The organism is Haematobacter missouriensis (assembly GCF_000740775.1).
GTDB lineage: Bacteria > Pseudomonadota > Alphaproteobacteria > Rhodobacterales > Rhodobacteraceae > Haematobacter > Haematobacter missouriensis.
In genome coordinates this window covers 111,039-156,768 of the sequence record NZ_JFGS01000006.1, presented here as the reverse complement: position 1 = coordinate 156,768, position 45,730 = coordinate 111,039, and the positions used below count along the sequence as shown (strand labels likewise).

Here is a 45,730-nt window from a genome sequence, read left to right as displayed (position 1 = left end):
GCCGATACCGCAGCCGCCATCGGACGGCTCGGTGACCCTGCCTGAGGAGCATAACCAGAATGGGCGAGGGTCGTCACCCGCCTCGCGGATACACAATAGAGCCTCTTACAGGAGGACCGCAGGGAGGCAGTCATCGCCGGAAGACAGTCAGCGCGGGAAGGCGGAGCTCCTTCGCCCGCCATCACAGGAAGGACTGCCCAAAAGCCGCGCATATGCGACGCTCTGCCAGCATTTTTTCCAGATAGCGTTCGCGCGTGGCGACCCATCCGAATGGGTGGTAGATCAGCGCCCTATCCGGCAGGGCCGCAGAGCCGTCACACCCCGGCCCACATGCGGCATCGCGCGCCGCCCCGACGGCGCGCCACCTGCCGGTGATCCCGATATTCTTCGGGAAGCCCCACTGCGCGACACAGCGGCAGCACCAACGGAACTCGGGGCCAAAAGCGGGCAGCGGTGCGTGGTGACGAAATATCCGCCGTAGGCCGCTCGTACACCGTCTTTTTCGGGCGGCGCAGATTGCCTGTGCTCCATCCGCGCCGTCTAAGCTGCTCTACCGACAGAGACGGGCCAACGGAAGACGGGCCAACGGACCTTCCGGCTGGCCGAAGCCAGAGAGAGCGTTCGCGCAGACCGGTCCTTTGACGCGGCCCCTGCGCGGACTATGCTTTACGCGAAGCCAAGGAGCGCGTGATGAACAAGCCATCCCCCGTCGATCCCCCGAACGAACCAATGAGTGGGCCCGTGAGCGAGGAACGGCTCGACCGTCTCGCGGAAGTTGCCGTGAAGGTCGGTCTGAACCTCCAGCCCGGGCAGGACCTGGTGCTGACCGCGCCGGTCGCCGCCTTGCCTCTCGTCCGCCGGATCGCCGCGCGGGCCTATGCTGCCGGTGCGGGCGTGGTGACACCGATCCTGTCGGATGAAGGGGTGACGCTGTCCCGGTTCCAGCATGGCCGGGATGCCTCGTTCGACCGCGCGCCGGACTGGCTCTATCGCGGCATGGCGGCCGCCTATGACGGGAATGCCGCGCGGCTTGCCGTTTCGGGCGACAATCCCATGCTGCTGGCCGAACAGGACCCGGCCAGAGTGGCCCGCGCCAACAGGGCCAATTCCGCCGCCTACAAACCCGCGCTGGAGAAGATCTCCAATTTCGATATCAACTGGAACATCGTCTCCTATCCCAACCCATCCTGGGCGCGGCTCGTCTTTCCCGACCTGCCGGAAGAGGAGGCTGTGGCGCAGCTGGCAGACGCGATCTTCGCTGCCTCCCGTGTTGACGGGCCGGATCCGGTCGCTGCCTGGGCGGCACACAATGCCGCGCTGAAGACCCGCGCCGGCTGGCTGAACGGGCACCGTTTCGCGGCGCTCCACTTCACCGGGCCCGGCACCGACCTGACGGTGGGCCTCGCCGACGGGCATGAGTGGATGGGCGGCGCCTCACCGGCGAAGAACGGCGTCATCTGCAACCCCAATATCCCGACGGAGGAGGTGTTCACCACGCCGCACTCCCGGCGGGTGGAGGGATATGTCCGCTCCACCAAGCCGCTCGCCCATCAGGGCACGCTGATCGACAATATCGAAGTGCGGTTCGAGGGCGGCCGCATCACGGAGGCGCGCGCGACCAAGGGGGAGGCCGTACTGCTCAAAGTGCTGGATACGGACGAGGGCGCGCGGCGGCTGGGAGAGGTGGCGCTGGTGCCGCACTCCTCTCCCATCTCGCAGTCGGGATTACTGTTCTACAACACGCTTTTTGACGAGAACGCGGCCTGCCACATCGCCCTGGGCCAGTGCTACTCCAAGTGCTTCATCGACGGGGCGACGCTCACGCCGGAGCAGATCGCCGCGCAGGGCGGCAATTCCAGCCTCATCCACGTGGACTGGATGATCGGCTCCGGTGAGATAGACATCGACGGGATCGGCGCGGATGGCACACGGGTGCCCGTGTTCCGCAAGGGGGAATGGGCCACCCGCTGAGCCATGGCGGAAGGGGCGCGAACGCCCCTTCCCGTCAGTCCTCGTCTGCGGCGAGCTGGCCCAACACTTTGCCGCGCCCACGCAGACGCAGGATCATCGGCACGACAAAGGCAAGCGCCGCCACCGTCATCAGCCCCGCCGAGACCGGTGAGGAGACAAGCACCGTCCAGTCCCCCTGACTGATCGCCAGCGCCCGGCGCAGCTGCTGCTCCGCCAGCGGGCCGAGGATAAGCCCCACCACGATCGGCGCAATCGGATAGCCGAAAAGCCGCATCACAAAGCCCAGAAGGCCAAAAGCCAGCAGCATCGCCAGCTCGAACACCGAGGGGTTGGCCCCGATGGTGCCCAGCGTCGCAAAGAGCAGGATGCCCGCGTAAAGCCATGGCCGCGGGATAGTAAGCAGCTTCACCCACAGCCCGATCAGCGGCAGGTTCAGCACGAGCAGCATGGCATTCGCGATCAGCAGCGAGGCCACCAGCCCCCAGACCAGCGTGGGATTGGTGGCGAAGAGCAGCGGCCCGGGCTGCAGGCCGAACTGCTGGAACCCGGCCAGCATGATCGCTGCCGTCGCCGTCGTCGGCAGGCCGAGCGTGAGTAGCGGCACCAGCGTGCCTGCGGCGGAGGCATTGTTCGCGGCTTCCGGCCCGGCGACCCCCTCGATGGCGCCCTCTCCGAACTCCTCTGGATGCTTCGTCATCTTCTTTTCGACGGCATAGGACAGGAAAGTGCCGATCTCCGCGCCGCCTGCCGGCATGGCGCCGATGGGAAAGCCGATGGCTGTGCCACGGAGCCAGGGCTTCCACGACCGTTTCCAGTCCTGCCGGTTCATCCAGAGCGACCCCTTGACCGCGATCACCTCGTCCTTGCCCGACCACCGCTGCGAGGCGAGATAGAGCGCCTCCCCTATGGCGAACATCGCGACGGCCAGCGTCGTCACCTCCACCCCGTCGAGCAATTCGGGCATGCCGAACGAAAGCCGCGCCTGCCCCGAAAGCTGGTCGATCCCGATGACGGCCAGCCCCAGCCCCAGAAACAGCGACGTCAGCCCGCGCAGCGCCGATTCCCCGAAGGCGGAGGAAACGGTGACGAAGGCCAGCACCATCAGCGCGAAATACTCCCGCGGGCCGAACACCAGCGCGAGCTTCACGATGAGCGGCGCGATGAAGGCGAGCAGCAGCGTCGCGATCAGCCCCGCCACGAAAGAGCCGATGGCCGCCGTGGCGAGCGCGGGGCCACCCCGCCCCTTTCTCGCCATCCGGTTGCCCTCCAGCGCGGTGATGATGGAGGCACTCTCCCCCGGCGTGTTCAGCAGGATGGAGGTGGTCGAGCCGCCATACATGCCGCCGTAGTAGATGCCCGCGAACATGATGAGCGATCCGGCCGGGTCGAGCTTGTAGGTCACCGGCAGCAGGAGCGCCACGGTCAGCGCGGGGCCGATCCCCGGCAGCACGCCGACCGCCGTGCCCAGCGTCACCCCGATCAGCGCGTAGAGCAGGTTCATCGGCTGCATTGCGATGGCGAGGCCCTGCAGCAGGAATTCGAATGTCGTCACCGGATCGCCCTCAGAAAGAGGTTTTCAAGCACGCCTTCCGGCAGGTGCAGTTGCAGCAGCTGCGAAAACAGCAGCCAGACAGCGAAGGACAGGACGACCCCCACAATCACGGCAAAAATGAGGTTGCGATAGCCGAAGCCGCGCGCCGTCGCGCCGAACATCACTCCCGTGGCGATGGAGAAACCTGCGGGGATCAGCAGAAGGATCTGGGCGACCAGTCCACCCACCACCCACAGAAGTGGCGGGGCCTCCACCCGCTCCCGTTCGGGAAAATCGTGCCGGAAGGCCGCCACGACCGTCCAGATTGCCAGCAGGATCAGCACCCCGCCGACGATTTCCGGGACAGTCCCGGGCCCGACCTGCGAGTAACCACCGAGATCTGCGAGCTGCATCGCATCGACGATGATGACGGCGCCGAAGCAGAACAGCCCTGCCGCGATGGCGAGCGCACCGATATCGGCGCGCCGCGCGTCCCTCTCGCCGTGACCCGGCTCACCGTGGCCCAGTTCGCCATGCTTGCGTGCACCGGGTCTCAGGTCACCGGGCCTCAGGTCACCGTGGCGCGGTTCAGCGTGATGCCGCCCGTTCACCGGGCCGTCGCTCATTTCACCAGACCGATGTCTTTGAGCACGGCGTCCGTCGCTGCGATGTCTTCCTTCAACTGTGCGTCGAAGGCGTCACCCGCGAGATAGGTATCTGCCCAGCCCTTGTCGGAAAGCTGCTTCTGCCACTCCGCCGATTTCACCATCTTCTCGATATCGGCGGAGACGGCGGCCTTCTGCTCCGGCGTCAGGCCCGGCGCGGCAGCGACCATGCGCCAGTTCTCCAACACCACGTCCAGTCCCGACTCCTTCAGCGTGGGCGCGTCGAAGCCCGCCACCCGCTCATCGGAGGAAACCGCGAGAAGCCGTAGCGTGCCCGCCTTGATCTGCCCCTCGAACTCGCCCAGCGAAGAAACGCCCGCCGAAACCTGCGCACCAAGGATCGCAGCCAGCGCCTCGCCACCCCCGGAATAGGCGATGTAGTTGATCTTTGTCGGATCCACGCCCGCTGCCTTGGCGATGAGGCCGACCGCGATGTGATCCGTCCCGCCGGCGGAGCCACCCGCCCAGCTTACCGCGCCGGGCTTCTCCTTCAACGCGGCGATCAGGTCGCCGATCGACTGGAACGGAGAGGAGGCGGGAACGACCACGGCCTCATATTCCCCGGTCAGCCGGGCGATGGGCGTCACGTCGTCCAGCCCGACGGGCGACTTGTTGGTCAGGATCGCCCCGACCATCACGTAGCCGCCCACGATCAGCGCGGAGGGATCACCCTTCTTCTGGCTGACGAATTGCGCAAGTCCGATGGTACCGCCCGCCCCCGGCACGTTCTGGACCTGAACGCTGCGCGAGATGCCCGCCTCCTGAAGCACGGTCTGCATGGTGCGGGCCGTCTGGTCCCAACCTCCGCCGGGATTGGCAGGGGCGATGATCGTGTAATCCGCAGCCATCGCGGGTAGCGAAAGCGCGCCAGCAATCAGCGACGCCAGTGCGAAGTGTTTCATGGATGGTCCTCCTCCAACAGCGCTTCCCTTGAAAAGCGCCTCCTTCCCCGGGGAATGTCCTTCCCCGGCCCTCCCCTTGGCCGGGGCCGCCTGCGCGGTCGGGGTCAGGATAGGAAGAGGTTTGCCCGATGACAACTGTGTGATCGCCGGGTGGTGAAGGCGTGGGGCGCAGTGCGGCCTTCACGCATGCTCCGCTTCTTCAGAGCACCTCGTCCCAGCTCCTCGACAGCCGGGCCGCCGCGTTGATCAGCCCGACCATCGAATAGGTCTGCGGGAAATTGCCCCAGAGCTCCCCGCTCTCCACATGCACCCCTTCGGACAGCAGCCCCATCGGATTGCGGTGTGACAGGATGTCGAGGAAGATCTCCCGCGCCTCCTCCCGCCGGCCCACGCGGATCAGCGCATCAATGAGCCAGAAGGTGCAGGCGGTGAAGGCGGTTTCCGGCTCTCCGAAATCATCCGGCGCGCGGTAACGGTAAAGGTGGTTGCCGAAGCGGAGCCACTTCTCGCAGGCCGCGAGGGTGGAAAGGAAGCGTGGGTCGGCTGCCTCCAGAATGCCGATTTCCGGCATGAGCAGCAGGCTCGCGTCCAGATCGCCGCCTCCGAAGGTCGCGACAAAGCTCTGCAGTTCCGCATTCCATGCCCGGCTCAGCACACCTTCCCGGATGCGGTCGGCCACCTCCCGCCAGTAGCGGGCACGCTCCGTCAAGCCGATCCGCGCCGCGATCCGCGCCAGCCGGTCGCAGGCCGCCCAGCACATCATGGAGGAATGGGTATGCACGCCGTTCCGCGTGCGGAATTCCCAGATCCCGGCGTCGGGCTGGTCCCAGCGGCTCTCCGCCTGTGCACCCAGAACCTCCAACTGGCGGAACAGCGCCTCGCCCCCCATCACGGGCAGGCGTTCGTCAAAGAAGCACTGGATGATCGACAGGATGACGGAGCCGTAGCCGTCGTTCTGGATCTGGGTATAGGCGGCATTGCCCCGCCGCACCGGGCCGTGTCCGCGATAGCCGGGAAGCGACGGCACGATGTGCTCGTCGATTTCCCGTTCCAGCCCCAGGCCGAACAGCGGCTGAAGATATCCTCCCTCCGACCCCATCGCGATGTTGGAGACGTAGGAGAGATAGTCCTCCATCGTACGCGTGGCCGACAGGCTGTTCAGCGCCTTGACGGTGAAATAGGAATCCCTCAGCCAGCAGAAGCGGTAATCCCAGTTCCGCCCGCTGTCGCCGTATTCCGGGATGGAGGTCGTCAGCGCGGCGACGATCGCCCCCGTCTCCTCCGTCGAGCAGAGTTTCAGCGTGATGGCGGAGCGGATGACCACATCCTGGTAATCGGGCGGGATCGACAGGCTGCGTACCCATTCGAGCCAGTACTGCTCCGTCTCCCTCAGGAAGGAGCGCGCGATGGAGCGGGGCGAATCCGTCAGCCGCTCGTCCGGGCCGAGGAGGAAGGCATAGGGCCTGTCCACGATAAAGGGCGTCTCATGCGCGATGTATTCCACCGGCGCATCGGTGGTCAGCCGCAGCACCTGCTCTCCCAGAAGGAAGCGGAGGTGGTTCGTGCCCCGTGTCGTCTCCGGCCGGGCATTGCCATAGTCATGACGGGGACGGATCAGCATCTGCATCCGGGGCGACCCCTGAACCGGCTCCACCAGCCGCACGACCGTCTGGCCGCGGAACATCCGGCCATGTGCCCGGAAGCGGGGACAGAAATCGGTGATGCGGAGGCGGTTGCCCTCGCCGTCGACCAGTTCCGTCTCGATGATCGCGGTGTTGCGGCGATAGCGCTGGGTGGAGCCTGCCTGATCCACCAGCCGGATCGACCAGTCCCCCCCCTCTGCCTTCTCCCGGTCCAGAAGGCGGCAGAACACGGGATCTCCGTCAAGGCGCGGGGCGCACATCCAGACGAGGGAAGCCTCTCTGTCGATGAGCGCGGCGGAGGAGCAGTTTCCGATGACACCGAGGTCGAGCGAAGGGGAGGCGGGTCGCGACATGCACTGTCCTTTCTGTCTTGGTCCGGCCGTCGGCGGGCGGGGGAAGTGGCTCCTGAGGGAAGCGGTTGCTCTCTGCCTAACCCATCCGCAGCGGGCGCGGCAGGCGCAAATTGTCAAACCGGCGTGTCCGGTAGCGCAAGGAACAGAACGATGACTAGCGGCCCCGGGCCGTTTGGATGCTGGCGGGCGGCATGTCCATCGGATCCCGCATACCCTGCTGGCCCTGTTCCGGCCCGGCTTGCCCGGCCGGTGAGTCAAACTCCCCCGCAGGCCGGACAGGGACATGTTCCGCCTCGCCCGACAGGGTGGGTGGTATGTCCGCGCGGACAGGTTTGGCGGCAGGTTCGGCAGAAGTGTCGGTGTCCGCCGCGATCCAGCCTTCCTCGCCCTTCCGGAAGACATGAGGCGGCGTGGAGGCGAAGCGGCCCGCCTCATCCACGGCGATGGCCGCGATCTCCACCTGGTCGTGACTGATGTCGATCAGGTTGAAGCTGTTCTTCTCTCCCCGGAGACGGGTGGACAGGACCGTCCCCGCCTGCACGAACAGCACATGCGGATAGTGGGTGAACGGGGCGATGTGGGTGCTGTGGATATGCCCCGACAGCACGATCTCCGCCCCCGCTCCGGCAAAGCCTTCGACGGCTTTCGACGCCCCCCGCATCACCGGCTTCCGCGCACCCGGCAGCTGCTCGAGCGGGTGGTGCAACACGACGATACGCGCCGCGTCTCCTGCCTCGGCAAAGGCCTTTTTCGCGCGGCCCAGCGCGTGTTTCGGCATTCTTCCCTGCTGCCAGGCGAAGCGGTTCACCGTGTTGACCCCCACGACCACCATGTCGTCGCTGCGGAACTCCGGCTCCAGCTCCCGGCTGATGAAACGGCGGTAGCGCTTCCACGGCATCAGGAACCGCGCAAAGGGATTGTCGAGCGGCGTGTCGTGATTGCCGGGAACCGACAGCACCGGCCCGGACAGCCGGTTCAGGAACGCACGCGCTTCCTCGAACTGCCAGACACGGGCACGCTGGGTGAAATCGCCGGAAATGACAATGAGATCCGGCTTGAGATCGTTCACCACCTCCACGAGCGGGGCAAACAGCGCGGGGTCGGTCCGTCCGAAATGCAGATCGGAAAGGTGGACGATGCGACTCATGCGGACACCTCGTCTTCGGGGCGGGGCATGACGACGCTGATCGCGTCCTTCAGGATTTTGAAGCGAAGTGGCGCGCGCATCCGTGCCTTCTCGCCATCGAAGGCGACGAGAGGGGTCTTTTGCCGCAGTTCCACTTCTATCTCCGCCGCATCGATGAGCGTCACGTCACGCCCGACTTCAAGCCGCCTGCTCACCAGCCGCCATGCAAGACGGAACAGGCCGGTCCGACCCTCGGCCTTGGCCACGAACATGGCGAACCGATCTCCGTTGATCGCTTCCGCCCCCTCAAGACCGTAGTGCTCGATCTGATAGGCGGAGCGAGCCACGAACAGCAGCGGCGTGCGAAAGTCCCGCCGTTCTCCATCCGCGACGATGGACAGGCTCATGGGTCGCTGAAAGCCAAGAAAGGTCTTGATGACAGACCAGTGGGCCAGCAACCGGTATCGCCCCCAGCGTTCATACACGTCCTCGCGCTGCTTCAGAATCGAGGGGTAGATGCCAAGGCTCGCATTGTTCAGGAATACCTGTCCGTTCACGGTCCCGAGTGACATCTTCTCCGCCCGGCCTGCGAGTATCGCCTCCGCCGCTTCCTGCGGCTCCTGCGGCAGACCCAGCCCGCGCGCGAAGAAGTTGAACGTGCCGAGCGGCAATACACCCATCGCGGCCTTGCGGTCCCTCATCTCGGAGGCGACAGCCATGATCGTGCCGTCTCCGCCGGCGGCCACGATCAGATCGCGCCCCTCGGCTTCCAGCTCATCAATGAGATCGGCCATTCGGTCGGTTTCCGGCTCCCAGTAAACCAGCCGCGCGTTGGGGCCGAAGACCTTCATCGCGTGTTCAACCGCTTCCTTCTCGCGCGAATTTCGTCCCGATCCCGCATTCGCCACCACGCCGAGGGCCTTCGCCTGCATTCCGTTCCCGTCCTCTTTAGCCATGAACCAACGCAGAGCAGGCGAGCCGGTTGCATCGCTGGTGGCACAACTCTGACAGGCCGCGAGCGAGCCTTTGCAGATCCATGCCGGAGGGGAAATCGTTTGCAATCTGGCGGAATTCAGCCTTTTCGGATCACTCCAAAGCTGATTTCCCGGTTTCCAGACCCGGGACATGACGCTCCCGAACTTTTCAGCGGCCTGCTAGCCCAGAACCACCCGCGCGACAGGGACAGGCAGCGGGGAAACGGTCATGTCGAAAAGCCGTACTCTCCGGCCTGCGAGGCGCGCCACCGTTTCTATAAGGGGGGCCGAGTCCGCGACAGGCTGCGGCGGTGCCCGCCCCTCTCCGCCACGCGCCGTCAGCGCGTCGAGCCAGCCGGGCGTCGGTACCGCTCCCCGGTAGAGCCGGGCTGCATCGCCGCCGGGCCCCATGGGAACAGGTGCGCCACGCCGCTCCATCTCCACCATATTGCGCCAGAGAAACATCGCCTCCTCCACCGCGCGCATAGCCGTCTGACGGGGCTCCTGTCCAGCGGCGGAGCCGACGGTCGGGCGACCTCCGTTCCGGTCCGCCGTCAGCGCGATCGCCACAACATGCTGGGGCCCGGCGGCCATCCAGAGCGACAGCCGGCGAAGCTGCCCGTCGAGATACCCGCGATAGGGCATGAGCTCGGGCAGCTGCACGCTATGGAATGTGGCACCGTCGCCTTCGGCCAGCCGATCAAGGGCGAGGTGCTCCAGCGTCTCGAGACAGGCGCGATCACCGGCGTCCCGCAGCTTCTCGCCCGCCGCAGTACCACGGGAGGTGACGCCCTCGCCCCCTGGAGCGCCAAGCGTCAGCCGTGTCACCGACTCATCCTCCGGTGGCCCCCCGGCTGTGGCCAGCGGCCCAAGACGGGCAGGCCTCGTGGCGGAATACTGCAGCGCGTATCGCTCCGCCCCTTCCATTAACGCCCGGAACGCTGCCTCTGCGCGGGACACCCCCGCCCCGGAAGCCACCCGTGCCGCCAAACCCTCCGGCGGAGCGCAGCCTACAGGCAACGCCACTGCAACGACTGCCATGTGAAACGGCCAGCCGGACGGCAGAGCGGGAAAATGCGGCGCGGAAAGCAGATCGTCGGAACAAGCGCGAAGGAGAAGCTTTTCCATCATCCTTCCGATTGCAAACCGCCGCTCTTCGCTGGATTATCACTATGCTGTGATTCAATCCATATGCGTTACTCCGGGGAGGGTATGGCATGGCGCGTCTCAAACTGAGAACCGGTGAAAGCTATAGATCGGTCGGTACGGCTTTGCTTGAGATGGCAGAGGCCGTTCGTCGCGACACGCCGGAGCAGCGGTTTTCGCCCGATGGCGGAATGGAGCTGTCCGAAAGGTTCAAATCTCTCTTCGACGAACGTTTCGTCGATGGCCCGCCCACCCTGCGTGCGACCGGGGACGAAGGCCCGGTCGAAGATGGCGTCCGCCTCGTGCTGCATTTTGATCGGACGGTGTCGGAAGGCGGCAAGACGATGCGGATCGTCAATGTCGCCGTTCCCGACCTCACCGGCAAGGGCCGGATCGACCGGGACACCGGCTTGTCCGGCATAGCGGAGGAGGCGATCGGCTTCATCACCATCTGCGGCTGCGCAGGGTAGAGCGCCGCCCGGATGACGCCCCTGACGCACATTCCCCGCCGCGCCCGCAGTATCCCTGTCGGGATGGCAGCCGTCAGCGTCTTTGGCGCCTTCCGGCTCACCGCACCCGACGGACAGGACGCAACCCCGCCTGGGAAACGGGCCAAGGCGCTTCTGGCGATGCTGGCGCTTGCCCCCGGCGGGCGCCGGACCCGTGGCTGGTTGCAGGATCGTCTGTGGAGCGACCGCGACCCCCCAAAGGGGCGTGCTAGTCTGCGGCAGGAACTGAGCGCGCTCCGTCATCACCTCTCCCGGCATGGACTTGAGATCATCTCAACCCCCGGCGACGATGTCGTCCTTCATCTGGAGGCGTTGCGGGTGGATGCCTTCATCTCTGTTCCCGCGGCTCATCTCGACCTGCTCGAAGGGATGGATCTTCCAGACCCGGAGTTCGAGACATGGTTGAGCGAGGAGCGGGCACACTGGTACGGCAAGCTCGACGGACCTGCCGTGCTGACCGCCCCACCGCAGGCAGTGCCACAAGGGCCGGAGCCGCCGCAACTGGCCGCACGGACGCTGTTTCCGCATCTTGCCATCGAACCGTTCGCCGTGATTGGCGCGGATGTCCAACTCGCCTATCTCGCCAGCGGCCTCCGGGAGGAGCTGTCCACCGTCATCGGGGCCGTGGTGGGAACCTACCGGATCATAGACCCAAGTCTTGCCGGGGATGACGTGGACTACCTCCTGCAGGGCAGCTTGCGCATGGAGGGGGAGCGCATCCGCCTTAGTGCGCGCATCGTGGACGCGCGGGGCGGGGCCATTGTCTGGAATGACCGCTTCGACCTTCGCGCTCTGGGCTTCGGCGCGCAGGAGCGCCTGTCGCGCCGCATCGTGGAGGCGATTCAGACGGCCCTGTCGGATGGTCGCTGGGCGGAATACTGGGCCGGGTCCGAAACGGATATCCGCGCATGGGAGCTTTTTCAGAAAGGCCGGGTGCAGGAAAATGCCGTCAGCCGCACGGCACTGGCGCGTGCGATGGAGTTCTACCGTCAGGCCATCGCGATCGACCCTTCGTTTCTCCAGGCGCGGGTGTCGCTGGGCTTTTGTCTGCTCGACGGCCTGCGCCTTGGCTGGCATGACAATCCGCGCGACGCCGAAGAGGGTGTCGCCCGCATCGTGGCCGAGATCTTCGTTCTCTCGCCAAGCCATCTGCATGGGCGCGCGCTTCACGCCTTCTGGCTCTGCTCGCAGGGGCATTTCGAGGACGCGCTTGCCCGAATGACCGCCGTCGTCGCCGAAGCGCCGGAAAGCCCGGAAATGCTGTCCTATCTTGCCGCGATCTTTGGCTATTGCGGCGATCTCGCGCATTCCATCGATCTCTACCGCCATGCTCTCACGCTCACACCGCATCCGCCGGTCTGGATCCGCACCAACCTGATCCTCGACTGCCTGATGCTCGGAAGGAACGGCGTCGGCCCGCAGATCGACGAGATTCTGGAAGGCGATCCCGGCAATATCCGCGCCCATATCTGCAAGGTCGTGCACCTCATCCGGGCCGACAGGATGGCCGAGGCCCACCAGGTGGCGGAACGGATACGCAGCCTTCAACCTGGGTTCACCGCCGAGAACTGGCGGTCGCGTGTCTTTTTTCGCGACCCTTCCCATCATGACGTCATCGCCGCCGACCTGGTCCGCGCCGGGCTGTGAAAGCTCAGGCGGCAAACCGGCGCGCCCGTTCGGTAAGCGCCAGAAAGGTATCCACATCCTCCGCGCTGTGATCGGCCATCGGATGAAGCATCCAGCGCGCGCCGCCCTGCGGGACGATCGGGTACTCCAGAAGGTTGACCACCGCGCCATGATACAGCACTTCTGCGGTCATCCGCCGTGCAGCGGCGGCGGCACCGAGAAGGACAGGAACAGCGCTCCCCGGATTGCCCAGCACATGGTAGCCCTGTTTGGCAAGGCCCTGCCGGAAAGCGCGGCAGTTCCGCAACAGACAGCGACGCTTCCAGTCGCCCTCCGTCCCGTCGATCAGGTCCAATGCAGCGAGAATCGCCGCCGCCTGAAGCGGTGAAATCGCACAACTGTTCCAGTGGACAAGGCTGCCCTGCACGATCGCGGTGCGGAGCGCGGGATGGTTGCAGGCCACGAAGCCGCCGTTCGAGGCGAAGGCCCGCGCAAAGGTTCCGCTGACCAGATCGACCTCTCCCAGCATCCCCTGCAGCGCCAGCACCCCGCGCCCGCCCGGACCGGTGGAGCCAAGATCGAGCGCGGTATCGACGAGCAGCGTCGCCTCATGCAGGCGGCACATGTCCCGCAGCGTAGCGAGATCCGGGGACTGGCAATCGGCGTAGGACATCGCCTCCATCATCACCAGAATGCCGGCATCCGGTTCCTGCGCACGGATCTTCTCAAGATGGTCGAGGACAGAGGCCGGGGAGAGGTGATGCGCGAGATGCACCTTGCGGGTCGCGGTCTCCGCGAGATCGCGGAGACCGGGGGCCACAAGGCTGTCGAGGATGATATGGTCTCCCGGCTGCACCAGCGTGCGCAACAATGCATGAAGGGCATCCGCCCCCGTGGGGAACACCAGTGCGTCCCGCATGGACAGGAAGGTGGCCATCCTCTGCTCCAGCGTGACGACAAGCGATGTCACGCCCATCATCGCAGCGGAGCCTGCCGAATGAATGCCGAACCGCGCCGCGGCGTCCTGCGTTGCCGCCAGTACTTTAGGATGGGTGGAGATGTTCAGCGGATCGAGCGAGGCGAGATTGACACCCGAAAGCACGCGCCCCCGCCGGTCTTGCGCCAGCGCCCGCGCACCGATGCGCACCATGTTGACCTTGCATGCCGGATCGAACCCGTCGCGGAGCCGTGTGTCCAGCCAGTCGCACAGCGGCTGCCACCGATCCAGCAGATTGCGGTTGGTCCCATCGTGAAAATCGCTGGCAATGCCTGTCAGACTGTCGGGCAGGAAGGGCGACATGATCTCACTCACCTAATGGTCTGGCCCGGAAGGGCGCGAGAGCGGGCAGGCAATGCATTCTACACCTTTTCCTGGCAGCACGACACTTCAACCGGTGAACCGCGCGCGCGTCTCGATGAAGCGATCAGCCCGATAGCGGGCGGCATCGGCGGGAACCGTCGCGTCCAGTCCGGCGGCGGGCGCAAGCTCCCCCCGCGCGGCCCATAAGCGGACGAGCTGCTCGGATGCTTCGAAATGCATCGCCTCCTCCATCTGGAAGGCGGCACCCCAATAGAACATATGCCGGGCAAAGATGGGGGCGATCTCCAGCAAGCCGCGCTGAACGCAGTCATCGCCCCGCGTATCTGCAATGCCGTCTATCTTCAGGTCGATGGCGACCCCCCAGCTATGGTTGGACACTCCCCTGTCGCCCCGCGCCATCCGGCAGCAGAGCATGGCGGAGGTGGAGAGCCGGCGATGCAGGTCGGCGTTGTGGAAAGCCACCTCCTCCATCACGCGGGTAAGCGCCTTGAGCGCCGGACGCAGACCGGTGGCCCGGAACGGTCCGAAGTCTGCCGTGGCGATCAGCGACAGGAAAGCCGGGTCGTCGGGCTCCTGTCCATGCTCGGAAAAGGATCGGCGCGGTGTGCCGATGAGAGCGAAATTGAGATCATTGCCGGCTGGTCGCAAACGACCGTTCACAGCAAAGCGATTCCCACCCGCAACACACGAAAAATGCACTGGTTCTGAAAAATATCCCATCGTCAAACCGCACCGACCCCATCGCCATCAGCGACAGGAACACTTCTGACGCACAGGCGTAAAACCAACGTCAAAGATACGGCAATGCTCGGCCCACTGGCCGGGATAGCAACTCATGCTACCTGCCACGAACAACAATCAATATGGAGAGCACCATGCGGAAAATCCTCTGTGCGGCGGCGCTGTCGTTGGTCCTGCCAGCCCATGCGATGGCGGCAAGCGGCACGACAATCACCCTCCCCGGCGTCAGCGGCACGCAGACGAAGCAGCAGTACAGCTGCGCGAACGGCACGAAGCGTGTGGTCCAGTATGTCAATGCGGGGCCGAACTCGCTCGCCATCATGACGATAGACGGCGAGCCTTACATTCTGGTGGCTGTCGTTTCCGGTTCCGGCGCACGCTACACCGGGAACCGTTACCAGTGGTTCACCAAGGGCGACGACGCGGTGTTCAGCGATACTCTGGACGAAAGCAAACCCTCCGTCTCCTGCACGGCCGAGTGAAACGGCGTTCTCCGAAAGGGGTGGAAAACGCATGCCACCTTGCCTGACTGACGCTTGAGAACGCGCGGGAGGGGAGTATTGTCGAGCCAGTCCAGTCCCGGAGGCCGAGAATGCCCTTCCTGCCCACCCGCCGCTTCGTGCTTCAGGGCATCGCCCTGCTTCTGGCCTCCACGGCCCTGCCGCGCCTGTCCTGGGCGGCGGCGGGCGGTCGCCTGACGGTCGCGGCGGATTCGGAGCCGAAGAACCTCAATCCGGCCATCGTCGCATCGAACGGCGTTTTCTTCGTGGCCAGCAAGGTTGTCGAGGCGCTGGCGGAGGCGGATTATTCCGCCCCCGATGGCCTTCGCCCACTTCTGGCGACCGGCTGGGAAGGGTCGGACGACGGGTTGACCGTCACCTTCCGGCTCAGGGAAGGGGTGAAATGGCATGACGGCGCGCCCTTCACTTCTGCCGATGTGGCCTTCTCCGCCATGCAGATCTGGAAGCCGCTCCAGAACCTCGGACGGTCTGTCTTCGCCAATCTCGCCGCCGTGGACACGCCGGACGCCCATACGGCCGTTTTCCGGTTCTCGGCACCCACGCCGCTACAGCTTGTCCGCAATGCCCTGCCTGTCGTTTCGAGCGTCGTGCCCAAGCATATCTATGAAGACGGGCCGATCGCCGACAACCCAGCAAATGTGCGGCCCGTTGGAACCGGTCCTTTCGTCTTTGCCGATTACCGTCCGGGGCAATACTATCTGCTGAAGAAGAACCCGGAGTACTGGGACAGGGGCAAGCCTTTCCTGGACGAGATCGTGTTCCAGGTGTTGCCCGATCGCGCCTCCGCCGCCGCGGCGCTGGAGGCGGGCGACATCCAGCTCGCCGCCTTTTCCGCCGTGCCGCTCGCCGATCTTGCACGGATCGGCAAGGTGCCCGGGCTTCAGGTCGTCACCCGCGGCTACGAGGCACTGACCTATCAGCTTGTCGTGGAGATCAATCATCGCCGCAAGGAGCTGGCCGATGTGAAAGTCAGGCAGGCCATCGCTCATGCGATCGACAAAACCTTCGTGGTGAACACGATCTTTCTCGGCTATGCCACCGTCGCTACCGGCCCCGTGCCGCAGAATGCGACGGAGTTCTATACAGCAGACGTTCCGATTTATGACTTCGACCCGGCGCGGGCAGAAGCGCTGCTGGACGAAGCGGGCTACCCCAAGGGCGCCAATGGCATCCGGTTCAGCCTGAACCTGCTGCCCGCCCCCTATTTCAACGAAACCCGGCAGTTCGGAGACTATCTGCGGCAGGCTCTGGCTGTCGTGGGAATCGACGCGCGAGTGGTAAACAATGATTCCGCCGCGCACCAGAAGGCGGTCTATACCGACCATGCCTTCGACCTCGCCATCGCGCCGCCGGTGTTCCGCGGGGATCCGGCGATCTCCACCACCATCCTCGTGCGGTCGGGCGTGCCGGACGGCGTGCCCTTCTCCAACCAGGGCGGCTATGCGAACCCCTCGCTCGACGCTCTGATCGACAAAGCCGCGGTTACGCTGGACACGGCGGAGCGGATCGCGCTCTACAAGGATTTTCAGCGCGATGTCGCGGCTGACCTGCCGCTCATCAACGTGGCGGAATGGAGCTTCACCAGCGTTGCGAGCGACCGGCTGGAGAATATCGCCAACAATCCCCGCTGGGCCGTTTCCGGCTGGGCGGACGCTTCACTCACGCCCTGACAGCGGATGGCCCGCCTCCTCCGCCTCCTGCGTCGTCGGGTGCTGACCGCGATTCCCGTCCTGCTGATCGTGGTACTGGGCACCTTCCTGATGCTGGAGGCCGCCCCCGGCGACGCGGTGGACGCCTATCTGGCGGGCATCGGGGGCGGGGATGCAGCACTCGGGGCGGAGTTGCGTGCGCGCTACGGGCTGGACATTTCGGGGGCAAGGCGGCTGGGCACCTATCTCGCGGCGCTTGCGCACGGGGATATGGGGCGTTCCGTGGCTTTCGACCGGCCCATCGCCGCGCTGATCGGAGAGCGGCTCCCGACCACGCTTCTTCTGATGGGGAGCGCGACGGCGCTAGCCTTCACACTTGGCTCCCTGCTGGGCATCGTCGCGGGGGCGCGTCCGGGTTCGCTGGCGGACAGGCTGCTGTCCACCGGCTCGCTCGCGCTTTATGCCGTTCCGGGGTTCTGGCTGGGGCTGGTGCTGGTCACGGTGTTCGCCGTCAACCTGCGCTGGCTGCCGGTTTCAGGGCTGGAGACGATCGCCTCGGGGCGGACGGGGCTGTCCAGGGCCGTCGATATCGCCGAGCATCTGGTGCTGCCGGTCACGGCGCTCGGCGTCATCTATCTGGCCCTTTTCCTGCGGCTCATGCGCGCCGGAATGGCGGAGGTCTGGCGGCAGGATTTCGTCACCGCCCTCCGCGCCCGCGGCCTGCCGAGGCGGAGCATCGTCGTGGGCCATGTCGCCCGGAACGCTCTCCTGCCCCTCGTCACCATGCTGGGCTATCAGGCGGGGGCGATGCTCGGCGGCTCGGTGGTGATCGAGAGCGTCTTTGCCATTCCGGGCTTCGGGCGTCTGGCACAGGAGGCCGTCGCCGGCCGCGACGCACCCCTTCTGGCGGGTGTCATCCTCACCTCGGCAGTCGCGGTGCTGCTGGCCAACCTGCTGGTGGACATGGCCTATGCCTGGCTCGACCCCCGCATCGGGAGCGATGCATGAGGCGGCTTCTCGCGGTGCCGGGCGGGCGGTCCGGGATTGTCCTGCTCGCGGCGGTTCTGACCCTCGCCCTGCTGGCGCCGCTCCTTTATCCCGGTGATCCGCTGGCCATTGCCGGGCCGCCGCTCCTGCCGCCCTTCACCGATGCGGGCCACCTCCTTGGCACCGACAGGCTGGGCCGGGACGTCGCGGCGGGCCTTGCGCATGGAGCGCGGACGTCGCTGCTGGTCGGCGTGACTGCCGCGGCGGTGGCGGTCACGCTGGGCGCGCTGGTGGGCACGCTTGCCGGTTTCGCGGGCGGCATCGGAGACGAGGTGTTGATGCGCCTTGTCGATGCCTTTCAGATCGTGCCGGGGTTCCTGCTGGCCTTGGCCTTCGTCTCCGTCGCGGGGCCTTCGGTTGCGGTCGTGGTTCTGGCCATCGCGCTTGGCGCATGGACGGCTCCTGCACGGGTGGCGCGGGCGGAAGTGCTTTCCATCCGTTCCCGCGATTTCGTCTCGGCCGCGCGGGTTCTGGGGATGCATCCGGTAGAGATCGCCCTGAGGGAGGTGCTTCCGCTCGCCCTGCCACCGGTTCTTGCCTTGTCCTCGGTCATTACCGCGGGCGCGATCCTGACCGAGGCGGCGCTGTCCTTCCTTGGCCTTGGCGATCCGAATGTGGTGACATGGGGCGGCATGATCGCGGAAGGACGGACCGTGCTGCGCACCGCTCCCTGGCTTTCCATCCTGCCGGGGATCGCGCTGATGCTGACCGTCGTCGGGGTCTATCTGTTTTCGGAGGCGCTGGTGGAGACGCTTTCCCGCCGGGATCGGCAGACTTGAGCGTGCTCGCCTCGCTCCGGGGGCTGAGCGTCGCCTATGGCGGGACGCCGGTGCTGCACGGGGTGGATCTCGATCTGCGGGCGGGGGAGCGTCTGGCGCTGATCGGGGAAAGTGGATCGGGCAAATCCACGCTGGCACTGGCGCTCGCAGGGCTGCTGCCCGTTTCCGCGCGAATGACGGGGCAGATCGACTGGGCGTCAGGTCCGGTCCGGCCGGGGCGAGATTACGGATTTGTCTTTCAACAGCCGGCGGCAAGTTTCGATCCTGTCCTCTCCATCGGAAACCAGATGACGGAAGTGCTCCGCCACCACCTGAAACTGGCGCCGGAAGCCGTGTGTGGGCGGGCGGCGGAACTGTTGGCCCGCGTGGGCATACCGGAGCCCTCCGCCGCGCTCCGCCGGTTTCCCCATCAGTTCTCCGGCGGGCAGCTGCAGCGGATCGCGATCGCCACTGCCATAGCGGCGGAGCCGAATGTGCTCATCGCGGACGAGGCGACGAGCGCGCTGGACACCATGGTTCAGGCACGTATCGTGGCGCTGCTCCGCACGCTGACCGCACCGGACTCGGGGATGACGCTGCTTTTCATCACTCATGACATCGCCCTCGCCTCCGGTCTTGCCGACCGGATCGCCGTGATGGAGGCGGGCCGCATCATACAGGTGGGATCGGCGGTGGAGGTGCTGGCCGCGCCGCTGCCTTATACTGCGCGCCTGCTGGCCGCGCATCTGGATCTTGACAGCCCCCGGCTGGTGTCGAGGTATCCATGACATCGCGCGCGCCCTCCACTCCCCCGCCGCTGCTTGCGGCGGAGGGACTGTCGCTCACCTATCCGGGCCGCAGCGACCCTGCGCTCAAGGACGTTTCGCTGACCCTTGCCGCGGGGGAGACGCTGGGCCTTGTGGGTCCCTCCGGCTGCGGCAAGACCACGCTCGGACGGGTGCTCCTCCGGCTGGTCAGGCCAGATACGGGCCGGGTTGCGCTGCTGGGGGAGGACTGGCTTGCGCTGAGCGGAAACGCGCTCCGCCGGCGGCGCGGGCAGATGCAGCTCGTCTTTCAGGACCCGCTCGCCGCCTTCAGCCCCCGAGCCACGGCCGGCTCCGCCATCGCCGATGCACTGCGGCTTCAGACCACGCTTCCCGTGGGTGAGCGTCCCGCCCGCATTGCTCGGCTTCTGGCGCGGACGGGGCTTTCGCCCGATCTGGCGACCCGGCCCATCCACGCACTCTCCGGGGGCCAGCGGCAGCGCGTGGCCATCGCCCGCGCCATCGCGACGGAGCCGCGTCTCATCGTGCTGGACGAAGCGGTCTCGGCGCTCGACATCTCCATCCGGGGGAGAATCCTTCGGCTTCTGGTCGATCTTCAGCAGGAAACGGGGGTTTCCTACCTTTTCATCTCGCATGACATCGCGGTGGTGCGTGCGATCTCCCACCGGCTCGCCGTGATGGACCAAGGCCAGATCGTGGAGACCGGAGAGACGGAGGAAGTGCTGGCAACACCCGGTTCTGCCACGCTCCGCGCACTGATCGCGGCGGTCACCCGCCTGCACGCTTGCGGTTGACGCGCCCCGATCCTGCCGCACATTGCCTATGAGAGCCCTTCGGATCAGGATGACATAATGCCTGCGAATGAGGACAAACCCGCTGAGACGACTCGTCTGGGAGACGAGAGCTTCATGACGGCGGAAGATCTCCAAGCCTACATGGATCGCCGCCGCGCTAACATGGACGCCGATGACAGCGCCGCCAAAACGGAGGCCAACAAGGCCCGGGATGAGCTGATCGCCCAGCTTTCGGAGCCTTTGAAGCTCGATCACCAGATGGTCCATGACCTTGTGGACAATCTCAAGATGCGTCTGACCACCGCCGCCGAGCGGGGGGAGACGGAAGTGCTCATGCTCCGCTTCCCGAATGCGCTCTGCACCGATCATGGCCGTGCTATCAACAACGAGGAGCCGGACTGGCCCGATACGTTGACCGGGCGACCCCGGCAGTTCTACGAAATCTGGCGCGATCACCTCAAAGCCGCAGACTATCAGCTCAAGGCGATGGTCATCGACTGGCCCGACGGGATGCCTGGAGATATCGGCATGTATCTGAGCTGGAAACGGCTGGAGTAGCCGTTACCGCCCTACAAAGGGATCGCGCGCCAGTCGCGTCATTGCCTCCGAATATTGCAAGGCCAGCCGGTCGCAGAGTTCCGCTGCGGCCGGAATGACGTCGAGCGAACTCACGCCGTGACCGGCAGGCCACACGTCCCGCCAGACCTTCGCCTCGTTGTCCATGTCAAGCTCGCCGCGGCTTTGCAGGTTCGCCGGATCCATGCCTGCGGCAACGACGCTCTGCGCAAGAAAATTCGCCCCCACCCCGGAAATCGCCGGTGTGTAGAGGATATCGGCCGCACGCGCGGCCACGGTCATCTCCTTCTGCGCAAGGCTCACCATCGCCTCGCGCGTGGTAAGGAAACGGGTGCCGAGATAGGCGAGGTCCGCCCCCATCGCCCGCGCCGCGGCGATATGCGCGCTGGTGGACATGGCCCCCGAAAGCGCGATGGCCCCGTCGAAGAGGGGGCGGATCTCCGACACCAGGGCAAGGGGCTGATCTGGCCCGCATGTCCCCGGCCCCTGCCGCCGCGGGGATGATCCCGTCCACCCCCGCCTCCACGGCCTTTTCCGCATGGCGGCGGCTGATGACATCATGGAACACCAACCCGCCATAGGGACGCACCGCATCCCCCACATCCGCGACCGCGCCCAGCGAGGTGAAACCAGCGGCACGCGATGCCGGACCACCTCTTCCAGAACGGCGCGCAGACTGGGATTGGAGCGGTGGACGACGAGGTTCACCCCATAGGGGCAGCGGCATCGAAGGCTCGCAGAAGAGTCTTTATATCTCCTCGAGTCAGGCGACGAAGCCTTCGGTGCTGCGCTGGTTCAACGCCGGAAAGGTGCCCACCAAGCCCGAACGACACATCTCCACCGCCAGATCAGGGCCGGAGGTCAGGAACTCGGTGCGGCGACGGCGGGCAGGCGCAGGGCCTCGAACGCTTTCGGCAGCGTCATTGTGCGACGTCCTTCCCGGGCATGACGCCCCGCATGAGACCATCCACCGTGCGCGTCGCGACCTCCTCCGCGGTCATCGGCCCCGCGGGGTCGAACCAGGTGCCGAGACTGTTCAGCGCCCCGGCGAAGGCAAAGGTGACAAGGCGCGGATCGGGCGCGATGAGGCTTCCCTCCGCCGCTCCCTCCGCCACCACGGTGCGGATGAGCAGGTCGATCTCCCGCTTCAGGGAGCGGAAGGCGGCACGGCTTTCCGGGGAGAGCAGGTGGTCCTGCGTCCGCGCCACGCAGATGCCGAAATCGTCCAGCATGATCCGCGCATAGGCCATCAGCATGGCGCGGAGCCGCTTCGGGGCGGGATCCCCCATCACCGCGGCATCCCGTGCGGAAGCCGCGATGGCGTTCAGCCCGCGCCGGGTACATTCAAAGAGAATCTCGTCCTTGTTGGCGAAGTAGCGATAGATCGTCGGCTTGGTCACGCCCAGCGCCTCCGCCACATCGTCGAGCGAGGTCGCATGGTAACCACGTTCGTTGAAGAACCGCGCGGCGGTTCGGAGCACGGCATCCTGCTTGCGGCTTCGCTCTCCCGAGCGCTGGCGGAAATGGCTCCAGGGGGAGAGGGCTGGTTTCGACATGGGACCGCGCGTTTACTTATCGGTAACACGATAGAGCCACGCCGCTCCGCTCCGGTCAAGCACCCCGAGACTTCCGTATGGTTAGGTCGTCCCTATGGAACGCACTCGATTTTCATAATTTACAGCCGTCACCTCTGGCAGAGAAAGTAACCCGAGGCCCGCACGGACAGAGCAAGGGCCGGGCGCGGCCCGCCGGGTGCCGCATGTCCGGTTCGCTCTGCTCGATGGCCAACCGCTCCCGCCATCCGGCACGCCACGCCGGCTGGCCCACATTCCGCGATCCGGTATCGCCGCGAAAGGAATCGATATGACACAAAAACCCATGGTCTTGGGCGGGCTTTTCGAAGCGAACGGCTACCATTCCTCCGCCTGGCTGGTGCCGGGAGCGACAGATGGGGCTGCCACCGATGTCGATTACTTCAAGGACATCGTGCGGAAGGCCGAGGACGGGAAGCTCGATTTCTTCTTCCTGGCTGATACGCCCGCCGCGCGGACGGAGAAGCTCGATGCGTGGACGCGCGGGCCGCTCTACATGAACATGCTGGAGCCGATCACCCTGCTGACGGCACTGGCGGGGTGCACCTCGCATATCGGGCTGGGCGCGACGGCGTCCACCAGCTTTTACGAGCCCTACAACGTGGCGCGGCTCTTCGCCTCGCTCGACCATATCAGCCACGGGCGCGCAGCGTGGAACGTCGTGACCTCCGCGAACGATTTCGCGGCGCGCAACTTCGGGCTGGACAAGCTACCACCGCATGATCGCCGCTATGAGAAGGCGCAGGAATTCTTCAAGATCGTCACCTCCCTCTGGGACACATGGGAGGACGACGCCTTTGTCTATGACCGCGACGGCGTACGGATGTTCGATCCGGCGAAGTTCCATGTCACGGATCACGAGGGGCCCTTCTTCAAGGTGCACGGCGGCCTCAACATGGCGCGGCCACCGCAGGGACACCCGGTGATCTTCCAGGCGGGCGCTTCGGAAGCGGGCAAGGAGCTCGCCGCCGAAACGGCCGAAGTGGTGTTCGGCACGGGAGCCAACAAGGCGCAGGCCATCCGCTTCTACGAAGACCTGAAGGGCCGCATGGCGAAATTCGGCCGCGACCGGGACGAGCTGAAGGTACTCTCCGGCGTCTCCATCGTCGTGGGAGAGGACGAGGAGGACGCCCGCCGCAAGTGGGACTACTGGCAAAGCCTCGTCCACACGGACATCAGTCTGATGTACATGAAGACCGATCTGGAAACCGACCTGTCGGACCTGCCGCTGGACGAGCCGGTCCCGGAACATCGCATCCCGGAGAAATCGAACTTCCATCAGGTCTATTTCGACGAGATCGTCGGCCTCATCCGCCAGGGCCTGACGCTCCGGGAAGTGATGCGCAAATACAACCGTTCCAAGGCGATCTTCTTCGGCACCGGTGCACAGGTGGCCGACAAGATGGAGGACTGGGTCACCTCGGGCGCCTCAGATGGCTTCATGATCGCCTTCCCGGTGCTGCCGGAGAGCCTGACCGACTTCACGACGAAGGTGGTGCCCGAACTTCAGCGCCGCGGGCTGTTCCGCACCGAATACACCGGCACCACGCTGCGCGAGAATCTGGGGCTGAAACGCCCGCCGAACCGCCATGCGACGGCGAGCGCCAGCCTCGCCGCGGAATAAGCCCTCCCCCCTCAGGCGGGCCAGCAGACGCCCGCCACATACCGACAGGACCTCCCCATGAAAGATGTCACCACATCGGCGGATGAACGGCAGCTCCGCATCGACCTTGCCGCGACCTTCCGCATCGTCGCGCGGCTGGGCATGCACGAAGCCGTCGCGAACCACTTCAGCGCCGCCGTTTCCCCCGACGGCCGCCAGTTCCTGCTGAACCCCAAGTGGAAGCATTTCTCCACCATCCGGGCCAGCGACCTGCTCCTGCTTGATGCCGATGACCCGGCGACGGCGAGGGGTGGTCTGGTGGACCCTACAGCCTGGGCGATCCACGGCCAGATCCACAAGTCGAACCCCTCGGCGCGTGTGGTGATGCATCTGCACCCGATCCACGCCACTGCGATCGCCTGCCTGCAAAACCCCGCGATCCTGCCCATCGACCAGAACACCGCCCGCTATTTCAACCGCGTGGCCGTGGATCTGCACTATGGCGGCATGGCCGATTCGGTGGAGGAAGGCGCGCGGCTGGCAGGGCTGCTCGGCAATCATTCACGGCTTATGATGGGCAACCACGGGATCCTCGTCGCTTCCGACAATATCGGTGTGGCCTTTGACGACATCTACACGATGGAGCGCGCCTGCCAGATTCTCACCACCGCCTATGCCACGGGCCAACCACTTTCCGTGCTGTCGGACGAGGTGGCGGAGGCCACGGCGGTCGACTGGGAAGGCATCCGCGATTTTTCCATCGCGCATTTCGAGGAAATGAAGCGGATTCTCGATCGCGAAGAGCCGGATTACGCCGACTGATGACCATTCTCATCAGCGCTGATGCGGAGCGGGTGGCGACGCTCTCCGACATCCTCCGGCGCGAATTTCCGGGCCGTCGCGTACTGGCCGCGCCTGAGGGCGTGATGCCCGGAGACATGGCCGCAGAGGAAGTGCGCTACCTCGTCACCTATCGCGCGCCCGCCGGTCTTCACCGACTGCTCCCGGCGCTGCGCTGCGTCTTCTCGCTCTCCGCCGGGATCGACCAGTTCCGGCAGGAGGATTTCCCCGGGCAGACCGACCTCGTCCGCCTGGTGGATCCTGCGGTGGCAGCCTCGGTGGCGGATTACGTGGCCATGTCGGTGCTGCTTCTCCACCGCGACCTGCCTGCCTACATGGTGCAGAAGGCACGGCGACAGTGGCGGCAACTGCCGAATCCGCCGCCCTCCGAACGGCAGGTGGGTATCCTCGGCCTCGGAGAGCTGGGCCGCGCGGCGGCGGAACGGCTGCGACCTTTCGGCTTCCGGCTGGCAGGATGGAGCAGGACACCGCGGGACGTGCCGGGCGTTGCCTCCTTCACAGGGGCGGCGGGCCTGGAACAGATGGTGCGGAAAAGCGACATCCTCGTCTGCCTCCTGCCGCTGACAGACGAAACCCGGGGGATCCTCGACGCGGAGCTTCTGGCGGCTCTTCCCGAAGGCGCAGGTCTCGTCCATGCCGGACGCGGGCCTCAGCTCGACGGGCGTGCCCTGCTTGCCGCGCTTGACGAAGGGCATCTGTCAGCTGCCGTGCTCGACGTGACCGACCCGGAACCGCTTCCGCAGGACGATCCGCTCTGGTCGCATCCGCGCGTGATTCTCACGCCGCATATCGCCAGTCAGACCCGCGCAGCCAGCGCCGCACTGACAATCGCGGAAAACATCCGCCGCTCGGAGCGGGGAGAGGTGATGATAGGCTGCGTGCCGCGCGGCGTGGCATGTTGATTCTGCACCCCGGATTAGGCAAAGCCTAAGCAGGGGTGCAGAAGTTGATAATTCTTCACTCTCCCCGGGCGGAGTAGTCTTCGCATAGAGGCAGGCCCTTTGTGAAAGGCGGACACCCATGACGCAGCACGATCCCGCACTCCAGCCCATTGAGGAACTTGCGCAGAACGTGAGCCAGCCTTTTGAAAAGGCCCGCGCCATGCCGAAATCCGTTTACACGTCCGAGGCGTTCGTGGCGCGGGAGCTGGAGACGATTTTCGCCCGCGACTGGCTCTGTGCAGGGCGGGCGGACGCATTGAAGGAACCAGGCGACTACCTGACCATGGACATCGCGGGCGAGCCGATCATCGTGCTGCGCGACCGGGAGGGAAAGCTCCGCGCCATGTCCAACGTCTGCCGCCACCGGATGTCGACGCTGCTGGAGGGCCGCGGCCAGACGCGCGCCATTGTCTGTCCCTATCACGCCTGGACCTACAACCTTGACGGCTCGCTGCGCGGCGCGCCTGCGATGGGGCTGAACGAGAGCTTCTGCAAGACCGATGTCGCGCTTCCGCAGATCCGCTGCGAGGAGTGGCTGGGCTGGATCCTGGTCACGCTGAACCCGGACGCCCCCGCCCCGGCCGAGCGGCTCGCGGATGTGGAGAAGCTGGTCGGTTATCTCGACATGGGATCCTATGTGGAGACCTTCCGGGAGGAGCACCGCTGGAACACCAACTGGAAGGTGCTGGCGGAGAACTTCATGGAGAGCTACCACCTGCCGGTCTGCCATTCGGACACGATCGGCGGCTCGGTGAACCTGATGAAGATGACCTGCCCCGAGGGGACGGATGCCTTCAACTACCATTTCATCGTCAAGAACGATTCGGTGCCGCTGGCGCTTGCCCATCCGACAAACACCCGGCTGCAAGGGGATGAGCGGCGGATCACCTGGCTGCTCGCCCTCTATCCCGCGCTGCTCATCACGCTGACGCCGGGGTATTTCTGGTATCTCTGCCTGCACCCCGACGGGCCGGATCACGTGAAGATCCTCTATGGCGGCGGCCTCTCGCCCGAGTTCATGGCCGATCCGGAAGCAGAAGCGCATTTCGCCGCTCTGAAGACCCTGCTCGACGAAGTGAACGAGGAAGACAAAGGGTGCACCGAGCGCGTGTTCCGCGGCGTCTCCTCCCGGTTCGGCGCCCCGGGGCATCTGTCGCATCTGGAGCGGCCGAATTTCGAGTTCGCCCGCTACATCGCCCGCCGCGTGGGCGCGCTTTCCGCCGAAAGCTGATTTCGACCCACCGATTCTCGAACCCCGATTCACGACCCCCGGTTTTCGACCAACCGAACCCCGGCACAACGCCTGAAAGGCCCCCAAGATGCCCGTGCACAAGCGCATCCGCATGTTCAACACCAAGGACACCTATCCCGAGCAGAACCTCGACAACGATCTCTGTCAGGCCGTCGTGGCACGGGGGCAGACTGTGTTCCTGCGCGGCCAGATCGGCCAGAATCTGGACACGGCCGAAAACGTCGGGATCGGCGATCCGGCGGCGCAGGCGGAACAGGCGATGGCCAATATCAAGATGCTGCTCGAGGAAGCGGGCGGCGAGCTTGAGCATATTACCAAGATCGTCATCTATCTGATCGACCCGCGCTACCGCGAACCTGTCTATCGCATCGTCGGCAAGTGGCTGAAGGGGGTCTATCCCGTCTCCACCGGCATCGTCGTCTCCGCCCTTGCCCGCCCCGAATGGCTGGTGGAGATCGACGCGACCGCCGTGATCCCGGACTGAGCGCCGGACGGGGCGGGCACCCTCCAGCGGCACCCGCCCGTCCGGGACAACTCCTGACACAGCCCCTGAGCCAGTAAAGAGCCTGCACGGATGACCTTCTCCATCTCCGCCACCTGTCCCGACACCGGGGCGTTCGGCATCGCGATCAGTTCTTCCTCTCCGGCGGTTGCGGCGCGCTGTTCCCATTCCCGTGCGGGGGTCGGCGTGGTCGCCAGCCAGAACGTGACTGATCCGTCACTCGGTCCCCGCGCGCTCGACCTCATGGCGCGTGGTGTGGGGGCGGAAGAGGCGCTCGCGGCGCTGCTGGACGGTTACGCCACCGCCGATTGGCGGCAAGTGGTGATCGTGGACGCCACCGGTCAGAGTGCCATTCATTCCGGTGCCCGTGTTCTCGGAACTTTCGGCACGGCGCGGGGGCGGTTCTGCGCCGCTGCGGGCAACCTTCTGGCCAGCGAGAACGTGCCCGACGCGATGGTCCGCGGCTTCGAGGCAGCCGAGGGTACGCTTCCGGAACGGCTCCTTGCCGCGCTGGAGGCCGGGCAAGGAGCCGGGGGCGAGGCAGGGCCGGTCCATTCCGCCGGGTTGCTGGTGGTACGCGATGTCACATGGCCCATCGCCGATCTGCGCGTGGACTGGGACGATACCGATCCCATCGGGCGGCTGCGCGCATTGTGGGAAATCTACGCGCCACAGCTTGAGGATTACGTCAGGCGTGCCGTCGCGCCCGAAGCCGCCCCGAGCTACGGCGTGCCGGGCGATCTCTGACCAGGCCTGCAGGCGAAAGCAATGCCGCCCGCGCCCATGGCGTCCGGCGACAGCGAGCATGCAGGCCGCGAACTGCGTCCCATCTGGCCACCGGGAGGGCCTGCACCTGCTCCACCCGCCCGCTCAGCGGCGGCGCGGCAGGCACCTTCCGCCGCCCGCCAATATTGCGGGTCATCCATGGGGCACCCGTCTGGAGGGCCTTCGGCTCCGCAACGGCGCGGCGGCCGCCTGCCTGCTCGCCTCACGGGTCATCGCCGAGCAGAGTGCCCGCGTGGGGAAGGCCGATGCCTGCGATACCGCAGCAGGCGCCCCCGCCGCCTGATCATCCTGCAGCTCATCCATGGAGACACCCGTCTGGGGGGGCTTCCGGCCCTCCGCAACGGCGTGGCGGGCCGCCCACCTGCTCATCTCACGGGTCATCTATGGCAGATTGCCCTGCGGGAAGGATCCCGGCGCATGCGACGGCCTGGTGCGCCGCCCATCCTTCGGGTCATCGCCAGGCAGAGCGCGCCATGGGAGCGGTTCCAACGCCTGCGACGGCGCAGTCCATTGCAGCGATCCCGCCATCGTCCTGTTGCCGAGCGGCTTCGATCCCGCGCGCTACGGGGAATTTCCGGAGACAAGCGGTGACGCAGGAGCATGGAGGCGTTCCTGCCTCCAAGGGCGCTCTCTGCCATCGTCTCCTTGCCGGCATTCCGCTCCACTCGCCTATGGATGTGGCGGCGATCTGACCCTGAGGCGGCCGCACGCTGCTCCACCTCGCTTGTCGGGGCATGACCGATGGAAACAGCGTCACGTGCAAGCGCCGGTCGCGGGAGCGCGCGATTAGGGCGACTGCTCGCGGCGGAGGCCGTGTCAGAACTCATCTTTCAGCAGGGATCTGGAATAAAGTTCCCTCATAAGGCCAGTTTCAGACCATCAGCGCGCAGCGGAGATGAAGGCTCACGAAGGGGGACAAGAGCCGGCGGCACGCCCTTAGCGCCGCGTTTGGGACCGCCTCGGCGGCAGGCGTCCCGTTGCCGGTATCGCCCTGGCGGAATAGATGGCACAGGACCGGCCTGCCGTTGCGCCCCAACCGATCCCGGCTGCAGGCGCGCGCTGTTGCGCTTGCCGGTAGGAGGGCGATAATTCCCCATGCGCTACACTCTTCGCCAGATCGAGTATTTCATCGCCACCGCCGAGACCGGGTCGATCACCCTTGCCTCGGAGCGGGTGAACATCTCGCAGCCCTCCATCTCCACCGCCATCGCACATCTGGAGGAGGAGCTGGGCACCCAGTTGTTCATCCGTCGCCATGCGCAGGGCCTTTCTCTCACCCCGGCCGGACGGGCGGTGCTGGCGGAGGCGAAGCGGCTCGTGGAGCAGGCACAGCAGCTCTACGCCGCCGCTTCCGAGGCAACCGACATGGTGCGCGGTCAATTGAGCCTTGGCTGCATGGCGACGCTCGCGTCCATGGTGCTGCCCGAACTCAGTCATTCCTTCACACGGGCCTTCCCGACCACTGCCATCGCACCACTGATCGGCGATCATGATCAACTTCTCCGGGCGCTGGTCGACGGGGAATCGGACATCGCCATCACTTATGACCTTCTTGTCCCAGATGGTTTCGAATTTACGCCCCTTGCATCATTGCCGCTGCATGCGGTGGTGGGAGAGGTGCATCCCTTCGCCACTCTGCCCGCGATCACGGTCCGCGAATTGGCAGGCGAGCCGCTGCTGCTGCTGGATCTGCCCTCCAGCCGGGAGTACTTTCTCTCGATCTTCCTTCAGGCGGGACTCGATCCGGTGATCGGCGGGCGCTCCCCCTACCCTGAGATCCTGCGGACGATGGTGGCGAACGGCTATGGTTACACGCTCGCCAATGTCCTGCCCCGGTCAGACCTTGCGATGGATGGGCGGAAGGTGGTCCGCGTCCGCATCGCGGGGGAACCGCGACCGATGATCCTCGGCCTCGCCACGCTCAAGGAAAGGCGGAAATCCCGGCTGGTGGAGGCTTTCGCGGAACATTGCCGCACGCATATCTCCGATTCCTATATCCCCGGAATGGTCGCGCCGCTGATGGAGCGGCGGGTCCGCGCCTGACCCCCGCGCTTACGGGAGTGCCGCGAAAATAGGCACCAGCGCCCATTTTGCGGCAGCGCAGCATTTAGCGCTATCATGGCCACTGGCGTGGGGACATGTCGCCACGCCAGTTGACCGCCATATTGCCACTTTCTCCGGGCCGGACGCTCAATGGATAGGACTTCCCTAACCAAACCCGCCGGTTTTCTTAATTTACGCCGTCGCCCCTCGCGCCCATCACCAGAGGATCAGCCACGACGGGAGCGAGAGATGACCAGCGAATCCCCGATCCGCGCCGCCCAGATCACGCCAAAGCTTCATGCTCAGGGACTGGGCAAGAGCTATGGAGATGTGCAGGCGCTTCGTCCCGTTGATCTGAAGGTGCAGGCAGGGGAGCTTCTGACCCTTCTCGGCCCTTCCGGCTCGGGCAAGACGACGCTCCTTCAGCTCATCGCGGGCCTGGTGGAGCCAACGGACGGGCGGCTCCTGATCGACGGGCGCGACATGACCCACGCCGCCGCCAGCAAGCGCGACATCGGTGTGGTATTCCAGAGCTATTCGCTGTTTCCCCATCTCACCGTGGCGGAGAACGTCTCCTTCCCGCTACAGATGCGCAGGCTTCCCGCCTCCGAGGTCCGCCGGAAGGTGGAGGCCGCGCTGGAGATGGTCGGCCTATCCGGCTTCGACCGCCGCTTTCCCTCCGACCTGTCCGGCGGCCAGCAGCAGCGCGTGGCACTGGCGCGCTGCCTTGTCTATGAACCTTCGCTGATCCTGATGGACGAGTCGCTTTCCGCTCTCGACCGCAAGTTGCGCGAACAGATGCAGATCGAGATCAAACGCATCCACCGCGAAACAGGCTCCACCATCATCTTCGTCACCCACGATCAGGAGGAGGCGCTCGCGCTCTCCGACCGCATCTGCCTGATGCGCGACGGGCAGATCGAGCAGGTGGGAACGCCGGTGGAGATCTACGATTCCCCGCGCACGGAATTCGTGGCCGACTTCATCGGAATCTCCAACATCCTGCGCGGCGAACGCGCCGGGGCCGACCGCCTCCTGACCCCGGACGGCGAACTGCCGCTCCCCCATGGCGCGGGAAGGGAGGAGCGCATATCGCTTGCCGTGCGCCCCGAATACCTCTCCGTCGCCCCTGCCGGGCAAGGGTTCCTGACCGCGCGGGTGGAGGAGCGGATCTACGCGGGATCGGAAACCCGGCTCATCGTTCGCACGGCGGGGAATGCCGTGCTCACGGTGCGCAGACCGGCGGGTACCGACCCCATCCCGCCGGGCGAGGTGCTCTCCCTCACCTGGGATCCGGCGAATTCCCGCGTTCTCAAGACGTAAGACCCATAAAAACCGACCCAACAGGAGTTCTCCATGACTACACTGATGAGGCCGACCCGCCGTGGACTTCTCAAGACTGCGGCCATCGGCGCGGTAGGCCTTGCCGCCCCGGCAATCCTGCCGCGCGGCGCTCTCGCCCAAACCAAGCGGATCACCATCGCAGATGTCGGCGGCGCTCCCGCAGCGGCCATCAAGACGGCGTTCTGCGACCCCTTCCAGCAGGAAACCGGGATCGAGGTCGTCAACGTCGCCCATGACGCGGATCCGGTCAGCCAGTTCAAGATGCTGGTCGATACCAAGACCTTCCTGTGGGACGCCTGCATGGTGACGCCCGATCACGTCGCCCGCCTGCACGAGGCGGGGGACTATATCGAGACGCTTGGCTTCGCGCCCGAAAGCGTTGACGGCATGATCCCCGGCACACTTACCGCCGACTGGGCCGGTTTTTCCGTCTATGGCATCATCATGGCCTACCGGAACGACAAGTTCGGCGAAAACGGCCCCAAGACCTGGGCCGATTTCTGGGATGTCGAGAAATATCCCGGACGGCGCGGTCTTTACCGCGGGGCTTCCGGGATGCTGGAACTGGCGCTGCTGGCGGATGGCGTGGCGCCCCAGGACCTGTATCCGATCGACATGGACCGGGCCTTTGCCAAGCTCGACCAGATCAAGGAGCATGTCTCCGTCTGGTGGGCAAGCGGCGCGCAGAACACCCAGATCCTCCAGAACGGCGAAGTGGACATGTCCGACTCCTGGGCCGGGCGCACCTTTGCCGCCATCGACGCGGGCGCACCCGTCACCCCGGTCTGGAACGGGCTTTACAACGTGGACGGCTGGTCCGTGGTGAAGGGCACGCCGCATCTGGAGGAGGTGCGCGAATTCTGCCGCTTCTGCCTCCGCCCGGACCGGCAGGGCCATTATTCCAGCATCGTGGCGAATGGCCCGACCAACAACGGCGCCTTTGAACACATGGACGCGGACCGTGCCCACCGGATGCCGACCTTCCCCGACAACATCAAGAACCTGACCATGCTGAACTCCGAATGGTGGACGGCGAACAACGATAAGGTGGTGGAGCGGATGGAGGAATGGCTGCTGCTCTGACCGGAGAGGCAGGCACATGCCGCCGCTCACCGCGACCGCCGGGGTGAGCGGCACCCCTGTCCGGCCTGCTGCATTCATGGCCTGCCGGAGCTGAACATACCGGCGGCGCTCGGGAACACGGCGATTGCCGGCCGCAGAGCGGCCCGGAACTGGATCGAAGACCGGATCGAAGACCGAAGGAAGCCGAGAGATGACCGATCAGACCCTCGCGCCCGCGATGACCTCACCCGCCCCGCGGCCCGTCCGGCGGCAACGGCGGGTATCGCTTCTCTGGCTGGCGCTGCCGGCTCTGCTGTTCCTTGCCGTGTGGTTCCTCTGGCCCGTAGGCCAGATGATGACTGTGGCGTTCCAGGACAAGCATGGAGCGTTCAGCCTCGAAGGCTTCCGAAAGCTCGTCTCCTCCCCCCTGTATCAGCGGGTGCTGCAGACCACCTTCGCCATCGCCTTTCAGGTGACGGTAATCTGCATCCTGTTGGGCTATCCGCTGGCCTACTGGCTTGCAAAGCAACCGCCACGGCGGCAGCGGATAGTGCTGATGTTGGTGCTTCTGGCCTTCTGGACGAGCGCGCTGGTCAAGAACTTCTCCTGGCTGGTGCTGCTGGGCCGGAACGGCGTGGTGGCGGCCGCGATGAATGCGCTCGGGCTACCGGGCGGCGACGGGCTGCTGTTCTCCCGCCCGACGGTAATGCTCGGGATGGCGCATACGATGCTGCCCCTCGGCGTGGTCACGATGATGCCGGTGCTCAACCAGATCGACAGGCGCCTGACGCCCGCCGCCGCCACGCTCGGCGCGACGGGGGCGCAGGCGTTCTGGCGCATCTACCTGCCGCTTTCCATGCGCGGGGTCGCAACGGCGGCGCTGTTGATCTTCGTCATGTCGCTGGGATTCTTCATCACTCCCGCGCTCATCGGCTCACCCAAGGAAACGCTGATCGGCCAGATGATCATCTCGCAGATCAACCAGCTTCAGAACTGGCAGTTCGGCGCGGTGCTGGCGCTGGTGCTTATGGGGAGCACCCTGCTCGCCATCTTGTTGTTCGACCGGGTGTTCGGCATTTCCTCCATCGCCGGAGGCGGGGCGCGCCCGCGTCCGCCTGAGAGCCTGTTCCGCCGTCTGGGTCTGGGCGTGGCGACGGGTCTGGGCGAGAGCTTCGCGAAGGTGGAGCAGCTCTGGGCAAGCCATCTCCGGGGCCTGCCGGGCGCACGACTGCTCGATCTCTATGCCTGGGGGCTGATCCTCGTGCTGCTGTTTCCGGTGGTAGGGTTCTTCCCGATGGCCTTCACAGCGGGCGACTTCATGACCTTTCCGCCCGAAGGTTTCAGCCTGCGTTGGTTTGAAACCTTCTTTAGCTCCCCCCTCTGGCTGGCGGCAATGACGCGCTCCTTCGCCGTGGGCCTTGCGACGGCGGTGGTCACGGTGGTGCTGGCGGGCCTTGCCGCGCTGGCGGTGGTGCGGGGCGACAGCCGTCTGTCGGGACCACTGTTCCTGCTGTTCATGGCGCCCATGGTCGTGCCCACCATCGTCATCGCCATGTCGCTCTTCTACGTCTTCGCACAGTTCCAGATGGTCGCAACGAATGCCGCGCTGATCGTCGGGCATTCGGTCATCGCGCTGCCCATCGTGTTCGTCGTCCTCCTCGGCACCTTCAAGGGCCACGACTGGCGGCTGGATCAAGCGGCAGCGACGCTGGGGGCGCCTCCGCTTGCCATCGCCCGGCGGATCACCCTGCCGCTGGTGGCGAGTGGGCTTGTCGTGGGATTCATCACCGGCTTCCTGCAGTCGTTCGAGGAACTCACCATCGCCATGTTCGTCGGCGGCGGTCTGGTCACCACTTTGCCCAAGCAGATGTGGGACGACATTCTCTTTCAGGTGAACCCCACGCTTGCCGCGGCCTCCGTGGTGGTGACGGTGATCGTGGCGCTGCTGTTCCTGGTAATGGAACTCATGCAGGGGCGGGCCCGGCGCTGACCGGATCACCTGATGCGCCGCCGGAGGGGGTGACACCGGTCCCAAGCTGGAAGAAGTCGATGTTCTGCTCCAGCCCGTCCGCGGCGGCGCGGAGCAGCCGGACATCCGCCGATGGCACGGCGGCAAGCGCATCTGCGCCCTTCCGCAGCGCGCGGGCAGCCTTGCGAGGCTCCCGGTCCAGCCGGGACAGGCGTTCCAGAACCGCGCGAACGCGCCGGGTCTGCGGCGGCGAGAGCGGCAGGGCAGAGAGATCGTGGAGATGAAGGATCGCCCGTCCGAGCGTCAGCACCGCCAGCCCCCCGTCCGCCGCCCGGACAGGCGCGCGGTCAAGCTTTTCCGACCAGCGGACCAGCCGCAGCACCCGGTGATGAAGCCGTGCCCGCCAGACCGAAGCCCGATGCGCCGCCTGCGGCTCCCGTGCGAGGTGGGTCAACTCCGTCACCATGGTTTCGCGCAGCATTGTCAGCCGCCGGACGCCATCCACCGGATAGATCAGCCGGAACGCCACCAGCCCGGCGAGCGGACCCAGCACCACGGCCACAGCGGCCGTGATCGAGGTGGACAGGCTCATCGTGAGCGGCCAGACGGGCTGCAGCATCAGCATGACGACCATATTGTAGTCATAGGCCGCCTGTCCCATCCGCCGCTGCGCCATCAGCAGGGCGCCGATGAGAATCGCGGGCATCATGAGGAGGATGAGACCGAACTCGCCGGATGCGAGCGGCCAGAGCAGCCATCGCACCGCCAGCGCCCCAAGTGCCCCAAGCGCCTGCCCGAGCAGCACGGTACGGATTGTCACCGACGGGTTGTCGAAGCTCGAAAAGACCGAGGTCATGATTGATGCACCCAGCATCATGTAGGCCCCAAAGGACCAGCCCGTGACGATCCAGATGCCGCCCACGACCAGCATGGTCACGACGGCCCGGATTGCCGCCTCACGGCCCCCCCGCCAGTCGCGGTGGACGGGCGCCGGATCGGCGCGCCCCGCCTCCTGCCACGGCGCATCGGCCAGGGCGGTGAGGGCGCGGGCGAGCGCGGGACCGGCCTCGGCCGCCGCGGCGCGCAACACCGGCGAGATGTCGTCCCCCCGGTCGATGGCGGCGGCAGCGGTGTCCAGCGCTGCCGCCGTGTGCGCATCCCCCGTGCGCGGCACGCGGCCCTCCCGTTCCGACCGGAGCCAGAGCATCAGCCCGACCTGCCCCGACAGAAGCCAGCGGGTCGCCCGCGCGCTCCTGCGGGCGCGGCGGGAGCCGGCGGTGGCGGTGTCCAGAGTATCCTCGATCGACGCCATTTCGGAGAGGAGGGCCGTCGCCTCCCGCGCGTCGGCAGGCACGCCGCGGAGCGTGGCGGCAGCCGCGGTCAGCAGGCTACGGGTCAGCACCCTGACGCGGGCGTAAGGCTCCGACCGGTCGGCGGCGCGACCAAAGACCCAGCCGACGGCCAGCGCGATGGCGACGCCGACAAGCACCGTCGCCATCCTGTCCAGCCCAAGGTCCAGTACGTTCTCAGGATGTCCGGTATCAAGAAGCGCGACCATGGCCGCGGAATAGCCCGCCAGCATGGCGCCGTAGGCCGCGAACCCCCGGATGACGTTCCCGATCCCGGCGCAAAGCCCCAGCCACAGCGCGATTCCCACGACCAGAACCACCATGTCGCCGCCGGAGACAACCATCAGCCCCATGCCGAACAGCGCGCCGACCACGGTGCCCAGAAACCGGTTGGCGGCTTTTTCCACAAGCTGGCCGCGCACCGGCAGCGCTGCCGCCCAGACCGACATGGCCGACCATTGCGGATGCTCCAGCCCCAATGCCCAGGCCGCAACCAGCGACAGACAGGCTGCAAGCGCCGTCAGTCCGGTAAAGCGCAGGCGGGCCGCGTCAATGCCCAGACGGGAAAGAAGGCTCGCCATTACCGTTCCTCCTGCTGCATGCGGGCGATTCGCCGGTCGATGCGATCCATCGCCTCCAGAAGACGCATCAGGTCATCGTGGCCCAGATCTTCGAGCATCTCATGCTCGGTCCGCTCCAGAACCTCCTCGATCCTCCGGACCGCCGCCTTCCCAGCTGGGGTGAGATAGAGCTGGCGGGAGCGACGGTCCCCGGGATCGGGCCGGCGCTCGAGCAGGCCCCGCTCCGACAGGATATCAAGCAGCCGCACCAGGCTCGACCCGTCGATACCCACACGTTCCGCCAGATCTTTCTGGCTGATCCCGCCTCCCGACAGGCTGAGGTGCACGAGGGGTGGCCAGGTGGCATCGGCCATGCCGATCCCTGCCAGACGCAGGTCAAGCTCACGCCGCCAGCGGCGTGCGGTGCGGGAAAAGACGAAACCGAAACGGGAGAGCGGTGTATCATGACGCATGCCAACAATATGGTATGCAATTAATTTGAATTCAATCTATTTGAACGCCTCTATGCCAGCACTCGCACGAAGGCCGAAATGATGGCCGCATTCGCGAGGTCGATGAAAAAACCGCAGACCAGCGGGACTACGACGAAGGCCGCATGGGCAGCTCCGTATTGCTGCGCTACCGCCGTCATGTTGGCGATGGCGGTGGCGGTGGAGCCGAGCGTGATGCCGCCGAAGCCAGAGGAAATCACCACGCTCTCATAGTCCCGCCCCATCGTTCGGAACACGACGAAGACCGTATAGATCAGCGTCAGCGCGATCTGCACCGCCAGCGCAACCGTCACGAAACCCAGAACCTCCGCGAGCGCCCAAGGCTTCAACCCCATGAGCGCCATGACCAGGAACAGGCCCAGCGCCAGTTCCGACAGAAGCGCCATCGCGCGACGCATTCCGGGCCACTGGCGGCTCACCCGGCCCCGAAGCCTGCCCGGAAGCAGCGCCCGGACAAGAATACCGGCGAGAAGACAGCTGACAAACGCGGGAAGCGTGACGCCTGTGAGCGAGATCACGCCATGCAGCGCCCGCCCGGCCATAACCGTTACATCCAGCAGAAGGACCGCCCACAACACCGACATATAGTCGAGCGGCGGCGGATTCTGATGCGTGGCGCCGATTTCCAGACGTCTGTCCCCGGAGGGGCGCACCCGGTAGCGGGTCATCAGAAAGGCGGCCATCGGCCCCCCGATGAGACAGGCCGCTATCAGCCCGACCGTGTTGGAGGCGACACCCAGCTCCATCGCAGTGGCGATGCCATGTTGCGTCTCCAGAATCGGCGCCCAGGCAAGCGTCGTTCCTACGCCGCCTGTCAGCGGGATGGAGCCGACCAGCAGCCCCTCCAGCGCGGGACGCCCGAAGGCCCGTGCAACCGCGACCCCCGCGATGTTCTGCATGACCATGAAGGCCACCGAAATGCCTGTCAGCACCAGCAAGGGGCGACCGCCCTCCCGCAACGCCCGGATATCGGCGTTCAGCCCGATCCCGGCAAAGAACACGAGCAGAAGGAAATCCCGCGCGCCAAGCTCCATCTCCACGTCGATCCCCCAGAACATGTGAAGGATCGTGACGATAGCGATGAAGGCCAGCCCGCCCGCAACCGCCTCCGGGATGGAATACCGGCGCAGCAGCGACCAGCGCAAAGTGAGTATCTTCCCGACGATGAGCAGGAACACCGCCAGCGTGAACGAGAGATGCGCATCGACCTGCAACACCTGAAGTTGCATGAAGGTATCTCCGCTAACCGCCGTTCGGGAAAGCGTAGGACCTGAACGGGAAGCTGGCAAGCGAGCCGTCGCCGAACCGCGCACCCGCGCGGCGATCTTGTCCTCCGGCCAACCGAGCAGTGCCGGGACGGTAGCGATATTGCGCGCCGCGGTCCAATGAGGGAAGAGGCCATTGCCCTGAATGACATAGCCGATACTCCGTCGCAGTTCCACCGCTGGCAGATCCTTCACGTCGGTGCCGTTGATCCGCACGGCGCCCGACGTAGGCTCGATCAACCGGTTGATCATCCGCAACAGCGTCGTCTTGCCCGAGCCTGAGGTTCCGACAATCGCCGTGATCGTACCCGAGGCAAAACTGGCGGTTATATCGGTCACTACGGTGCGGCCCTGACAAGCCTTTGTGAGCGCGTCGAGCACGGGGACTGCACCCGGAAAAGGGCGATCATCAGATCCATGGCGTCGTTGCCGACGGCAGGACCGCAACCGACACGCGGCGGGCGGACGTCTGTCAGGCATCTGCCCGCCCGACGGGCAACCCGCCCTTGACCCTGACGGAGAGCAGCGCCAAGACTGCGCGGGGCCGCTGCCTGCGGCGCATCGCTGACCTTCATTCGGATGAGAGGAACCATCATGCCTGCCTATACAGACGTCCAGCTCCACATCGACGGCGCCTGGTGCGATGGCTCGGGCGGGTGGATCCCCGTCGTCGATCCCGCGACGGAAGAGGAGATCGGCCGCGTCGCCTGGGCCAAACAGGCGGATCTGGACCGCGCGCTTGTCGCCGCGGAGAAGGGTTTCGAGATCTGGAAGAACACCGGCGTCATGGACCGGGTGAAGGTCATGCGCAAGGCCGCGGCACTGCTGCGTGAGCGGGCCGACGACATCGCCTGGAAGATGACCCGCGAACAGGGCAAGCCGCTTGCCCAGGCCAAGGGTGAGATCCTCGCCGGCGCGGAAACCATCGAATGGTTCGCCGAGGAAGGCCGCCGCACCTATGGTCAGGTCATCCCCTCCCGCCAGCCGGGGGTGATGCAGATCACCATGAAGCTTCCCGTCGGGCCGGTCGCGGCCTTCACGCCCTGGAACTTCCCGATCAACCAGGTGGTGCGCAAGCTCTCCGCCGCCGTGGCGACGGGCTGCTCCATCATCGTGAAGGCGCCGGAGGAGACGCCCTCCTCTCCCGCCGAACTGATCCGCTGCTTCATCGATGCGGGCGCGCCTGCGGGCGTCATCAACCTTGTTTACGGGGTGCCCGCCGAGATCTCCGAATACCTCATCCCGCATCCGACCATCCGCAAGGTGACCTTCACCGGCTCCACCCCCGTCGGCAAACAGCTCGCGGCGCTCGCCGCGCAGAGCATGAAACGCGCAACGATGGAGCTTGGTGGTCATGCGCCGGTCATCGTGGCGGAGGACGCGGATATCGAGAAGGCGATCTCGCTGATGTCCGTGCACAAGTTCCGCAATGCGGGGCAGGTCTGCGTCTCGCCCACCCGCTTCCTCGTTCAGGAGAAGGTGGCAGATGCCTTCATCGACGGTTTCACCGAAGCGGCGAAGGCCGTGAAGGTCGGCAACGGGCTGGAAATGGGCATGGACATGGGTCCGCTCGCCAATGAGCGCCGTATTCCGGCCCTTCAGGCGCTGATCGGCGATGCCGTGGAGCACGGCGCGCGGTTGACCACGGGCGGCCAGCGGATCGGCAACAAGGGCTACTTCTTCGAGCCGACCGTGCTGGCCGATGTGCCGACCGAGGCACGGATCATGAACGAGGAGCCTTTCGGCCCCGTCGCGGTCGTGAACCGGTTCGGCGATCTGGACGAGGCGATCGCGGAAGCCAACCGCCTGCCCTACGGGCTTGCCGCCTATGCCTTCACCCGCGCCTCCGCCACGGCGGACCGCCTCTCGCGCGAGGTGGAATCGGGTATGCTGGCGATCAACCATCTTGGCCTCGCCCTGCCGGAAGTTCCGTTCGGCGGCATCAAGGATTCGGGCTATGGCACGGAAGGCGGCTCGGAAGCGCTGGATGCCTATGTGGAAACCCGCTTCATCACGCGTCTTGGGTAAGCACGAACGTTGAACAAGGCGCGGGGGACGCCCCCCGCGACCCCCGGGCGGAGAGACAGGGCGCGATATCCGCCTTTTGCGCCAGGTCCCCCGCCCCCTGCGCACCGTCCCGCCTCTCGCGTCACGTCCCGCAGGGGTTTCTCCCGGGGAGAGCAACCTGGTTCACGTTAATGAAGGCCAGGATAGGGCGGGTCGATCTGACCGATTTCGGGCTGGATCGCGATCCAGGCCTCGCCCCCGGCTGATGCGGGCGAAAACAGTTCCTCTTAGGCCTGCTCCCGTAGCCTTTGCTTGCTTCTGGCAAAGGTAGGTAGAGGATCGCCGCGTGTGGAGCAGGCTGCCATTGCAAAACGGACAGGGCACCGTGGGCGAACATTTCCGCGCGCTCCGACAGCCGCCACAGCCGCCACAGCCGCCACAGCCGCCACAGCCGCCACAGCCGCCACAGCCGCCACAGCCGCCACAGCCGCCACAGCCGCCACAGCCGCCACAGCCGCCACAGCCGCCACAGCCGCCACAGCCGCCACAGCCGCCACAGCCGCCACAGCCGCCACAGCCGCCACAGCCGCCACAGCCGCCACAGCCGCCACAGCCGCCACAGCCGCCACAGCCGCCACAGCCGCCACAGCCGCCACAGCCGCCACAGCCGCCACAGCCGCCACAGCCGCCACAGCCGCCACAGCCGCCACAGCCGCCACAGCCGCCACAGCCGCCACAGCCGCCACAGCCGCCACAGCCGCCACAGCCGCCACAGCCGCCACAGCCGCCACAGCCGCCACAGCCGCCACAGCCGCCACAGCCGCCACAGCCGCCACAGCCGCCACAGCCGCCACAGCCGCCACAGCCGCTGACGCGTTGCGGATCATCCAGGAACGTATTCCGCAAGGGGGTATCGGAGGCTGCCGGCGCGAAATCCGATGACCCATCGTCGTCGAACCCCGGGTGCGTCAGCGCACCACCAATGGTCAGGAAAAGGAGTCCGGTCACTTGTGCACGGGGCGCTCCCGCGGGCGGGTGCACCATGAGAATCCATCCGGCGGTGGATGGCCTCGCTGTTTGGTCCCACGGTTTGATGGTGCATAACGGCCCACAACTTCGCACGAAGGCTGAAGACCCTCTGCGGCCTCACCCCTACGACTACATCTGCAAGATCTGGACAACAGAGCCCGACAGATTCATCCCGAGCCCGATCCACCACATGCGAGACTGAGCATCTGGCCCAAGGGGGGAAGCGGCTGAACGACAATCCCGAGACAGACGGTCGGCGACCTGCATGACCGGGGCAGCGGGCAGCGGGCAGCGGGCAGCGGGCAGCGGGCAGCGGGCAGCGGGCAGCGGGGCGTACCGCGCCGACCATGTCTAGACAACAACGGTGGCTACTGGGGCACCGTATGAATAAAGCAGCAAGCTGGTAACACCCTCTCCGCCGGCCGCCGCGAGGTATCGGCTGCCGAAGAGGCCGCTTTCCCAAGACGTCCACTGGCCGAGCGGCCCTCAGCGCATCATGGGCCGAAGACTGCTCCCTTTCCCAGAAGTTCCATCCGCTGGCTGAGACCTTCACGGCAGCGCTGGACCATGAAGTCTACGAACAAGCGGATTTTCGGATCGCGAAGACGACGATGCGGCGTCAGACAGGAAAGCTGGATGGCGAGCGGAGGCGTCGCCTCCGCCACCGCGACCAGCGCACCGGAGGCAAGATGCCGGGCAACCTCGAACACCGGTTTCATCACGATCCCCCGTCCCGCCAGTGCCCAGCCCGTCAGCACATCGCCGTCATCGCTCTCATAGGGCCCGGAGACCTGGAACCGCTCCGGTCCCTCCGGAGTCATCAGTGTCCACCGAAACTCCCGTGCACCGGGAAACCGCAGGTTGAGGCAGGCATGGCGATCCCGGACCAGCGCCGCACCATCCGCCGGGTTTCCCCGCGCCGCGACATAGGCCGGCGCCGCACAAAGAAGCCGGGGACATTCGGCGATCACCCGCACCTTCAGCTCGCTGTCCTCCAGCCGCCCGAGATGAAAGGCCACATCCAGCCCCTCCCCCGCCATATCCACACCCCGGTCGCTCAACCGCATGCGGATGTCGATCCGGGGGTGCATGTCGTGGAATTCCGGCACGAATGGCGCGATCAGCCGACGTCCCACCCCCAGCGGGGCCGCGACGAACACCGTGCCCTGAGGCGTGTTGGCGGCATCCCGCACCTCCGCCTCTGCCGCCTCCATCGCCTCAAGAAGTCGAATCGCCCCTTCGTAAAAGATCCGCCCCGACTCGGTCGGCGTCAGGGTCCGTGTCGTGCGGTTGAACAGGCGGGTGTCGAGATGTCGCTCCAGATCGGAAATCCGCGCCGATGCGACGGCGGGGGAAGTGCGCTGATCCCGCGCGGCCGCACTCATGCTGCCCAATTCATAGACACGGACAAACATGCGGACGTTCTCGACATAGGCCATGGGTGATTTTGCGCCGGATTTTGAAAGTGCTGGGAGATTTATCGAATTAACAGGAAGGTCGTCCCCGGTATAGCCTGCCCGGCGCATAGCCGGGAGTTTGCCAATGTTCGATCTAACCGTCCTCGGGGAATGGCTGGAATTTGCCATCCGCTGGCTTCACGTGGTGACGGCGATCGCATGGATCGGATCGTCCTTCTATTTCATCGCGCTCGACCTCGGCCTGCAGAAGGCGCCGGGCATGCCGGAAGGCGCGCATGGGGAGGAATGGCAGGTCCACGGCGGCGGCTTTTACCACATCCAGAAATATCTCGTGGCGCCGGAGCGGCTGCCTGAACATCTCACCTGGTTCAAATGGGAGAGCTACTTTACCTGGATGTCGGGTTTCGCGCTGCTGGCGGTCGTCTATTATCATGGCGCATCGCTGTTCCTCGTCGATCCGTCGGTGGCGGATATCCCGGCTTGGGGGGCGATCCTGATCTCGCTCGGCTCGCTCGGCTTCGGGTGGCTGGCCTATGACATGATCTGCAAATCGAAATTCGGCGATGACAACACGCGGCTGATGATCCTGCTCTACGTGCTGCTGGTCTGCATGGCCTGGGGGTACACACAGGTGTTTTCGGGCCGCGCGGCGCTGCTGCATCTGGGCGCCTTCACCGCGACGATCATGTCGGCCAACGTGTTCATGATCATCATTCCGAATCAGAAGATCGTGGTCGCGGATCTGAAGGCCGGGCGCACACCCGATCCGAAATACGGCAAGATCGCCAAGCAGCGTTCGACCCACAACAATTACCTGACACTGCCGGTCATCTTCCTGATGCTGTCGAACCACTATCCGCTCGCCTTCGCCACGAAATACAACTGGCTGATCGCAAGCCTGGTGTTCCTCATGGGGGTGACGATCCGGCACTATTTCAACACGATGCATGCGCGGAAGGGCCAGCCCAACTGGACCTGGGCGGTGACGGCGGTGATCTTCCTCATCATCGCCTGGCTCTCCACCGCGCCCATGTTCCGCACCGATCCGCCGGACGAGGTGTTGTTGCAGGGCGGGGCCGCGAAATTCGCGCAGGCGGAGGGGTTTCAGCAAGTCTCCGACATCGTGATGGGGCGCTGCTCCATGTGCCACGCGGCGGAGCCGGGCTATGAGGGCATCCTGTGGGCGCCGCGCGGCGTGCGGCTGGACACGCCCGGCCATATCGCGCGGCAGGCCAAGGACATCTACCTGCAGGCGGGCATCACCCATGCCATGCCGCCCGCCAACGTCTCTTTCATGGAGCCTGAGGAACGCGCCCGGATCATCGCCTGGTATCGCGCCGCAAACGGGTCCTGACTTCAGGCTAAGTTACTTCTAGGTTACTCCTAGCCAGACTATTTCAGGCCGCACTACTTCAGGCCAGCTTACTTAAGGCAGGCCGAAACCGTATCCGCCAGACCCGTCATCAGGTCGGCGTAAAGCCCGGCCCCCGGCTCCAGCCGGCTACCCTCCGGGTCCAGCGCGCCGCCTATCTTCACGGTCGTGCCTTCGGTCAGCAGTCTGAGATAGGCGGGGTCGTGGTTGGCCTCCGGGAAGATGCAGGCCGCATCCGCGATCTCTCCGCGCAGCGCGCTCAACCTCTGGGCGCCGGGCGTCGCCGCCTCTCCGTCCGAGACCGTGGCGAGGATGTCGAGCCCGTAATGGGCCGCGAAATAGCCGTAAGCGTCATGGAACAGCACGATGGGGCGATCCTTCGCCACGGCCAGTTCCGCCCTCAGCCGCGCGTCCAGCGCGGAGACACGCTCCGTCGCGGAGGCGGCGTTGCGCGCATAGGTTGCCGCATGCTCGGGGTCGAGGCGCGACAGTTCCGCCGCGATCGCCTCCAGCCAATGCGCGGCATTCGCAGGGTCGAGCCACGCGTGGGGGTCAAGGCCCGCATGATGATGGTGGCCCGCATGATCTTTCTCATTGCCGTCATGATCGTGGTCATGATCGTGGTCGTGGTCGTCGGCGTGATCTTCTTCCCCGAAACTCCGCACTTCGGTTCCGGGCGTGCGCAGCAACGCAAGAGCGGGCGTCTTGCCTATGCCCCGCTCCATCCAAGGCGACATCTCCGGCCCGATCCAGACCACGAGATCCGCGGATCCCAGCGCCCGCGCCTGCGAGGGGCGAAGCTGGAAGTCATGGGCATCCGCCCCACGGTCCAGAAGCAGCACCGGCTCCGCCACGCCCTCCATCACCTGCGCGGCCAGCGAATGCACGGGTGGGATATCCGTGACCACGGTGGGCGCGGCGGTGGCGGGTGCTGCAAGGGTGGTCAACAAAGGTATGAGGTAGCGCATCCGGTTTCTCCTTGCGGTCGCTCTGCAAGTGCATATGTTATTCTGTAACGTTTCGTATTGAGTTATAATATAACATGTCAAGCACAGAAACGCCCGGGCCGCGCGCCTTTGCGGATCATGACCACTCCCACTGCACCGGCGATCTCCTCGCCCGGGCGGAGATGCTTGCGCTTGAACACGGCGTGCGGCTTACCCCGGTGCGCCGGAGAACGCTCGAAATCCTGCTCGAAGCCCATCGCGCCATGGGAGCGTATGACGTGCTGGAGCGGCTGGCGGCGGAGGGATTCGGCAAGCAGCCTCCGGTGGCGTATCGCGCGCTGGAATTCCTGGTGGAGAACGGGCTTGCCCACCGTGTGCGCCGCCTGAACGCCTTCACCGCCTGCATGAGCCCCGGCAAGGCCCACGCGCCGGTCTTTCTGATCTGCGAGGGCTGCGGCACGGTCGCGGAAACGCCCGGCGAGACGGTTCGCGCCGCATTGGAAGCCGCCGCCGGGGATTTCGTCGTCCAGCGGTCCAGCATCGAGGCGGTCGGCCTCTGCCCCGCCTGCCGGAGCGCGGCATGAGCCTCCTCACAGCGCGATCCCTGAATGTAAGCTACGGCGGCGCGCCCGTGCTGATCGGGGTGGATTTCGCCATCGAGCCGGGGGAGATCGTGAC

At 65.8% G+C, this 45,730-nt stretch carries 42 protein-coding genes and 1 pseudogene (1 of these 43 running past the window's edge); 26 read left to right on the top strand and 17 right to left on the bottom strand.

What is annotated here, in order from left to right; all coding sequences use genetic code 11:
- Positions 1 to 729: 729 nt before the first annotated feature.
- On the top strand, positions 730 to 1,971 hold the full coding sequence (locus CG51_RS07440) for an aminopeptidase (protein ID WP_035743589.1): 1,242 nt from the start codon (positions 730 to 732) through the stop codon (positions 1,969 to 1,971).
- 34 nt (positions 1,972 to 2,005) lie between these two features.
- Here CG51_RS07440 and CG51_RS07435 read toward each other — a convergent pair whose 3' ends face one another.
- The 7 genes from CG51_RS07435 to CG51_RS07405 all read right to left on the bottom strand — a co-directional run bounded on the left by CG51_RS07435 (position 2,006) and on the right by CG51_RS07405 (position 10,293).
- Positions 2,006 to 3,523 carry a tripartite tricarboxylate transporter permease gene (locus tag CG51_RS07435; protein WP_035743534.1) on the bottom strand — a complete coding sequence of 506 codons (1,518 nt, stop codon included), beginning with the start codon at positions 3,521 to 3,523 and terminating at the stop codon, positions 2,006 to 2,008.
- Positions 3,520 to 4,128, bottom strand: coding sequence for a tripartite tricarboxylate transporter TctB family protein (locus CG51_RS07430; protein WP_084695084.1), 609 nt, complete (start codon positions 4,126 to 4,128; stop codon positions 3,520 to 3,522). Before CG51_RS07430 ends, CG51_RS07435 begins: the two co-directional genes overlap by 4 nt.
- The gene (locus CG51_RS07425; RefSeq protein ID WP_035743532.1) at positions 4,125 to 5,069 is read right to left on the bottom strand and encodes a Bug family tripartite tricarboxylate transporter substrate binding protein; all 945 of its coding nucleotides are present in this window, start codon (positions 5,067 to 5,069) and stop codon (positions 4,125 to 4,127) included. The genes CG51_RS07430 and CG51_RS07425 overlap by 4 nt, the downstream gene beginning before the upstream one ends.
- A gap of 199 nt (positions 5,070 to 5,268) precedes the next feature.
- Positions 5,269 to 7,065 carry a glycoside hydrolase family 15 protein gene (locus CG51_RS07420; RefSeq protein WP_035743530.1) on the bottom strand — a complete coding sequence of 599 codons (1,797 nt, stop codon included), beginning with the start codon at positions 7,063 to 7,065 and terminating at the stop codon, positions 5,269 to 5,271.
- Between the two features lie 154 nt (positions 7,066 to 7,219).
- Positions 7,220 to 8,212, bottom strand: a complete 993-nt coding sequence (locus CG51_RS07415; protein WP_051930207.1) for a metallophosphoesterase family protein — start codon at positions 8,210 to 8,212, stop codon at positions 7,220 to 7,222.
- Positions 8,209 to 9,123: a diacylglycerol/lipid kinase family protein gene (locus CG51_RS07410; protein ID WP_233141303.1), complete on the bottom strand. Its 915-nt coding sequence runs from the start codon at positions 9,121 to 9,123 to the stop codon at positions 8,209 to 8,211. Before CG51_RS07410 ends, CG51_RS07415 begins: the two co-directional genes overlap by 4 nt.
- Positions 9,124 to 9,345: 222 nt before the next feature.
- On the bottom strand, positions 9,346 to 10,293 hold the full coding sequence (locus CG51_RS07405; RefSeq protein WP_035743527.1) for a hypothetical protein: 948 nt from the start codon (positions 10,291 to 10,293) through the stop codon (positions 9,346 to 9,348).
- 89 nt (positions 10,294 to 10,382) lie between these two features.
- On the opposite strand from CG51_RS07405, the gene CG51_RS07400 reads away from it, so the two are divergent.
- Positions 10,383 to 10,781, top strand: a complete 399-nt coding sequence (locus CG51_RS07400; protein WP_035743525.1) for a hypothetical protein — start codon at positions 10,383 to 10,385, stop codon at positions 10,779 to 10,781.
- Positions 10,782 to 10,793: 12 nt separating this feature from the next.
- On the top strand, positions 10,794 to 12,467 hold the full coding sequence (locus tag CG51_RS07395; RefSeq protein ID WP_035743523.1) for a hypothetical protein: 1,674 nt from the start codon (positions 10,794 to 10,796) through the stop codon (positions 12,465 to 12,467).
- Between the two features lie 4 nt (positions 12,468 to 12,471).
- Here the strand turns inward: CG51_RS07395 and CG51_RS07390 are convergent, their stop codons facing one another.
- Entirely contained in the window at positions 12,472 to 13,758 is a 1,287-nt protein-coding gene (locus tag CG51_RS07390; RefSeq protein ID WP_143412920.1) for an aminotransferase class I/II-fold pyridoxal phosphate-dependent enzyme, read from the bottom strand.
- Between the two features lie 75 nt (positions 13,759 to 13,833).
- A complete protein-coding gene (locus tag CG51_RS07385) occupies positions 13,834 to 14,427 on the bottom strand; it encodes a M15 family metallopeptidase (protein ID WP_158212553.1) in 594 nt (197 codons plus the stop codon).
- A 215-nt stretch (positions 14,428 to 14,642) separates the two neighbouring features.
- On the opposite strand from CG51_RS07385, the gene CG51_RS07380 reads away from it, so the two are divergent.
- The 7 genes from CG51_RS07380 (at position 14,643) to CG51_RS07350 (ending at position 20,620) form a co-directional block, all read left to right on the top strand.
- Positions 14,643 to 14,990, top strand: coding sequence for an MliC family protein (locus tag CG51_RS07380; RefSeq protein WP_051930201.1), 348 nt, complete (start codon positions 14,643 to 14,645; stop codon positions 14,988 to 14,990).
- A gap of 110 nt (positions 14,991 to 15,100) precedes the next feature.
- Positions 15,101 to 16,699 carry an ABC transporter substrate-binding protein gene (locus CG51_RS07375; RefSeq protein ID WP_035743521.1) on the top strand — a complete coding sequence of 533 codons (1,599 nt, stop codon included), beginning with the start codon at positions 15,101 to 15,103 and terminating at the stop codon, positions 16,697 to 16,699.
- A gap of 6 nt (positions 16,700 to 16,705) precedes the next feature.
- Complete coding sequence (locus CG51_RS07370) at positions 16,706 to 17,686, top strand: ABC transporter permease (protein WP_035743519.1); 981 nt, start codon at positions 16,706 to 16,708, stop codon at positions 17,684 to 17,686.
- Complete coding sequence (locus CG51_RS07365; RefSeq protein WP_035743517.1) at positions 17,683 to 18,504, top strand: ABC transporter permease; 822 nt, start codon at positions 17,683 to 17,685, stop codon at positions 18,502 to 18,504. Before CG51_RS07370 ends, CG51_RS07365 begins: the two co-directional genes overlap by 4 nt.
- A 2-nt stretch (positions 18,505 to 18,506) precedes the next feature.
- Positions 18,507 to 19,271 carry an ATP-binding cassette domain-containing protein gene (locus tag CG51_RS07360; protein WP_233141306.1) on the top strand — a complete coding sequence of 255 codons (765 nt, stop codon included), beginning with the start codon at positions 18,507 to 18,509 and terminating at the stop codon, positions 19,269 to 19,271.
- Positions 19,268 to 20,062, top strand: coding sequence for an ABC transporter ATP-binding protein (locus CG51_RS07355; protein WP_035743513.1), 795 nt, complete (start codon positions 19,268 to 19,270; stop codon positions 20,060 to 20,062). The genes CG51_RS07360 and CG51_RS07355 overlap by 4 nt, the downstream gene beginning before the upstream one ends.
- A 57-nt stretch (positions 20,063 to 20,119) precedes the next feature.
- The gene (locus CG51_RS07350; protein WP_035743511.1) at positions 20,120 to 20,620 is read left to right on the top strand and encodes a hypothetical protein; all 501 of its coding nucleotides are present in this window, start codon (positions 20,120 to 20,122) and stop codon (positions 20,618 to 20,620) included.
- Between the two features lie 3 nt (positions 20,621 to 20,623).
- On the opposite strand, the gene CG51_RS20710 is transcribed toward CG51_RS07350, so the two are convergent.
- Together CG51_RS20710 and CG51_RS07340 are read right to left on the bottom strand one after the other, a co-directional pair.
- Positions 20,624 to 21,085, bottom strand: a complete 462-nt coding sequence (locus tag CG51_RS20710; protein ID WP_233141299.1) for an NAD(P)H-dependent flavin oxidoreductase — start codon at positions 21,083 to 21,085, stop codon at positions 20,624 to 20,626.
- 473 nt (positions 21,086 to 21,558) lie between these two features.
- Positions 21,559 to 22,194: a TetR/AcrR family transcriptional regulator gene (locus tag CG51_RS07340; protein WP_035743509.1), complete on the bottom strand. Its 636-nt coding sequence runs from the start codon at positions 22,192 to 22,194 to the stop codon at positions 21,559 to 21,561.
- Positions 22,195 to 22,501: 307 nt separating this feature from the next.
- Between CG51_RS07340 and CG51_RS07335 the strand changes: the two genes are divergently transcribed.
- From CG51_RS07335 to CG51_RS07285, 11 genes are all read left to right on the top strand, one after another.
- The gene (locus CG51_RS07335; protein WP_198947690.1) at positions 22,502 to 23,854 is read left to right on the top strand and encodes an LLM class flavin-dependent oxidoreductase; all 1,353 of its coding nucleotides are present in this window, start codon (positions 22,502 to 22,504) and stop codon (positions 23,852 to 23,854) included.
- Between the two features lie 57 nt (positions 23,855 to 23,911).
- Positions 23,912 to 24,655: a class II aldolase and adducin N-terminal domain-containing protein gene (locus tag CG51_RS07330; RefSeq protein WP_035743507.1), complete on the top strand. Its 744-nt coding sequence runs from the start codon at positions 23,912 to 23,914 to the stop codon at positions 24,653 to 24,655.
- Positions 24,655 to 25,596 (top strand): 2-hydroxyacid dehydrogenase, encoded by a 942-nt coding sequence (locus tag CG51_RS07325; RefSeq protein WP_035743505.1) that lies wholly within the window; start codon positions 24,655 to 24,657, stop codon positions 25,594 to 25,596. Before CG51_RS07330 ends, CG51_RS07325 begins: the two co-directional genes overlap by 1 nt.
- 118 nt (positions 25,597 to 25,714) lie before the next feature.
- A complete protein-coding gene (locus CG51_RS07320; protein ID WP_035743503.1) occupies positions 25,715 to 26,866 on the top strand; it encodes an aromatic ring-hydroxylating oxygenase subunit alpha in 1,152 nt (383 codons plus the stop codon).
- A gap of 88 nt (positions 26,867 to 26,954) precedes the next feature.
- On the top strand, positions 26,955 to 27,371 hold the full coding sequence (locus CG51_RS07315) for a RidA family protein (RefSeq protein ID WP_035743501.1): 417 nt from the start codon (positions 26,955 to 26,957) through the stop codon (positions 27,369 to 27,371).
- 90 nt (positions 27,372 to 27,461) lie between these two features.
- Positions 27,462 to 28,136, top strand: coding sequence for a DUF1028 domain-containing protein (locus tag CG51_RS07310; protein WP_035743499.1), 675 nt, complete (start codon positions 27,462 to 27,464; stop codon positions 28,134 to 28,136).
- Between the two features lie 58 nt (positions 28,137 to 28,194).
- Complete coding sequence (locus tag CG51_RS07305; protein ID WP_035743497.1) at positions 28,195 to 28,458, top strand: hypothetical protein; 264 nt, start codon at positions 28,195 to 28,197, stop codon at positions 28,456 to 28,458.
- An 812-nt stretch (positions 28,459 to 29,270) separates the two neighbouring features.
- Positions 29,271 to 30,218 carry a LysR family transcriptional regulator gene (locus CG51_RS07300; RefSeq protein ID WP_035743495.1) on the top strand — a complete coding sequence of 316 codons (948 nt, stop codon included), beginning with the start codon at positions 29,271 to 29,273 and terminating at the stop codon, positions 30,216 to 30,218.
- Between the two features lie 249 nt (positions 30,219 to 30,467).
- On the top strand, positions 30,468 to 31,541 hold the full coding sequence (locus CG51_RS07295) for an ABC transporter ATP-binding protein (RefSeq protein WP_035743493.1): 1,074 nt from the start codon (positions 30,468 to 30,470) through the stop codon (positions 31,539 to 31,541).
- Between the two features lie 33 nt (positions 31,542 to 31,574).
- Complete coding sequence (locus CG51_RS07290; protein WP_035743491.1) at positions 31,575 to 32,645, top strand: ABC transporter substrate-binding protein; 1,071 nt, start codon at positions 31,575 to 31,577, stop codon at positions 32,643 to 32,645.
- Between the two features lie 190 nt (positions 32,646 to 32,835).
- Positions 32,836 to 34,614 carry an ABC transporter permease subunit gene (locus CG51_RS07285; RefSeq protein WP_051930196.1) on the top strand — a complete coding sequence of 593 codons (1,779 nt, stop codon included), beginning with the start codon at positions 32,836 to 32,838 and terminating at the stop codon, positions 34,612 to 34,614.
- On the opposite strand, the gene CG51_RS07280 is transcribed toward CG51_RS07285, so the two are convergent.
- From CG51_RS07280 to gltS, 3 genes are read right to left on the bottom strand one after another with little or no spacing between them, the layout of a single operon-like run.
- Complete coding sequence (locus CG51_RS07280) at positions 34,589 to 36,523, bottom strand: FUSC family protein (RefSeq protein WP_051930195.1); 1,935 nt, start codon at positions 36,521 to 36,523, stop codon at positions 34,589 to 34,591. The genes CG51_RS07285 and CG51_RS07280 overlap by 26 nt on opposite strands.
- On the bottom strand, positions 36,523 to 36,975 hold the full coding sequence (locus tag CG51_RS07275; RefSeq protein WP_035743489.1) for a MarR family winged helix-turn-helix transcriptional regulator: 453 nt from the start codon (positions 36,973 to 36,975) through the stop codon (positions 36,523 to 36,525). Before CG51_RS07275 ends, CG51_RS07280 begins: the two co-directional genes overlap by 1 nt.
- Positions 36,976 to 37,025: 50 nt before the next feature.
- Positions 37,026 to 38,618 carry a sodium/glutamate symporter gene (gltS, locus tag CG51_RS07270; RefSeq protein WP_158212552.1) on the bottom strand — a complete coding sequence of 531 codons (1,593 nt, stop codon included), beginning with the start codon at positions 38,616 to 38,618 and terminating at the stop codon, positions 37,026 to 37,028.
- A gap of 255 nt (positions 38,619 to 38,873) precedes the next feature.
- Between gltS and CG51_RS07265 the strand changes: the two genes are divergently transcribed.
- A complete protein-coding gene (locus tag CG51_RS07265; RefSeq protein WP_035743487.1) occupies positions 38,874 to 40,307 on the top strand; it encodes an NAD-dependent succinate-semialdehyde dehydrogenase in 1,434 nt (477 codons plus the stop codon).
- Between the two features lie 266 nt (positions 40,308 to 40,573).
- Here the strand turns inward: CG51_RS07265 and CG51_RS20535 are convergent, their stop codons facing one another.
- Positions 40,574 to 41,233 carry a hypothetical protein gene (locus CG51_RS20535; protein ID WP_211254197.1) on the bottom strand — a complete coding sequence of 220 codons (660 nt, stop codon included), beginning with the start codon at positions 41,231 to 41,233 and terminating at the stop codon, positions 40,574 to 40,576.
- A gap of 153 nt (positions 41,234 to 41,386) precedes the next feature.
- Between CG51_RS20535 and CG51_RS19975 the strand changes: the two are divergent.
- Positions 41,387 to 41,517 (top strand): annotated as a pseudogene (locus CG51_RS19975) (IS481 family transposase); the annotation flags it as partial.
- Between the two features lie 292 nt (positions 41,518 to 41,809).
- Here CG51_RS19975 and CG51_RS07255 read toward each other — a convergent pair.
- Positions 41,810 to 42,754 (bottom strand): LysR family transcriptional regulator, encoded by a 945-nt coding sequence (locus CG51_RS07255; RefSeq protein WP_035743485.1) that lies wholly within the window; start codon positions 42,752 to 42,754, stop codon positions 41,810 to 41,812.
- Between the two features lie 103 nt (positions 42,755 to 42,857).
- On the opposite strand from CG51_RS07255, the gene CG51_RS07250 reads away from it, so the two are divergent.
- Entirely contained in the window at positions 42,858 to 44,087 is a 1,230-nt protein-coding gene (locus CG51_RS07250) for a urate hydroxylase PuuD (protein WP_035743483.1), read from the top strand.
- 68 nt (positions 44,088 to 44,155) lie between these two features.
- Here the strand turns inward: CG51_RS07250 and CG51_RS07245 are convergent, their stop codons facing one another.
- Positions 44,156 to 45,073, bottom strand: a complete 918-nt coding sequence (locus CG51_RS07245) for a zinc ABC transporter substrate-binding protein (RefSeq protein ID WP_035743481.1) — start codon at positions 45,071 to 45,073, stop codon at positions 44,156 to 44,158.
- Positions 45,074 to 45,147: 74 nt separating this feature from the next.
- On the opposite strand from CG51_RS07245, the gene CG51_RS07240 reads away from it, so the two are divergent.
- Both CG51_RS07240 and CG51_RS07235 read left to right on the top strand, forming a co-directional pair.
- On the top strand, positions 45,148 to 45,636 hold the full coding sequence (locus tag CG51_RS07240) for a Fur family transcriptional regulator (protein WP_035743479.1): 489 nt from the start codon (positions 45,148 to 45,150) through the stop codon (positions 45,634 to 45,636).
- Positions 45,633 to 45,730, top strand: partial view of a metal ABC transporter ATP-binding protein gene (locus CG51_RS07235; protein WP_035743477.1) — the beginning only. The gene runs 685 nt beyond the window's last position; the window shows 98 of its 783 coding nt (coding positions 1-98); the start codon lies at positions 45,633 to 45,635; the stop codon falls past the right edge of the window. Before CG51_RS07240 ends, CG51_RS07235 begins: the two co-directional genes overlap by 4 nt.

Bases quoted from the DNA above. Each gene is read 5' to 3' on its own strand.
- CG51_RS07440 (WP_035743589.1), top strand. From the start codon at position 730: ATGAGTGGGCCCGTGAGCGAGGAACGGCTCGACCGTCTCGCGGAAGTT.
- CG51_RS07430 (WP_084695084.1), bottom strand. From the start codon at position 4,128: ATGAGCGACGGCCCGGTGAACGGGCGGCATCACGCTGAACCGCGCCAC.
- CG51_RS07425 (WP_035743532.1), bottom strand. From the start codon at position 5,069: ATGAAACACTTCGCACTGGCGTCGCTGATTGCTGGCGCGCTTTCGCTA.
- CG51_RS07420 (WP_035743530.1), bottom strand. From the start codon at position 7,065: ATGTCGCGACCCGCCTCCCCTTCGCTCGACCTCGGTGTCATCGGAAAC.
- CG51_RS07415 (WP_051930207.1), bottom strand. From the start codon at position 8,212: ATGAGTCGCATCGTCCACCTTTCCGATCTGCATTTCGGACGGACCGAC.
- CG51_RS07410 (WP_233141303.1), bottom strand. From the start codon at position 9,123: ATGCAGGCGAAGGCCCTCGGCGTGGTGGCGAATGCGGGATCGGGACGA.
- CG51_RS07405 (WP_035743527.1), bottom strand. From the start codon at position 10,293: ATGGAAAAGCTTCTCCTTCGCGCTTGTTCCGACGATCTGCTTTCCGCG.
- CG51_RS07400 (WP_035743525.1), top strand. From the start codon at position 10,383: ATGGCGCGTCTCAAACTGAGAACCGGTGAAAGCTATAGATCGGTCGGT.
- CG51_RS07395 (WP_035743523.1), top strand. From the start codon at position 10,794: ATGACGCCCCTGACGCACATTCCCCGCCGCGCCCGCAGTATCCCTGTC.
- CG51_RS07380 (WP_051930201.1), top strand. From the start codon at position 14,643: ATGCGGAAAATCCTCTGTGCGGCGGCGCTGTCGTTGGTCCTGCCAGCC.
- CG51_RS07375 (WP_035743521.1), top strand. From the start codon at position 15,101: ATGCCCTTCCTGCCCACCCGCCGCTTCGTGCTTCAGGGCATCGCCCTG.
- CG51_RS07370 (WP_035743519.1), top strand. From the start codon at position 16,706: ATGGCCCGCCTCCTCCGCCTCCTGCGTCGTCGGGTGCTGACCGCGATT.
- CG51_RS07365 (WP_035743517.1), top strand. From the start codon at position 17,683: ATGAGGCGGCTTCTCGCGGTGCCGGGCGGGCGGTCCGGGATTGTCCTG.
- CG51_RS07355 (WP_035743513.1), top strand. From the start codon at position 19,268: ATGACATCGCGCGCGCCCTCCACTCCCCCGCCGCTGCTTGCGGCGGAG.
- CG51_RS07350 (WP_035743511.1), top strand. From the start codon at position 20,120: ATGCCTGCGAATGAGGACAAACCCGCTGAGACGACTCGTCTGGGAGAC.
- CG51_RS07340 (WP_035743509.1), bottom strand. From the start codon at position 22,194: ATGTCGAAACCAGCCCTCTCCCCCTGGAGCCATTTCCGCCAGCGCTCG.
- CG51_RS07335 (WP_198947690.1), top strand. From the start codon at position 22,502: ATGACACAAAAACCCATGGTCTTGGGCGGGCTTTTCGAAGCGAACGGC.
- CG51_RS07330 (WP_035743507.1), top strand. From the start codon at position 23,912: ATGAAAGATGTCACCACATCGGCGGATGAACGGCAGCTCCGCATCGAC.
- CG51_RS07325 (WP_035743505.1), top strand. From the start codon at position 24,655: ATGACCATTCTCATCAGCGCTGATGCGGAGCGGGTGGCGACGCTCTCC.
- CG51_RS07320 (WP_035743503.1), top strand. From the start codon at position 25,715: ATGACGCAGCACGATCCCGCACTCCAGCCCATTGAGGAACTTGCGCAG.
- CG51_RS07315 (WP_035743501.1), top strand. From the start codon at position 26,955: ATGCCCGTGCACAAGCGCATCCGCATGTTCAACACCAAGGACACCTAT.
- CG51_RS07310 (WP_035743499.1), top strand. From the start codon at position 27,462: ATGACCTTCTCCATCTCCGCCACCTGTCCCGACACCGGGGCGTTCGGC.
- CG51_RS07305 (WP_035743497.1), top strand. From the start codon at position 28,195: ATGCAGGCCGCGAACTGCGTCCCATCTGGCCACCGGGAGGGCCTGCAC.
- CG51_RS07300 (WP_035743495.1), top strand. From the start codon at position 29,271: ATGCGCTACACTCTTCGCCAGATCGAGTATTTCATCGCCACCGCCGAG.
- CG51_RS07295 (WP_035743493.1), top strand. From the start codon at position 30,468: ATGACCAGCGAATCCCCGATCCGCGCCGCCCAGATCACGCCAAAGCTT.
- CG51_RS07290 (WP_035743491.1), top strand. From the start codon at position 31,575: ATGACTACACTGATGAGGCCGACCCGCCGTGGACTTCTCAAGACTGCG.
- CG51_RS07285 (WP_051930196.1), top strand. From the start codon at position 32,836: ATGACCGATCAGACCCTCGCGCCCGCGATGACCTCACCCGCCCCGCGG.
- CG51_RS07280 (WP_051930195.1), bottom strand. From the start codon at position 36,523: ATGGCGAGCCTTCTTTCCCGTCTGGGCATTGACGCGGCCCGCCTGCGC.
- CG51_RS07275 (WP_035743489.1), bottom strand. From the start codon at position 36,975: ATGCGTCATGATACACCGCTCTCCCGTTTCGGTTTCGTCTTTTCCCGC.
- CG51_RS07265 (WP_035743487.1), top strand. From the start codon at position 38,874: ATGCCTGCCTATACAGACGTCCAGCTCCACATCGACGGCGCCTGGTGC.
- CG51_RS20535 (WP_211254197.1), bottom strand. From the start codon at position 41,233: ATGGGTCATCGGATTTCGCGCCGGCAGCCTCCGATACCCCCTTGCGGA.
- CG51_RS07255 (WP_035743485.1), bottom strand. From the start codon at position 42,754: ATGGCCTATGTCGAGAACGTCCGCATGTTTGTCCGTGTCTATGAATTG.
- CG51_RS07250 (WP_035743483.1), top strand. From the start codon at position 42,858: ATGTTCGATCTAACCGTCCTCGGGGAATGGCTGGAATTTGCCATCCGC.
- CG51_RS07245 (WP_035743481.1), bottom strand. From the start codon at position 45,073: ATGCGCTACCTCATACCTTTGTTGACCACCCTTGCAGCACCCGCCACC.
- CG51_RS07240 (WP_035743479.1), top strand. From the start codon at position 45,148: ATGTCAAGCACAGAAACGCCCGGGCCGCGCGCCTTTGCGGATCATGAC.